Here is a 41,447-nt window from a genome sequence, read left to right on the forward strand (position 1 = left end):
GGTCTTTTTTTTGCATGTAATTTGGCGCAATTGGTGCATTTGTTGCTCTTTTTGGTAAAAATACGCCATAATTTACGCCAAGATTACGCCAAGACCTGTACGATGAAATTACCCAAAGCCAGAAAAAGAGGTGATGCCTATCGAATTGAATTAATGTTCGATGGAAAGCGTTACTCAGCAACCCGCGATACAGAAAAAGAATGTGAGCAGTGGGCAGCAATAAAAATACTTGAGTTGAAAGCAGGTGCCAAAGAAGATGCTCCAATAAATGAAAAACCTGTTTTCACCTATAAGCAGTTATTTGATGTTTATTGGGACAAAGTAGGCAAGCATACAAAGTCTAAAGATTGGATTTTGACGCAGTACAAAACCTTTGAAAAAAAGATGGGTGAGTTGGCCCATAAAAATATTCATGACATTACACCACTCGATTTAACTAATTGGCGAAATAAGCGTTGTACTGAAGTAAAAGAAAATACTGTGCTTAAAGAGATTTCACTCTATTCAGCAATGTACACATATGCTCAAAAAGAAATGTTCTTGTTGGATTCAAATGTTTGGATGCAAATATCGAAGCCAGTCAAACCTGAATCACGGTACCGTCGAATTTCTCAGACTGAAATTGATACGATGTTGAAGCTCTTGGAATATGAAATAGGGCAGGTACCGACATTGCCACAGCATTATGTTGCTTGGGGTTTTCTTTTTGCTATCGAAACAGCGATGCGCAAGGGTGAGATTCTGAACATGAAGCGTTCAGAAATTTATGACGGCTATGTACACCTTCCAAAAACTAAAAATGGCTCTAAACGTAATGTGCCATTATCTAAGTTTGCCAAAGAGCTGATTGCTCTGATTCCGCATGAGGATGAGCAAATCATTCCACAAAGCCCTGATGCATTCAGAAAGTTATGGGAGCGAAGAAAGGCAGAATCAGGAATTGAAGATTTTCATTTTCATGACACACGCCATGAAGCAATTTCCAGAATGGTTAAAATTAGAAAGTTACCAGTAGAGGTATTAGCCAAAATTACTGGCCATAAAAAAATTGAAGTTCTAGTGAATGTCTATTACAACCCAGATGCAGATGAACTGGTTGAAATGTTTAATTCATAAAAAGAAGAGAGCTAACAAGCTCTCTTTCTTCCACGTTTAGATGTGCTGTCTTTTAATAACTGGGATGCTTTAACTGGGTCATAGAGAAATTTACCCTCAGTTCCTTGGTTGATAGCACTTAGACGTCTGCGCACGGTTGCAACTGAAATGCCATGTCGCTGTGCAATATCCGCAGCGGATACCAATTCAACCTTTTCCTGTTGCATCCCGACCACCGTTGCACCACCGATATCAGATCCTAAGAAAATCTTTGGAGGTACATCAGATTCAACTGTAATTGTATATTTTAAAGCTCCCATCAAGTCACCTCCTTCAAACTTTCCACACTTTCAACAAGGGTGATGGCTTCACTTATATGCGAGCCGTTCTCATTATTTTGAATACAACTAAAGTATTCATCTTTAGCTTCTTCCAGCCCGCCAAACTTCTGCACCAACTCATAAGCATCTATATATTTTTTTAAATCGTCTCTAAACTGGGTATTTATAAATTTTTCCTCAACCTCATTAACAGCATTAAACCTACCAGTCCAGTATTGAGATGCACCCCAGCCAAACTTTTGAACAAATTCAATTGCTGTCATGACTTTGCTCCTGTGCATTTGGGATTGCTTTTAATATTCTTCTCTCAGCCTCAACATGATGATCGAACCAAGTGGAGGGTTCGCCTGTTTCATCAAAGACAGAGGATGTTGATTCATTCTCCATAGCATCAGAGCAGTTGCATAAAATTGTCATCAGATCGTCCTTCGGTACCAAAACAAACCCGTCAGGCACCGCTTGGGATTTGGCTTGCCAACCTTTTTTAAAAAGGTTGAATGCAAGGGCAGTATCGCTATTCTCATAAGGATTTTCATAGTCACCCCATTTTTGATCTAAGCAAAACCCCATTTCATCAGCTTCGACCTCAAAGGCTTCTTGAATTAAATCATTTTCTTTCTGAATACCCATCACTTCACCTATCTCTTATGAGCAAATATCTGCGCAAAACCTTTAATTTTTAAGAGAATTGCGCATAATTTTGCTCAATATCGCCATAATTCAAAATTAATAATTAGTGTTCCGTTTATTGCCAACATCACTTCAAGCCACCAGATAACCCATTCCATGTGATTCACCTTTAACAATATGCAGAATTTCTTTTTCTGCTTTCGGTGTGCAAGTTTGATCAGGTGCCGCAAGGTGTCTTTCAAACTCAGTCCCAAGCTCATGTGCTGCGGTGTTACCCGATAAGTCGGCACCTACACGCATATAATGATGTGACTTTTTATAAGCCTTTTGCGCTTCACGGCTTTTAGCTCTTGCTGCAAAACCACCGTTTAATGCATTTACGTCATAACCTAGTTTTTCTAACCAAATTTTGAATCCTAAGAGGTTCTTTGGTTTGACTACTGCGCGCATAATTCTCGTCCTTCAGGTTGAGTTTGAGTGCTGTAGCCAATCGCCTTGAACAGTGGATTTAAAGCCGAAATATCCAATTCTTTTTTGGCACGTGTAGCAGCAACATATAGAAGTCGGGCTTCATCTTCAGATAGAACTTTTTCACCAGGTGCAGCCGCTTCCTTATAAAAGAAGTCACCACCAAGTTTGACCTTGTTAAATTCCAGACCTTTCGATTTATGGGCCGTAGTCACAACACAATCAAAATCACTTGAATTGCTTTTCATCAATCCTTCAATCAAAGCAGATTCACCAACTGTATTAATTAGACTAACCAGTGGTTTTAGGTCATTTCCTGAAACTTCTTCGGTATATTCAATAACTTCTTCCCAATTGCTAAAGCCTTCAAATACGCTTCCATCGTGAACCTTGATGCCTGATTTAACCTTCTGAGCATCTTGAATGTTTTTCAACAAGGAGGCTGTATCAACCTCTAAACGTGGTTCGCGTCCAATTTTTACCAACTCAACCATGTTCGATAGGGCAGCAGCATTGGTACGGTAGATGAATGCATCTGCAATCACGTCACTGACATCACCAACACTAGAATTGATCTGTTCAAAGCCACGTAATGGAATAGTTTCATCCAAGACATTGAATAAAATCTTATTGGCAAGGTCAGCAATATTTTCACCAAAACGGAATGACTGGCTTAAACGTGTCTCGGCAATTTCTAGAGATTGCATGGCATTGACCGCGCCTCTGAAAGCATAAATTTGTTGGTGGCGATCACCCACATAAATGACTTGCGCTTGTTGCTTACTCAACACATTCAGCATGATCGGATCGGCATCTTGAGCTTCATCGAACAGGATAAAATCAGAATTAATCACTGGATTACTTAAAGCCCAATACTTCAAGTAATGATCATGCTCTAATTTGTTCACCCCTGTAGGATTGAGTACATCGCCCCAATAGTCATATGCCTTAGGTAAAAGGACATTAGCCAACTCTGCACGATAGGTGTCATCCATCCAGTCAGGTAGGGCAGCATATACATGCGCCAGTTGGATCTCGTTGTAATTTGAACGGCAGAAATATCCAACTGCATTCAACATGGCATTAGCCATATGCTTAGAATTGAATAAGCGTTTTTTATCATCTTCACCGCGTTGTTTTACCAATGCGACAGGCACATGATAATTTTCAAGGTTATGGCGGTATGCCAACTGGTTAGACATAAGGCGACGATTCTTCAATTTGTTCGTCAACCAACGTGGCACAGAGTTATATGCAAGACTGTGAAAGGTTTTGCACTTCACATTGTGATTGAATTTAGACTGTGCCTCAGTTGCAATTGCCTTGTTAAATGCTAGGTACATGCCGTGTTGGTTGTACTTTGCATTGCCAATTAATTTTAGTGTTGATGTCTTACCAGCACCTGCATAGGCAGTTACTTTGCAAGATTGTCCTTGAATCGCCATATCAATGGCATGTCGTTGTTCAATAGTTGGATTCATCTTTGATCTCACTATTGGCACCCTCATCGATGAGGGCACCACATGCCAGAGTTATGCTGTTAATTCAGCTGCTTTGCGTTCGTAAATCGAATTGATCTTGTCGATCTGTTCGTCAGTTAGATATGAAGTGTTAGGTTCAAATCGTTCACCCATAATTGAATTGATAACTTCAACATCTGCTGCATCTTCAAGATCAACAACCAACTGAAGGTAGAATTTCTTTGCAGCATAGGCATTTTTAATATCTGTTTGAGCCGGTTCACCTAAATCATCTGGCACAGTGGAACCAACTTGTTTTAATTGATCCAGTGACTCTGCTGCAGCAATTTCTGCAATTAGAGCTGCTGTGTCGAACTCAGGTGCCATATCAACAACCTTGTCCTGTTGTTCACGATGTTCTAACTGTGCTTTTAGACCAGATGCACCTTGATGCTTCTTGATATTTGATGGCTCAGGAGTCACATCAATTTCTTTATCACGCTCTTCTTCAGCAACCCCAAAACCTTTAAGAATATCCGTGAACTCATCGCGTAATGCATAGCCACGTGCACGCATTTGCATCATGCGTCGTGGATATTGAGACCAAGGACCTTGTTTAGTTAATAACCCAGCGCGTTTAGCATCTTCCTTGCTGAATGTTTTGGTAACAGCTTTATGGCCTTTACGTTTAACGATACAAGTTGCAACGTCGTCGGTTTGAGTCTCTTCAAATTGCTCAAGCAACCCTGAACTACGAACCAAGGCAAGAACAGCATCACCCCAAAGAGAAGGACGACCATTAATTACTGCAATGTTTTGCATGGCCTGAAGTGGTTGTAAGCCAATTTCAGCACCCCATTGCATAGCAACTAAAATGTTGCCAGGCTTTTTCTGATAGTCCTTTGGGACAATTTCAGAGTTCGCCAATAAATCAGCAATTTGCATCGCTTCTTGAAGGTTAGTAGGAGTTAAAAAGCCAGTGTTTTGAACTAATGCATTCATGATAAATATTCCTTAAATTGCTTCTTTAAATTTGTTTGAGGTACGGAAAACACGCGTACTGGATGTTTTGCTGTATTTCGCAAATAAATCAGGTTCTTCTTTTTTCAACAGCGTGCTGTCGATACGAGTAGAGGATTGTTCTTTGTAGGTACAGATAGTCATGCCTTGGCTAATCAGCATTTCTGCATCTTGCATGGTGGTAACGATCTGTAGCTTGATCTCATCTTCACGCGCCTTGTCAGCCTTTTGGCGATTCTGAACAGTGATGAGCTCTTCAGCTAATTTGATGTGCTTTAAGTCAGCTTCGACTTGTTTACCAACAACTTGCTTAGACCAGCGATGCAATACATCATCAAAACAAGTTGGATCGGGTGGGACATCAGCAACCACATGGTTGAACCAGAACGCTTTAACTTGACGAAAAATTGAATCAATCAAATCTTCATCACGTTCAATGCGATACATGCGGAACTTGTTGCCACCGATCAGTACTGCTAAATCAATAAATTCACAGCCTGAAAGTAGTAGGTACCAAAGGCACTGTGTTAGGTAATAGTCTGGTACTTGGTCTGAGCCTTCTTCACCAAATAACTTTGCTAGATACTCAGAAGCCGTTTTGCATTCAAGCAGTCTGTCAGTTGTGAGCTTTCCATCTTTGAATCGCACGTTGCCTGAAATTTCAGGATTGATAATTGCGCGGTCAATGTTGCCAATTGCCCAAGGATGATCAGGCAAACTTAATTGTTGTGTTACACGCTGAACCTTTACACCGGCACGACGTGAATATTCTTTTGCAACCAAATCTTCAAGAAGATGACCAAAGTGTGCTGATTCGCTTTGAGACTCAGAGCGTTCACTACGGCCAGTTTTGTCTAACCACAATTGGTATGGTGACTTGTATGGGCTGAAACCAAGGATTGCAGCAACATCTGAACCACCGATTCCTTTTTTACGACCTGCAAGAAACTGGTCGCGATTGACTTGGGTATTCATATCAAACCACCTGATTTTCAGAATATTTAGGTGCCAAAGGGCGGTAGCTTTCATCAGCAGTACGCTGGCAGTTCGCGCAAATCATTGCTGGTATTACGCAACGATGGAAAAATTCATCATCGTAACCATCACGTGTTTCAGTATTTCCGCAGTGTTCACATTCATAAATTGCTGTGAAATCTCGACGGGTTTGAGAGGTGATTTTCTTAATTTTCATAAGAAAAATCCTCCACGTTTCCCCATGATTTCCAAACTAATTGAGCCGATACCTACATCAATGATCAATTCACGAAAATCTTGATTAGAGGTAATGCCAAACTTAAATGCCCAACCACCACCGAAACGACCTGAACCCTTCACTTTGAGTGGGTTCCAACCCCATTTCTCACCATTGAGGTAACTGTTTATAGGATCGCGTGACTTGATGGTTTGCCATGGGAAGCCTTCTAACGACACGTAAATAGTCGATTTGCCAATGTTGATTTCGCTATAGTCTTTAGGAACAACATGGCATAGCATTCTATAAACTAGTGCTTGCAGCTCATTTCGCTGACCTTTAGAACCATGCTTAATCACGATAAGTTCACCCATGAGAACCTCCCAACTTTTGAAGTTTCACAGCAATAGATTCTTCAAGCGCCTCATTGATTTTGGTGAGCTCATAACGGTCAAGGTATGCATTAATTTCTTCACCTGATTCATCACCAACGAACTCAGGTTCAAGACGATCTATCTGAATACCAGTAGAGCGATTGAAGCCGTTGCCATTATCAAAACCTGAATAATCGAAGTTCACTTCAATCAAAAAACTGTCATTAGCTGCAAGGAGCGTTGCATGGCAATCACGACGGCAGTCGTTATATGGCCCAAGATCAAGTGCATCCACTGTGTAGCTGTCAGAAGAAACAGTAATTTGTTGCTGCTCTTCAATTGGTAGCTTTGCTGGTTGATACATTTGTACTGAAGCAAACACTGCTGTCATAACCACTGCACTACCTAAACCACACAAAACCGATTTGAAATTAAAAGAAACCATGTTCATAATCCCTCCTATAGCTTTCGCTATACCCCCTAAAGAAGCCCCGTCCTCGATCAAAAATTCGGGGCTTTTTTTCGTTTAAAATTTAAGTAAATTAGACAGAACCTTCCAAGATGGTTACGTATTCAGGAACACCTGGTAATACGGCCTGTTCTTCTTGATTGGTGACGATTTTCCCGCTGCGGATGTAATCAACGGTATCTTCCATTGATTTTTCGATTGCCTTTTCAAGCTGATCAAGGTCATACCAGAAGGTGATATTTCCATCTTTGATGCGGTAGCGGAAACGAGCAGGAAGGGCATAGTGCTCACCGCCACGGTGAACTTGAATACCAAATACGATTTGTTCAGGAATGGTCAAATTACCAGACACACCTGCACGCGCTTCAATCGTTTCGTTGTATTGAAGTTGAACTTGACCGTTGTCAGTGCGAATACCTGATTTGAAATCAACATTCGTTTTTGCATTCAATGTTTGAACGATTTCATATAGTTCAGCTGCTGCCGGTTGATTGATGTAAGGCATTACATCTTCAAGGAACAAAGCAAACTGAGTTTGAGTGAATTTTTCACCTGAGCTGGCTTCAATTTTTTTAAACTCAGTGGTTTTTTCAACTGTTAAATTTGCGACATGCTTGGCGTGACGTGGAGCAGCTACCACACCATCGTCCGATTTTTCTTTAACTTCGTGGTAATCAAGAACAGCTTTAAAACGACCACTAAGTACATTCACAAAGATAATTGAGTTTTGATCTGCAAAACGCTCTACATATTTAATGAAGTCTTTAGCAGTATCTAGTTTTACAGCTTGCTCAAGATGTAAAGGGCGCTCAAGTGTGTTTTCAAATGTATGAACACGGCCATTGTCTGGAATTACAACAAATGGCAATCCACGTGTTTGTTGCAGTGAAGTTTGACCAAGTGTGAAAGCATTTTGGCATTCGCTTGAATTTTTAGCTTCGCTCATTTTTTAATAAACCTATTTAAAATTGTTGATATTTAAGAAAATATTCCAAAGTTAATTAATTAACTTAATGGCTTGATTACAGGTTTTTCATTTCCAATTGGAATTTGTTTGAGCTCAACTGGCGCTGAATCGATATGCTCCAACTGCAATTTTTGTTGGCGTGGATCTTCACGAACAAGCTGTTGATCACGATCTGTAAATAGAACAGTCGGCTCTTTATCGAATTTAGGAAGCGTAGACTTCACATCATCAATGATTTTGTACACACCATTACCGTTAGGTTTAATAGTGAGTTTCACAGTGATAGTGCTTTGCTTACCTGTGTCTTGAGTTGCTTGAAGCGCTTCAGTTAAAAGCTCATCTAATTCTTCAATTGTGCTGCCACGTTGAAGGTTAGAAAGCGTTTGGCTGAATGAAGTGTTTTTAGCTGACATAGCATTCACCTAACATTTCAGATTTGTTGTTGGTGAGATAAATATAAGAAAACTTAGTTTTTCAATCAAGAGGAATTATAAGAAATCTTAGATATTTTACTTAGAAAACTTATTTCAAAAAATTTAGGCAATAAAAAAGCCCGCGTTAAAATGGGCTTTAGGTTTGATCGAGTAGGGTTTTCTGTATCTAATTAGTATGCTGAATATTCTGAGTTATTTTCAATTTCGCTGTTCAAATCTTCTAAGCTACTTTCAGCATCAGGAACAACATCACGCCAATTTTCACTTTGAAATCTTTCAAATTGAGCATTAACTTCATCAGCCTTACTTTCAAGGTTTGCAACATGTTCTTGCAAGCTCTGAACTTGACCTTCTAGTTCCTCAATTCTTGCGTCTTTTTCACTAACCATCTCATCATACTCATCTTGAGTGATCTGAGGTTCACCACATCCAACGAGAGCCAAACCTAAAACAAGAGGTGCGAACCTTATGATTTTCATTAAAAATAACTCGTATTGTTTTGTTTGTTAAATTTTAATTTTTCGCTTTGCTTTATAAATATAGCGAACAGAATCAATAACCTCACCCACAAAAACACATTCTTCATCGAGATGTATGATGTTTGGCTTAAAGTCAGGATTAAGGGCTTGTAAGTATCTTGAGCCATCAGGTTCAATCACCAGTTTTTTAAATGTCGCACCATCCAATTTGCGAACAACAATTAAATCACCAGATTGAATATCGCTGTATTGAACGTGAGGATCTACCAGGATGTAGTCACCTTCGATAAACATGGGTGCGTTACTTGAGCCTTGTACTTTCAAATAAAAGCAGTCTTCACAATCTTCTGGAAGAGGGAGCCATTCCTCAACTTGAGTCATGTCAATTGCTTCAACATTGGTGAATACACCTGCCTGAACCCATGACAGTACTGGAGCCATTTTAGGTGAGATAGGAGTCACATTAGATGAACTGCTACTACTTTCACCTTTACCAGTCAGGATATATTCAGTCGTGACTCCGAACTCATTTGCCATTGCCTCTAATGAGGCCGCTTTTGGCAAATAGCTATCCTTTTCCCATTCCGTGACAGCAGGCGAACTTACGCCTGCAATCTTAGCTAGCTGCACTTGAGTAAGTTTTTTCGAGCGTCTAAGCGCACGTATGCGCTGACCAGTAGTTTGCTTTTCCATATAAGTTATCTTACATATTGCTTTTATAAGTTTTCTTTGATTAAATAATAAGAAATCTTATTTTTTAGGATGTTGGAAATGACCAAGCAAGAAGCTTATGAGCTGCTTAAGGTAAATGGGGTTGAGTTGGCTGGACTTCTTGGAATCGAGCCGTCAGCCGTTTATCAATGGCCTGAAAATAAAATCCCATTAGCAAGGGAATACCAAATCCGTGATTTAGCGGAAGGTAAGGAACCAATTAAGCACCAACCACATATGGTGAAAGTATGAGTCTTGAAAAGAAATCTACGCATGTTCGCTTGTCTCCAGAGATCCATGAACGAGCAAAAACTCTCGCTGAAATTAAGGGTAAAGACCTTGCTCAATACCTCGCTTTCTTACTTGAAAAAGAAATCGTGGGTGAGTGGCATGTTCTTAATTTACAAGCAAAATCTTTTGAGCGCTTGGGATTAGGAGCTTTAGTGCGGGACTTGTCTACTGAGGTGAGCTTTTCAGAGGGATTGGAAGGGATTCACGGGAATTTAAGCAAAGAAAAAGCCTGATATCTGACATCAGGCTTAGTTGTTCATCAACCAGAGAGATTAAAGAACATGACTAATTTAACAGAACATAAGTGTGCTGGCAAATGTCCAGAGTTTAACGGGGAACAGTGCAATCACTGTTTGATTATTGAAGGTGAAACGGCTCCAGTGGCTTTGTTTGTTTCTGGGTTGGATGACGGGGAAGAAGCATGACGAATACAGCATTGAATCCTTCAGAACAGGACTTAGTTGTCTTGAATCGAAATGATGTAAGTGATGCGAATTACTCGATCACTGTCGCAAGTGATAGACCTGATTATCCTGTTTTTAAATCAAGTACAGGCATTTTTCACACCTATTCAGAAAACAACAGTAAATGGGTCGAATGTAAATCTATCAACGATAAAACATCAGGTTTGAAAGCTGTTGCAGTGGAAACTATCAAGGTTAAAGGATTTGAGGATCTAATTGATGGTAAGGCTGCATTAGCTGCTGCTTTGGCTGGTGAAAAGGTTCAGATTTCTTTAGAACCTTGGGATGAAATTCGTTGGACTGATTTCATTCCAGACACAGACGACACTTCTACGAAATTATTTTTCACTGGATTTTATGATGAACGGAAGGTCTTTTTCCGTATTAAGCCAAAAACTATCACTATCAACGGCATCGAAGTGCCTGCGCCTTTTTCACATCGTCCCGAAGTTGGTCAAGTAATCCTTTATTTAGATGATTCTGAGCCTCAAGGTTTCACTGGTGAAAAATACAGTGGTTTACATGATGCTGACTTTAACTATGGCTGGTGGGGTTCGGAAGAAAAAATAAAAATGGTGGTTGATGCGCTTCGTAAAGTATTCGAGGTGCAGTCATGAGAAATCGCTTTAGTGGTTATTGCTATTACTGCACGCACTTCGTTGCAAAAGGTGCAGGGCATTTTGAAAAGCGCCAAGACGCTAAAGGTTTTCGTGTCATCCATGCTGAGTGTGTGTTCAAGCAGCGCGAAGAAAAGCAAAAAGCGAATGGGGTTACAGCATGAACCTACGTCGCCCTAAAACCCGTTCTCGTTTCAAGCCTGGTCAAGTTGTTCGTTTGGATGGCTGGGCTTATCGCGTGGCTGCAACTATGCGCATTGATAACTGCGAAATTGTGCATGTCTATGCCAAGTTCCGTTGGTCATTTGGTCCTGATATTTCAGCACGTACCGTCACTGCAAAACAATTGGTTTTGATGCGAGGTGCTGCATGATCGACAACACTTCAATTCTCGCTCTAACAGACATTATCCAATTGTCTGAGGATGAACGCTTACAGGCGATTAAAAACAGCTTTGGTGATAAGTCTCATGATGAACTGTTGGGCTTGCTTGGTAATGTTCTGAATATAGCTGTGAATTACGCTCAATCATGTGATGAGACTCTTTATCTGCACATGGTAACGAATGGCGGTATGCATCCATATGCGATTGAAAAGCTAATCTCACCTAGTTTCCATGGTGCTTTGAATGGGCTGATCTTGGCTCAGAAAGCACCTAATCAAGATGTGCTATGCGAATCATGTGCATATCGCTGCGGAACTCTCGCAAATCACTGTCTTACGACTCAATCTGACTTGGCTCATGCTTTGGAATCGGATGCGGTGTTTTATTGCCATAAAGATATTGAGAATCTGGACTGCCCGACCAGTGAAGACAAGAAGCGTATGAAGCCATGCAAAGGTTGGGCACAGCATGTGAAAAACAGGTGGCAACATGAAGGACCTTAATAAAGCACTGCTGTTCATTTTTATGGTGATCGGTGCTGCCGCAATTCGATTAGGGGGTGTGGCTTGAGTGATTCAAAAATTCCACTAACACCAAAAGAGTGTGATGTATCAAATTTTCCATACATGCCGATTGAAATTGATCGTCTTTTGAATTCTGAAACATGGATTCTTGGAGATGATTCAGAAAAAGTTGCAAGTATGACGCTTTGGTTGAAATCGTGGTCGCAAATCCCTGCGGCAAGTATTCCCAACAATGACAAGATGCTTGCGCATCTATCGGGTATGGGTACCAAGTGGAAAAAAGTAAAAGAACATGTTTTACGTGGTTGGATTGATGGTGGCGATGGACGTTTATATCACCACGTTGTTGCAGAGAAAGCATTAGAGGCTTGGATTGAAAAGCTTGCCAATGCTGTATCTGGAGCACATGGCAACGCAAAACGATGGAGTATTGATATTGATACTTCTGAGTTGGAAGGTCAGCTATGCGATGCAGTTTACCGACTAAAAAGTATCGCACCGCAATCCAAAGCGTTAACTAAAAAGATTGCCAAAATGGTCGAGTCACGATCGCAACCCGTATCGGGGGGCGATACCGACCCGAATAGTCAGGGGATCGCAATAGAGAGTAAAGAGAACGTAAATAGAATAGATATTAATAAACACACACAAGACGCGAACCAAAAATCTGAACAAGACGACTCTTGGAAACCCGATTCAAATTTCTTGCTGAACGTCATTCGTGAAAGCGTAGGTGCTCAGGCTGAATCCGTTTTAAACATGCCTGATTACCAATTTCACCTTGGTAACTTCAACGCCCATTGGGAAAACAGACCAGACCTCACTGAAAACCAGCGAACCCGAAAGTTTGCTGTATGGCTCATTGATAAATTCAAGCAGCGAAAACCTGGTACTGATTCCAAAAGCAAGGCCAAGCACGACAACAAGAACGTCAACGACGATTGGGACAACCAACCCAAAAACGATCAACCGTTTCACGGCACAGTCCAACTACCTGAGGGCATGACATGAACGCACATTTTCAATTCAGTAATCATGCAGTCTCACAGGTTGTTTGTGAGCTGCACCAAGTTCAAAAACTTGTGGCAGGTGGGAATTTGATTTGCCCTATGTGTGCGAGTGAATACGTGAATGCTGATCGATCTAAACACCAATCAGAAACAAATCGAGCAGTGTTTGAAAAGCACATTGCAGGGGCAATGCTTCCAGATCGACATGCACATTCGTCATTCTCGAATTACAACACCACCACCCAAGGTCAAGCGAATGCATTGAGCCAATGTGCAAACTTTGCAAAACGGATTGCTGAAAAACAAAACTCAAATTTCATCATGGTTGGATCGACAGGGACAGGTAAAACACACCTTGCTTGTGCAACGGCTAAGAATCTTCTGAAAAGTGGGCTTAAAGCGCGTTGCATCACCAGTGAAGAAATTGCACAGCGGATCATGAACGCATGGGACAAGGACACGAAAGATCAATCCGAGGAAGCTGTGATTTATGAGTTTTCTCAATACGATTTGTTGATCGTGGATGAATACGGATTGCATGACCGTGATAAGCGCATTGAGCTTGTTCACAAAGTTTTAACCAAGCGATACGACTGCAAAAAACCGACCATGTTGATTTCAAACTTCACCTTGAAAAAATTACGTGATGACCTAGGGGACCGATTGTGGTCACGCTTCCAGCACGATGGTTTAACCGTAGTGGAGTGTAATTGGGCTGATGCACGTGTTGGGGGTGCTCATGTCTAAAATCATCATCGGTATCGATCCTGATTTAGAAAAATCGGGTGTGGCAGTTTTGGGGAAATCGCATTTTGAGCTGAAGAATCTCAAGTTTGCAGATGTGGTTGAACTCTTTCACGACCAACAAGACATGATCAAGAAAGTTGTGATTGAAGCTGGTTGGTTAAACAAGAAAGCAAATTTCAGAAGCGGTGCGAAGAAATCACTTGCGGTCAATGAGCAGATTTCAAAACGTGTTGGTGAAAACCATGCAACAGGCAAGTTACTTGTGCAGATGGCACAGCACTTAGGTTTGCCAGTTGTCGAAGTGAAGCCAACAAAATCTAAAACCAATTCAGAAGATTTTAATCGTCTCACTGGTTGGGTAGGTCGAACAAATCAGGAGCAGCGTGATGCTGGCATGTTGATTTGGGGCATGAGCGTTTAGGAGGGATTAAAAATATGCCAGTACTTGCGTTCCTGACTCAGTTCCATGTCAAAGACAAGGTGAAGCGTAGTTCAACGCCTAAGGTGTCTGAGAGCGATATTAAGAATATCCGTCAGCTTCATGCTTCAGGGCTGTCCTATCGTCAATTGGCGCACAAATACGACATATCCCATGAGATGTGCCGAAGAATCTGCAACAGGTATTGCTACAAGGAGGTGATTTGATGTCTCTACGTGGGAAACAGCAACGATTTGTTGAAGAGTATTTGAAGGATCGTAACGCCACTCAAGCGGCAATTCGTGCTGGATATTCAGCAAAGACTGCAAACGAGATTGGAGCACAGAACTTAGCAAAACTTAGTGTGAAGGAAGCGATTGCAAAGGGCGAGGCTGAACTTGCTGAACGCAACAAGATTACCCAAGACAAGGTTTTAAATCGATTGTGGGAAATGGCTACGGCTGATCCCAATGAGTTACAGCGTTTTGTACGTGTGAATTGCCGTTATTGCTGGGGTGAAGATCATTATTACCAGTGGACCAATGGCGAGTATCACAATGCAATTTATCAAGCCAAAGCACGACAACTGCCACCGCCTGATTGTGATGGTGGCTTTGGTTTTGACCGAACCAAAGAGCCAAACCCTAAATGCCCTGAATGCAGAGGGCAAGGACACGGCTTCACCTATATCGAAGATACAACTCGCGTGAGTGATCAAGCAAAGCTCTTGTATGCAGGTGTCAAAGAGACGCAGCACGGCATTGAAATTAAATTTCATGACCAAGTAGCAGCATTGATCAAAGCAGGTCAGCACATCGGAATGTTCAAGGATCAGTTGGTTCATAGCAACGATCCAGAAAATCCATTAACCGAAACCACATCCAACAGCAAAAAACTATCTGCGATTGCCAAGCTTAAAAAGGCGAAGGATAAAGCGAAATGACAAGTGAACAAGAATTTGAAGTCAACCATTTGGCAGAAGCAAACACACAGTGGAGAAAATACTCTAACCGACAAAAACAACGCATTAAATTTTTAGAGATGACTTTGAGATTTGTTAAAGATCATTTTGAAATGAATGATTTAGATAAAGTTATGCCACGTGTCTATGAAGAAATTGTTGAATGTTTAGAAGATCAACAAAGCAAAGTACACAATACTTCATGCACATACAAATTTGAGCTTGCATTTCACCACCTGCAAGACACACCTGAATTGCGCAAGTTGTACTGGTCTGCAATGGGTGTGATTCAATTTGATGACAAGGATCAGGTTGTTATTCCTGAACTAGTTGAATGCCCTGTGTGCAAAGAGGGTGAGCATGTCTAAAAACCCTGACGATGAAATCCTTTCCTTACTTGCTGATATGACAGAAAAGGAAATTGAGCAGTACTTGCTGTCACTGGATGAAGACGAGCACAGAGAAGTACTTAAGCTGCTTGCAAATGCTCCAATTTGGTTTCCGCTTGAAGGCCCTCAAATGGCTGCATATTTATCCACGGCTGATGTGATTGGCTACGGTGGCGCAGCAGGTGGTGGTAAGACGGATTTACTCGCAGGGCTTGCACTGAATATCCATAAGCGTGTGTTGATTGTACGTCGTGAGAAAGCGCAGACGGACGGTATTGTTCAGCGCATTGAAGAGATTGTTGGGCATAAGAACGGATTCAACTCTCAAAAATCTGCATGGCGTTTGGATAATGGCCGTCTTTTAGAGTTTGGTGGTCTGGATAACATCGGTGATGAAAAGCGTTGGCAAGGTCGTGCACATGATCTCAAGGCACTGGATGAGGCTACAGAGATTCGTGAATCACAAGCACGCTTCATCATGGGGTGGAATCGTACCAGTGACCCAAACATCAAGCCTAAATGCCTTCTGACCTTCAACCCACCAACAACCGCAGAGGGACGTTGGGTATTGGATTATTTCGCACCATGGTTGCAGAAGGGTTATCCAAACCCTGCACAACCTGGTGAGCTTCGTTATTTCGCAATGATCGGTGGCAAGGAACAGGAAGTTGCGCGACCTGAGCAGTTTGTTTTGGTTGATGGTGAGCCTTGCTATGAGTTCGATCCAGAGCAATTTAAGCCTGAATTTATCATCAAGCCTAAATCACGGACGTTTATCCCTGCGCGTGTCACAGACAATAAGTACTACATGGAAACAGGCTACATGAATACTTTGCAATCCCTGCCTGAACCTTTGAGGTCTCAAATGCTCTACGGTGATTTCAGTGCTGGTATTGAAGATGATCCATGGCAAATCATTCCGACTGCATGGGTAGAAGCTGCACAGGCACGTTGGAAGCCATACGAAGAAATGCGCATGTTGAATCGTGGTGTCTTTGAAATGGATTCATACGGCTTGGACGTTGCACGCGGTGGACGTGATGAAACGATTGGATATGCACGTTATCAATACTGGTATGCAGATGCAGATTTATTGGCTGGTGCAGATTCACTTGATGGCCCATGTGTAGCTTCGTTTGCCGTTGGTAATACCCGTGACCATGCGCCAATTCATATTGATGTGATTGGGGTAGGTGCCAGTCCTTATGACTTCCTTAATCAATCAGGCATGCATGTAGTACCAGTTGATGTGCGCCAAGCTGCTACATCATTCGACCGTTCAGGCCAGTTGAGTTTTTTCAATCTACGTTCACAGCTTTGGTGGCAGTTCCGCGAAGCATTAGACCCTGCATACGGCAGCATTGTTGCACTTCCTGATGATCCTAAATTACTTGCCGACCTGACTGCACCGCGTTGGTCATTACAGGGCAAGAACATCAAGGCTGAATCACGTGAGGACATTGTGAAGCGTATAGGGCGAAGTCCTGACCGTGGCTCTGCAATCATCATGGCACAGATAGATACACCTAAGCGTCACATCATGCAGATGGTTCATGGATCAAGAGCACGTCGTGAATATGATCCGTATGAGTAGTGTCAACAGCAAAGGGGGAATCTATGAAGTGCCAATGTCAGAATGTGAAAACACAAACGAGGAGATATGACCATGTGTAGCAGCAATATTGGTGATTTATTGATTGGTGGTAATAGCGTTCTTGATGGAACTGCAAAACTATTTGGTATGGAGCCCAAGAAAGCACAGGTTGTGGCTCCACCTGCACAGCCAACAAAACAGGAAAGTAAAGCAGCAGATTCTTCGGCTGTAATTGATCGAGCACAACAAGCACAAAATTCTATGTCTGGCGGCATCGCTAATACTTTGTATACCGACACAACAGGCGTAAATGATGAAGAACTACGTTTGGGCAAAAAAACTCTTTTAGGGCGCTAATATGAACGCAGATGCAATCAAGAAGCTTAAAAAGCGTTTCGATACAGTATGGCAAAACCGCGTCAATGATTATGACGATCATTGTGCTGAGATTGCATTGCATGTTTTACCTGTTGCGATTAAGTCAATCAAGAATCAGGAAAAGCATGATCGTTCAGCATGGCGCAAGATTGTAGATAACACAGGCAAGGATGCTTTGAAGGTTCTTGCAGCAGGTATGTTGTCTGGAACTATGTCACCAAGCCGACCTTGGTTTGTAATTGAAGCGTCTGATCCAATGTTGAAAAAAGACATTCAGGTCAAGCAATGGCTCAAGGACTTGCAAGACGTATGTTATGCAACATTTGCCAAAAGCAATGTTTATCGCACCATGCACAACAACTACCTGCAAGAAGGTGCTTTTGGTACATGTGCTGCCTTGGCACCACGTTCACCAGATGCTGAGCTCATGGATATGATTCCTATGTCCTTTGGTGAATTTGCTATCACCGTGGATCAGTTCAATAAACCCAATGGTGTATTCCGCAAGTTCAAACTAACCGTTGCCAACATTGTTAAACAATTGGGATAGAGAATGTTTCAGATCAAATCAAATCAGCATTTGAAAATGACAACACCGAACAGGAATACACGATTCATCATGCGATTTATCACGTGAGACGCAAAAGGCTATGGCGCTAAAATATGCCTTTGCTTCGGTTTACTTTGAGGAAAAAGAGCAAGAGAAATTATTGCGTGAAATGGTTTAGAGAGTTTTGAGGTCATTGTAGGTCGTTGGACGGTATCAAGCAGTGATGTTTATGGTGAATCACCTGCAAGCGATTGTTTAGGTGATTTACGCGCATTGCAGAAAGGACATCAACAAATTGCTAAGGGGTAGATTATCAAGTTAGCCCACCAATGTTGATCCCGTCATACCTGAAAGGCCAAGAGAAAGAAACTCTGCCAAATGGTATTGCTTACTACAATCCAACTCCGACAAGCCAAGTCGCACAAGTTCAGCCTATGTTGAACGTGCAATTTGATTTAGGTGGTGTGAATACCATTATTCTGCAAAACCAAGATCGTATTAATCGTGCAATGTACAAAGATTTTTCTTAATGCTGGATCAGTACGACAAAGGGCAGATGACAGCTACTGAGGTATATGAGCGCAAATCTGAAAAGATGCTGATGCTTGGACCAGTGGTGGAACGTCAAATTGATGAACTATTACGTCCACTGGTTGAAATTTGTGTAAGTCGTGTTTTAGAGACCACTCAGTTTTTACGTGATTCAGCACCACCACAAATCCAAGGTACGGACCTAAAAATTGATTTTGTGTCTATTTTGGCAATGGCGCAGCGTGCTACTGGTGCATCCAATCTTGAACGTATGCCTGCAAATGATTTCTACCGTTGCACAAATCAATCCAGATGTATTGGATAAGTTTGATTCGGATAAGTATATCGACGAGTACGCAGACACTATTGGTGCATCTCCTACGATTTTCCGCAACCAAAAACAAATTGACCAACGTCGCGCTCAACGTGCGCAGCAACAGCAAATTGCACAGCAACAAGCTTTGGCACAGGCACAAGCTGAAACTCAGCAACAGCAAGCCAACACAATGAAAACAGTTGGTGAAACGGATGCAGAGGCATTAGGCAATCTGCGATTGAAAGGAGGTATTGTCTAATGAATCGTGATAACGCCAAAGAAATTGAGAACGAGCGCGAGAATGAGCTTAACGATCTGCGTTCAGTGCTTAAGACTGATAGCGGAAAACGCTTCTTACAACGCTTAATTAATCGTGCAGCAATTTTTCAACCAACTTACGCCAGTGGAGCCAATCCTAGTGATTTCGCTTTTATGGAAGGCCGTCGAGAGATGGGGCTTTTCATCATTGGTGAAATCACCCAAGCAAATTCTGACGCATGGATTGCCATGCAAAGTGAACATTTCAAAAAACTTAATGCATTAAATGAGAAGGTGAGCCATGAGCGAAACAACCAACCAAACAACGACTGATACTTCGACCACAACAACAGCTTCTGCACCTGGTGAAACAACCACTCCAGCAACCACAACTGTAGAAACGCAGGCTACAACTACACCTGCTGTTGAAACTACAGCAACGACAACAACTGAGCAGCAACAGCAACAAACATTGTTAGGTCAAGATCACCAGCCGAACAGCCTATCGTTTATGCAGACTTCACTATGCCTGAAGGTTTGAGCTGAATGGTGATGATTCAAAGGTTCTTCAGGAGCTGGTCAACAGTTCAAAATGCCGCAAGAAGCTGTTCAAAAGCTTGTTGATTTAGGTGTTCAAATGCAACAGCGCCAAGTTCAAGAGCAGCAAAAAAGCAATTGCATCTTGGGTGGATGCGGCTAAAGCAGATGCTGAATACGGTGGGGATAAATTAGAGGCTAACCTGTTGACAGCGCAACGTGCCTTCAGCTTACCCCGTGGCGACAAATCTCTAAGATTCTATACATGAGTGGACTTGGTATCACCCTGATGTAATTGGCTTTATGACTGAAGTAGGCAAACTGTTGCAACCAGACAGCATAACTACAGGTCAAGGATCAAATACAACAACGCCAAGTCTTGGACAACTTTGGTATGGCGATAAATAACTAACAGAGGGCTTAATATGTCTGTAATCGCACAATTACAACCAACCTTGATGGATCTAGCTGCACGTTACGGACAAACGCCCGAAAGTGCGGTTATTGAAATCTTAAGCGCAAGCAATGAGATGCTTGACGATATGGTATGGATTGAAGCAAACGATGGCACAGGACACAAGACAACTATTCGTACAGGCTTACCTAAGGGTGCTTGGCGTTTATTGAACTACGGTGTCCCTGCTGAGAAAGCAGCAACTGCTGCAATTCGTGACACTTGTGGTCTTTTAGAAACTTACTCAGAAGTTGATAAAAGCTTTATGAAATGGAAAGCAACCCTCAAGAATGGCGTGCAAGTGAAGATGCGGCATTCGTTGAAGGTATGGGTCAAACTATGGGTGAAACATTACTCTATGGTAACTCGCGTGATACACCTGCTGCATTTACAGGTTTTTCCCCTCGTTTAATGACATTGCACAAACCAACCCTGCAAATAAGCGCAACATTTTAGATGCTGGTGGTACTGGTAATAACAACACTTCAATTTGGTTTGTGGTTTGGCACAAAGATACTGTTCACGGTATTTACCCACGTGGCACCAAAGCAGGTTTGCAAATCCGTAACTTAGGTGAAGCGACCAAAGAAGAAGCTGGTGGAATGATGCATCAGGTATTACGAACTCACTTTGAATGGAATGCTGGTGTAACTGTTCGTGACTGGCGTGCGATTGTTCGTATTGCCAACATCGATGTTACAGCACTAACCAAAGATGCAAGCGCAGGTGCTGATCTATTCGACTTGCTTGCACAAGCCGCTGAGTTATTGCACGTAAAACTTCTGGTCGTGTTGCTATTTATGCAAACCGTACAATTTCTTCATTCTTACGTCGCCAAAGCGTTAAAGGGTCGAATGTACGCATTACCACTGATGAACAAGGTGGCCGCACAGTGACTAAATTTGATGGTATTCCAATTCGTCGTGTTGATGCATTGCTAAACACTGAATCTCGTGTGGTTTAAGGAGCTGCCATGTTTATCGATAAATTATTAGTGATGTCGCTTGATCAGGCTATTACAGTCACAGCGGTATCAACAGATACGCTAGATTTGCAGAAAGCTTCAACTAGCGTGAATCGCCTTCCAGTGTTGGTGCGAGGTAAAAACCTTTCACCAACTACGGCAACCATCACTGTGCAGCTTCAACAGTCCAATGACAATAGCACTTGGGAAACAGTTGAAACTTCGCGTGCTTACACTGGTGCAGAGCTTATTGCTGGCACAGTGGCAGAAGTTATGCTTCCAGTTAAAACGAAACGCTATGTACGTTTGAACTATGTTGTGGCGAGTGGTCCATTCACAGCAGGCACCGTGTTTGCTCACATTTCTGACCATCGTGATGTGAATGCTGCTTATCCAGTTATGCAGGGGCTTAATAAATGACTCAGAAGGAAGTACGTGCGAATCAAAAGGGTTTTTATAAAGACCGCTTAATCCAAGAAAATGAAGTGTTTTTGGTACCTGAAGGTGAAACTGCGCTTTGGTTTGATGATGTGAATCCTAAGCCTGTAACTGCTTCAACCCCAACTGGTGGAACACAAGGTTCAGGTGAATCTGATTCGGAAGATAAACCACCTGCATATTCACGCATGAACAAGGCAGAACTCACTTTAGAAGCTGCAAAGGCTGGTATTGAGCTGACTGGTGAAGAAACCAATCCTCAAATCGTCGAGCTTTTGACTGCTAAAAATTCACAAAAATAAGCCAATCAAAGCCCGTATCAGTACGGGCTTTTACCTAATGAATCCATAGCGAAAGGTATTAGAAAATGAACAAGAAATTATTAGCGCATGCTTTGTGTGCATATGTTGGCACCAAATCAGTTTTAGCAACAACAATGACTCGCGGTGAATATAACGATTATCGCGGTTGGCAGATTCCTGAAAATGAAGATCCAACTGAACAAGGTTACTTAGTCGAATATGTGGATGGCGGCAAGCCAAACGACGAACGTCATGCTGGTTATATTTCATGGTCTCCTAAAGATGTGTTTGAACAATCCTATAAGTCCAGTGGCTCTTTAAGTTTGGTGATGCGCTTATTGCATTGAAACAAGGTAAAAAAGTTGCTCGTAGTGGTTGGAATGGCAAAGACCAATACGTAGTTGCCCAAGGGGAATCCAAACAAGTTGAATCCACCTATATTTGGAATCCCCATAACAAAGCCCATGCTGAGAAGATTGGTGGTTATATAGATGTTGCACCTTACTGTACGCTTAAAACAGCGCAAGACACCTTAGCTATGGGGTGGGTTCCATCAACTGGTGATCTATTTGCAGAAGATTGGGTTGTTGTTGCCTAACCAATACTATCAGGGTAAATCCTTATGAGATCAATTGTTGATCTTTGCAATCTAGCCCTGTCGCATCTTGCACAGGGCTATGTTGTTAATGATCTAAATGAAAGAACACAACATGCAAACTTGTGTAATACCTATTACCCAATTTGTAGACAAGAATTATTAGATGATCCGCACCAATGGACTTTTGCTGTTAATCGTATGGCATTGAACGTTGATGCTGGATATACCGCACAAACTGCATTTGTTTTGCCGAGCGATATGGTTCGACCATTTCAACTTGAATCAGGCTCACGCTTTTACATTGAAGGTGATCATCTATTTACTGATGATTCAGCACCAGTACTGCGTTATGTACGTGATGTGAAAGATTTAGCAGTATTACCAATGAAGTTCAAATTGGCTTTGTCTTATTTACTTGCTGCACGGATTGCAGGCCCATTGACGCAGAATGAGCAAAAGCAAATGTCGATGATGCAGTTATATCAATTAGCTCATGGTGAAGCTGTTACGAACGACCTACAACAACACCGGATTGAAAACCGTCCTGATTTTACAGGCTCAATGATTGAGGCAAGATAAATGCAATTTTCATTTAATGGCGGTATTGTTTCCCCTGAGATGTTTGGACGTTTTGATCAAGCTAAATATCAAACAGGGGTAGCCAAGTGTAAAATTTCTATGTTGAACTGTATGGTGGGCTGACTTATCGCGCAGGCTTCCGTTATGTTCATCACTATGATTATTCACTTGGTACCATGCGTTTAATCCCATTCGTATTCAGTGAAGAACAAGCTGTTGTACTGGTGATCCGCGAAGGCGTGGTGAACTTCTTTGCTGAAGGTGGAATGCTGTTAAATGATCTTGGCACGCCATTAGAAATTGTATTGCCATATGCTGCTGAACACTTAATGCAGCTTCGCTATGCGCAATCAGCAGATGTGATTACGATCACGCACCCTAATTACCCACCACGAAAATCATTCGTCGTGGAGCAACCAACTGGACAACAGAGCTTGTGACTGTCGGGTATGGGCTTGATGCACCGTTAAATGCAGCAGCTACAGCTCATATTGAAGACAAATATGCCACAGGTGGGGCACAACATGATGCATTTGTTGAGCGTGAATATATTTATCAAGTTACAGCAGTGAATGAGGAAAATGAATCTGCTGCATCTACGCGCACAGCAGTGGTGCTGAATGATTTAACTTTATCTGGAAACTACAACACAATCACATGGGATGCGGTAACTGGTGCAACGCGCTATAACGTATTTAAACTACGTTCAGGCCTTGCAAGCTATATTGGTGAAACAACAGAATTAAGTTTTACTGATGACTATATTGAAACTAATGGGGAACTCACACCACCATTAATTAGAGACCCATTCGAGTATTATCCAACAGCAGTTGCATACCATGGCCAACGCAAAGTCTATGGCGGTGGTTTTCAATCTCCACAATGGCTGCGCATGTCGCGTACTGCAACAGATGATAATTTTGGCTATCACATTCCACTACAGGATACAGATTCAATTCAAATCCGTTTTGCAGCTCGAGACGGCAATGGGGTAAAGCACCTGGTACCAATCAGCGATTTAATGATTCTTACCAGTGGTGCAGTCTGGAAGTTATCTGCTGATGGTGCTGTTACAGCATCAAGTGTTAGCGTAAACCCTCAATCTTATGTCGGTGCAAATGATGTAACGCCTGTTCAGATTGGTGGTGCTGCTGTCTTTTCATCGGATCAGACAGGCCATGTCCATGAAATCTCAATGTCACAAGGCTATAACGCAAATTATCAAGTGATGGATTTATCAATCATGTGTCCTCACTTATTTGATGGTTATAAGATTGTTGACTGTGCTTTAGTGCGCAATCCATTAAGTATGGTTTTCTTTGTTCGTGATGATGGCAAATTGCTTTCGCTTACTTATGAACCACAGCAACAAGTATGGGCTTGGGCTGAACATGAGACGCAAGGCAAGTTCTTATCGGTGGCGGCTATTCCCGAAGCTGATCAGACGGTGCTGTATGCGCTTGTTGAACGTAATGGTTTTCGTATGATTGAGCGACTTTTACTTAGACAACCATTAGAGCTTAATGATCATTGTTGCTTGATAGCTCATATCAATATACTGGTCTGGAAGTTGATACTCTAACAGGCCTTGATTGGTTGGAAGGTCAAACTGTCTCTGTATTTGCTGATGGTGGTGATAAACCTGACGTAGTTGTTACAGGTGGTGAAATCAAGCTTAGCCGTAAGTTCACAAATGTATGGATTGGTTTAAATTATGAAGGGGAAGTTGGGTCTTTACCTTTGTATGCGCAATATGCAAATCCAGTAAAACCTAAAATAGCCTCACAAGTTTATCTTCGTGTACTTGGCACACAGAATATTTCTGTAGGTGTGAATCAGGACACACCAACCCCTATGCCTATCACCGAACATAAACCACGTAGCCTTGAGCGTTATGGACAACCATTAAGTCTTATATCAGGCATTGTTCAAATCCCTGTTGCCAGTCCTTACAGTCGTGATCTACAAATTACTGTAAAACATGATAAACCTTTACCAATGAAACTTTTGGCGATGGAGGTCGAGTTCAAATGACACGCATAAATATTGAAATTCGCAAACCAACTGAACGTGATATGCGTATGCTGGTTGCAAATTTACGTCCAGCCGATCAAGAAGAGTTAAAAGCATATTTTAGTGATGACTTTGATTTTATTGTGAAAACCAGTGTGAAGTATTCGCGTGATGCTTGGTCAGTCATCGTGAATGGAAAGTTACTTTTCATCTGTGGCGTTGGCCGTACCAGCTTACTTGGAGACGTTGGCTGTCCTTGGCTTTTAGGAACTACGCATATCTCGCAATTTCCAAAAGAGTTCTATAAGCAATCTTTGCAAATCGTGAATGAAATACGTCAAAACTATAAGTTATTGATAAATCACGTTTATACTAAAAATACGGTCGCGATTCGCTATCTAAAACGAATTGGTTTTGAGCTTAAAGATCCTGTGCCGCATGGGGTAAATGGTGAATTATTTCATCCATTTGGCATGGTGACTCCATGATGGGAGGCGGTGGTGGAGGTGGTGGCATGGGTGGTGGCAACCTCTATGCTGCAATTGCTCAAGCAGCTGTTAAAGGTGCTACAACTTATTTAAAGCTTAAAGCCAAAAAACAAGCACTTGAACAGCAAGCAAAAATGGCACAAGCCAATGCGACCCTTGCTGATCAGCAAGCACGTGGTGCAATTGAATCTGGTCGGAATAATGTTGAGGATTACCAACGAAATATTGGTGCCTTTAAATCAAGCCAGATTAATGCTATGGCTGAAAATGGCTTGGATGTCACTCAAGGTTCAGCCATCGATATTTTGGCAAGCACAGACATGATGGCCCAAAGTGATCTTGAGAATATGAAATATAACGCTGCAATGAAGTCGTGGGGATTCCGTGTCGAGGAAACCAACTTCATCAACCAGCGAAATTCACTCACAGCGCAAGCCAAATCTGTTCGTCCACGTCTAAATGCAGAACTTGCAGCAATGGATCAATTCGGTTCATCTTTGATGGGTGGTGGCGGAGGCAGTCCAATGCAGGGTGGTGAATCTTTAACTGGCGGCAATGTTTCGTCTGTGGGTATGAATGATTCAAATGGCTATAAAACTTGGTCAGGTGCTGAGGGGTATCAAAGTACATCAACACCTTCATGGCAGAACTATAACTGGAACTGGATGTCGTAAATATGCGTGTACCTCAATTCAACCAACAAGTCGGACAAGATCAAGCGCCAAACGTTCGTGTGCAAGGTGGATTATCACCAGGTGAAGCTGTTGGTATGGTTGGAAGCCAAATTGACGGAATTGCTAATTTGGTGAGTACTGGTGCGAGTATTTATCAGAAACAGCAGGATGAAGCTGACCGTGTTCGTGTCATGGATGCGCAAAACCAGTTAGCAGAATTAAAGCTACGTCTGCAAAACGATGGTAATGATGGATATATCAATAAAAAGGGTGTTGATGTAGTTAGTTTTGATTCAGGTGATGGGGAAGGTTTTGTTGATTACTATCAACGTTCTTATATGGATGGTGTTGGAGAGATTTCCAGTAATTTAAGTAACAATCGCCAACGCAATATGTTTAATCAAATTGCATCAGAAGATCAGTTACGTTTTAAAGGTATGTTGCAAAGCTATTTTGTACGTGAAAACGATGTATATCAGCAAAGTGTTTACTCAGCTTCAGCTAAACGTTTTGTGATGAATATTAATGAAAACCCTGCAAATTTTGTAATCATTGATGATAATCGTGAGAATTTAAAAGTAGCTATCGCAAAGTCAGCACAGTTGCAAGGGAAGTCTGCACTTGAGGCAGAAAATTCTTATTTAGATATTATTTCTCAAACGCATGTGGCAAACATCAATGCATTTATCGAGAGCAATGATCTGCGTGGCGCTGTTCAATATCGTCAAAAATATAGTGACGAAATTTCGCTAAATGATTCATTTAAATCAAATAGGCTGATTCATCAAAAATTAGAGGATCAGCAAGTTGAAGCTCTGGTTGATAGTGCTTCAGAAGGTGTTGAATATGGTAGCAACTATGCGCTGAACATTCCGCCACAAGCCACACAGCAAGCCGTGAGTGAGTTGAAAAGCTTAACGCCTGATCAGATGAAGAACATCAAATACAATGATCAGCGTTTGGATATCTACACAATACATGCTGCCAAGGAAAAGGGCATGGAGTGGGCGGCTCCGTTGCTTCTAGGTATTCGCTTGAGTGGTGAGAAATCACACAACAACCAAGTCAGTCCTAAGGGTGCTCAATCTGTCATGCAGTTTATGCCTGCGACTTGGGGGGATTTTAATAAAGGTGGTAAGCGAGATATTAATAATCCAATGGATACGATTGATGCTTCATTGGAGTTTGTGGACTGGGTAAGTAAAAAATATAACACCAAGGATCCAATGGTGATTGCCGCATACTACAACGGTGGTGGCAAAGCCGCAGAAGCAGTTTTGAAGGGCAAGCAACCGCCTACATCTGAAACTCAGAATTACTTGCAACGGGTTGATAAGTGGCTGACTGATGATTTTGGCAAGTATGCAGATGAGCCTACCAAGTCACGTCAGCAGGCTTATGATGCTATTTGGAATAGCGATGCATCATCTGAAGTTAAAACCAAAGCGCAATCACGATTGAATCAGAAGTTTGCTGCTATGGATAAGATCAAGAGCGATCAACAGGATCAGGTCTATAACGATCTTTATAAGGGCATCAGTACTGGTGAATTTACTTATGAGCAAATTCCAGTGAATGCTTTTGATGTGTTAAAGCCAAATCAAATTGCAAGCCTGAAAGCCATGAGCAAGGCAACTTTTGAGAAGAATATAAAAACTGATCCAGTCGTATTTTCAATGATTGCACTCAACAAAGAGGAGCTTTTCAAGGGTAAGCCTCAATCAGTATTGCACCAGTATGCAGATAAGCTTTCACCTGCTGACTATAAAGAAGCAACAAAAATGTATGTGGAAGTAAACAAGCTGGATAAATCAAAGGAACCAAAAGAGAAAGTTTTCCTTGTTAATGACTCCACTGTTGCAGCTGCTATAAAACCTTATTTGAATACGATTGGAATTACTGATACCAAAAATAAAGATCAGTTGTTGCACTACAATGCTGTGAAATCAGATTTAATGCAGACAATGCGTGAAGCTGAAGCAAAGAATGGCGGTTATTTGTCATGGCCTCAGATTGATCGACTGGTTTTAAAAAATCTGAATACCAATGTGAGAATCACAACCACTGGCATATTTGGTGGAAGTGAGACTGAGCTTAATCGCATGTATTCTCAGGTTAAGAAAAAATCTGACATTACGCCTAAAATGCTGGATAAAATATCCGATACATTTAAAAAGCAGGGGCGTAACCCCGATAAAGTAACTGATTCAGAATACTTAAACGCATATTATTCAATGATGCGAAGAGGGTTCTGACCTGTCAACAGCAAATAGCTATTTACAATCTAAGAGCATTTAAGATTACAGAAGTCCGTAATTTTAAGTGCTTTTATTATGTCTGATCCAAACCAAACGAATCTTACAATTGGTCAATTATTAGAATTAAATCAAGGTAAAAATCCTACACAAATTGCGGATACAGAAGCACGTGCACGTAAAGCTGCAAAGTCTTTAGGCTTGGATTATTCCAAGATGACACAAACGCCTGAAGAGATTTCTTCTGTAGCAGATGAAGTAAATACGCAAAAGCATATCAATGACGTGGTTGCCAGTGATCCAGTGTTAGGGAAATATGCATTGGACCCAAATCAAGCTGCAATTTCACTTGATGATTTTGGTGGTCTAAAGCGTGTCAGCGATTCAGTTTTACTTTTAAAGCCATCCATCGCAGAACCACGGCAAACAGTGGACTACGCTGATATTCAGGAAATGTTTAAGAAAGGAACAACACCTGAGCAAAAGAAAACACTGCAAAAGCTTGGAGTGTTTGAAGATCCAAGAAAACAGATTCAACCCAAGGTTCCCAATCAGCACATTATTGAATTGAATAAGCCGTTATTCCCACAATCAATAGAGCAGACCATTGAACAGCAGTTCAACGAAATTAAAGGCCAGTATGGGGTTTATGCTGCAGCAAGATTCAAGCAGTACATGAGCAATCAATTGTATTGGGCGAACAATACAGCGAGTGCCGAACCAGTCAATGCTGAAGATCAAGGCAATCGTTATCTGAATGCAACTAAGCGTGGTTATGCCTCAATCTGGCAAACAATGGGTGCTGCTAAATTTGCAGTAACTGGTGATGCTTCAATGCTTGACCGCTTCACGCTGTATAAAAATAAGATTCCACAATCAAATGAAATGTCACAAGCATTATCGGATATGCAACTTGCAGCACAAACAAACGATGCAGGCGTATTGGGTGCTGCACAAGAATTTTGAAAAATGCTGATCTTGGATTATTAGCTGAATTTACCGCTGAACAATTGCCGCCAAGCATTGCGGGCTTTGCGCTTGGTGCTGGCACAGGGAATGTTTTATCTCAAACTCTTACACGTAGCACCGCAAAGTACGCACCAATTTTAGTGAACATGGAAAAGGCAGCAGCTCTTACACGTGGTGCAGCAGTGGTCGGCAGTGCTACAGAAGGCGCATTGGGTGCAGGTGCGGCTGATTATGTGGCTTCCTATGGTCAAAATATGGCAGAGGCACGTGAGAAGTTTTTAACACGTGAAGAGCAGATTGATTATGCCTCCGCAAAGACTTGGGGTTCTGCCAAGTATTCAGCCTTAGGCGGTTTATTGTTGCCTGTTGGGTTTGGTGGTCCACTACGTACGGTAGGTGGACAAGCTGTAATTCAATCAGCTGCAGGTGTGTATTCAGTTAAAGGTGCGGCTGATGCAGTGGGCGAAAAGGCTGATCCTGTAGAAATGGCACTGGAAGGTGTATTGGGCTTGGCAATGTCTGCCCCTGAAGTTGCCATTGTTTCGGCTGGCAAAGTTAAAAATCAGTACACAGCACAATTAGCAATTGATCAGATGTACCAGGAGCAGCAGTCAAATGCTGTTAAGTCCACAACCTTTGCTTCTGTGCTTTCCAACCTGATTAATCAGAACAAGGAAACCAAGACAGCACAGCGTGATGAAGAGACAAGCCAGTCCTTTATTCGACAAGCTGTAGCGGAGCATGGTGCTGTTGGTGAAGTCTATATTGATGGTCAGACTTTCAACCAGTTATTGCGAGATCGAGACCTTGATCCTGAGGATCTATTTGCGCGTGCACCTAGCCTGCAAAATCAGTTAGGTGATGCACAAGAGTTCAATAGCACAGTGAAAATTCCAATAGATGAGTTTGTGTCAGCAATGTCTTCAATAGAAGATCCGTCGGGCTTTGTTGAAAATATTCGTTCTAATCCTGATATGCCAACATACCTTGAGGCACAGGATATTTTTAATAAAACCACAGAGCAGATGCAGACCGATGCAGATGTATTCCTGAATGAGCAAGCTGCTTTTGAAGTGGCAGAAGATGCTCGAGAGCAAGTTGCAACGGAAGTGCAAAGCCAATTGGCTGACGTTGGCACATTCAATGCAAAATATAATCGTGCTGCAGGTGAGCTGACTTCAGCATTCTATTCAACCTTAGGCGATAAGCTTGGTATCACAGCGAAAGATGCTTTCGACCGTTATCCAATTCGTATTACCAATGAGATAACAAACAAATCTTCCGAACAGACTGCAACATTTAACCAGTCTGAGATGTCGCAACTGGTAGTTTCTTTAGATGACTTTGCAACTGGATTGAAAGAAAAATACGGTATTGATCTTGGCTTAAAAGGTAACCCGAAAAGAAATTTTATTACTTTACATAAAATCATTGTTCCAGAAACTGCACGTAGCCAAGGTGTTGGCTCTAAAGCCATGAAGGAAATCATTGATTATGCTGATTCAACAAATAAGACTTTAGCTTTGACACCAAGTTCAGATTTTGGGGGAAACAAAAAGCGCTTAGTTGAATTTTATAAAAGACACGGCTTTGTTGAGAACAAGGGTAGAAATAAAGATTATGAGATCAGCGAGGCAATGTACCGTTCCCCATTTGGGAAAAAATACAATCAAGCCAATGGCGGTACACGCGGCTCAATCACATTCAATATCGGGCAAGATGGATCAACAATTGTTTTAAGCAAAAATGCCGACTTCTCAACATTCGTGCATGAGTTGGGGCACCATTTCCTTGAAATGAATATGCAGTTGGCTTTAAGTCCTGATGCACCAGTGCAAATCCGTGAAGATATGGAGACAGTTCTTAAGTGGGCTAAGGCTGATTTTGAAAGCTTGAATGAATGGGATTTCTTCACAGACGCGGAAAAGACAGAAGTGCATGAAAAGTTTGCAGAGACATTTGAGCAGTATGTGTATACAGGCAAAGCACCAAGTGCAGACCTTAAGCAAGTATTTAACCGGTTCCGTCAATTCATGATTGCGGTATATCGCAACATTGAGAAATTCTTAGGCATCAATGACCGTGCTGAATTAAGCAGTGATATCACTGGCGTTATGGATCGTATGCTTGCTTCAGAGAGTTCAATCAAAGAAGCCGAAGCTGCTTATAACCTTGAGATGCTGATTAAACAAGATGATTCAATGCGCTTGGGTATTTCACCAAAAGATTATGATGAAATGCGTCAGGATCATGAAGCTGCAACTGAACTGGCTATTAATACCTTAGAACAGAAATCTATCCAAAATTTATCCTGGTATCAGAAGCAAAAAACCAAGTACATGCGCACACTGCAACGTGAAGCTAATAAGAAGCGCGAAGCGGTACGAGAGGAAATTGCAAAGGATGTTGCGCAAGAGCCTGTTTATCAAGCCATGACTTTTCTACGTCAACCATCTGATCCAAAGCCTAAGACCAACCTGAAAAAAGTTGAGCCTGAGCGTGATAATCTTTTTGAAGCTATTGCCAAAATTGGTGGTTTGGATGCCAACGAAGTTGAAAGTACTTGGGGGATTGATCAACCAGCCACAATTAAATCAGGTGTTGCAAATCAGCCAGTGGTACGTTCAAGCAAGTCTAAAGTTAAAGGCTTATCGATTGAGGCAATGTCTGAACGTCTTGTTGAAGAAGGCTATTTAACGAAAGATGCTAACGGCAAATTTGATACACGTGAGCTTGAGGACAAGTTTTCTGAGCAGCTTATTGGTAACAAGCAATATTCAAATCAAGTTGAGCCTGATCTGTTAGATTATTCACAAGACATGGATATCTTGCAGCGTTATTCAGAAGGCTTGGTGACCAAGGCAAAATTATCTTTGGATTGGATTGAAGCCAAGTATGGTCCAGATAGTGAAATTTTCAATCGTATCTCTAAAGGTGCTTATGGTTTTGCACAGCGCGGTGGTGAGAATCCTGATTTAGTCGCTGAGATGTTTGGCTATGAAAGTGGTGACGCATTAGTGCGAGACTTAATCAGTGCACCAACACCTAAGCAGCGTATTGAGCAATTAACCGATGAACGCATGGCCGTGCAATATTCAGAGTTCTACGATCAGCAAAGTATCGTTGAAGCGGTTGAGTCTGCCTTACATAATGAAATCCGTGCACGTGTTTTATCGGCTGAAATGGCGGCTTTGAATGGTCTGTTAGGCAGAAAATCAGCTTTAAATGAAGCCGCAAAATCTGTGGCACGTGACATGATTCAGCGCCAAAAATTAAAAGATATTCGACCACATCTACGTGCTCAGGATGATGCACGTTTAGGAAAGATGGCAAGTGATGCATTCCGCAAAGGTCAATCTGTGGAAGCGGCAAGACATAAGCGAAATCAGTTGGTTCAGTTCTTTGCAACCAAATACAGCTACGATGCAAAGGACCAAGTGCAAAGCCACTTAAGCCTAGTAAAAAAGATCTTTGGCAATAATGAAAAATTAGCCAAAAACCGTGACTTTGATATGGTCACAGCGGCACGCGCAATTTTAGGTAAATATGATTTAGGGAGAGAATCTACCAACTATGAACATCAATTGGATCTGATCCGTAAATATGATCCGACCACCTATGCAGAGATTCAGAATATTGGTGCTTTGCCTGAAAACCAAAGTTATAAAGAACTCACATTAGAGCAGTTCAGTGCTGTTATGGCGGCAGTCGAAACGCTTTGGCACCGTTCACGTGAAAACAAGGTCTGGCACACCACCAATGAAGCGATTGAGCGCGAACAGGTGCGTGATGAGTTGATTCAACAGTCTAGCGGTAAAAAGAGCGTTGAGAAGATTCAGCAAGACATGCTCGGCAAAGACAAGACAGCAGAACTTAAAGTTAAGTTTATGGAGCTTGGTGCTTCAGCTAAACGTGTGGATCAGGTGGTAACGTGGCTAGATGGCGGTGTCACTGGTAAGTACCGCGAGTATTTAATCAATCCGATGCAAGATGCCTTGAGCAAGTACCGCATTGAAAAAACTAAGATGCTGGATGATGTGGTTAAGATTTTTGAGGGTTTTGGAAAGCTAGACAATTCCAAGATTGCTGCCCCTGAGTTGAACAACTATACCTTTGTAGGCAAGCAAGCCTTAATTCATGCCATTTTGCACACTGGTAATATGAGCAACAAAGAGCGTTTAGTGATTGGGTATGGCTGGGGTAGTCGCCTTGAAGATGGCTCTGTGGATTTTAGTCAATGGGATCAGTTCTTCAATCGTATGATTGCTGAAGGCACGATCACCAAAAATGATATGGACACAGCTCAAAAGCTTTGGGACCTATTTGATCGATACAAAGGACAAGCTCAATTAACCCATAAAAAAATCAATGGTCGTTATTTTGATGAGTTACCGACCTCACCAATCAGTACGCCTTTTGGTGAATACAAAGGTGGTTATGTACCTGCATCTTATGACCGCATTCGCTCTAATGAGCAAGACCGTATCCAGGATAAAAACCTTGCTGAAAATAACTTGCAGGCGTTGGATATTGCGACCACTGGTGCCAACTTCACCAAGTCACGTGCGGACAGATACAGCGATATGCTTGAGTTGGATTTATCGCGCCTACCTAGTCACTTAGATAAAGAGCTACGCTATATCCACCTTGAACTACAGATTCGTCAAATTGGACGCTTATTATTAAACAAGGACTTCCGTAATGAGCTTGAGCGAGTATTGCCGTTTGCTACAAAGCAAATCTTTAATCCTTGGCTAAAAGCGATTGCAGACCAGTCAGTTGATCAAAGCACTGATTCACATCTACTGGATAATGTCTTTAAAGCTTTGCGTCGAAATACAGGCATTGCAATCATGGCTGGTAACCTGAAAAACGCCATTGAGCAGTTCACAGGTTTTGCACAAGTTGCCGTTGCGGTACCGCCAAAACTTTTGATTAAAGCTCAAGGCGAGTACTTCAAGTCTGTGGTGACTCGTCAGCACATGGCAGAGCAAATCATGGAAATGTCGGATTTCATGAAAACCCGATGGGATCAGGCGGCAGATGAATATCGCTATGCAGTGGATGACATGGTTTTTCAGAAGAATGCGATTCAATCCGTTAAAGATTTTACGATGAAGCATGCGTATGTATTGCAGACCACCATTCAGCGACCAATGGAGGTTGTGTCATGGCAAGCTGCTTTCAATCACTATACTGAGATAGGTTTAAATCAATATGATGCTGTACACGCAGCAGATGCAGTTATTCGCCAATACATGACAGATATGTCACCAGAAGGGGTTTCAAACCTTGAGCGCGGCTCACCAGCCAAGCGCATGTTCCTCATGTTCTATAACTGGTTCAATATGGTTTGGAATACATCGAATACTGAAGTAAAGCTTGCGCTGGAAGCTACAAATGGTAGTTGGGTGAAGGCTTCACCACGATTGGCTTATGTTGCACTGATGATGATTTCAATTCCTTCTATGTTATCTGAGTTGCTTGGGATTATCTTTGCAGGCGGCTTAGAAGATAGTGATGATGATGGGGAAAAATGGGATGACTTGTCTGCCAAGTTAGCAATGTCGCAATTCAAGATGTTATCAGCTTTTGTGCCGTACGCAGGTAATGTGGTGAATGCTGCAATCAGTAACACAGATGATAATGTCATGAATGACCGTTATACCGCATCACCAGTGTTTAGCATGGGTGAGAGTGGCTTAGGCCTAATCAAACATGCAAAGACTGCTTTAGATGAAGAAAAGGAAGTCAATCAAGGTAAAGCAGCAAAAGATTTTCTTAATACCGCAACACTGACCACTGGTATTCCATTTGCGGTGCTTGGCAAACCTTCGGGTTACTGGCTTTCTATCTCGCAAGGTAAGAAAGAAGCGCCTGAAAGTATTTATGATGCTACTCGCGGAACCATTACTGGTAAGCATGCACCAGAGGAATAGGGCTGTTGACAGTCCATTGCTTTGAGCAGTCCTATTATTTATGAGCTTACATAGAATTGGTTGTAGAAATTACAACCTTTTTTATTGGTGAGCACATGACAGTTCAAGTTACCGATCGACTTAGCCCGCTCTATGTCGGTAATGGGGTAAATACCCGATTCGATTTTACATTTCGAGTCTTCAATCAGGAGGATGAGACAGGTGTAGCTGTACGTATAAAAGTTGGTGATGATTTTGAGTTTATGGACGAGGCTTTATATGCTGTCACTGTGAATGAAGGAAATCTGGGTGGATATATTACATTTGTTGAAGCACCAGATTCTTCAACATTTTTCTATGTGGGTGGTAAAACTCCTGTAGACCAACTGTTAGATATAACAAACTACGATAACTTCTACCCAGATGCACTAGAGCGTGCCTTAGATAAACTCACAGCAATTTTACAAGAATGGAAGCACCTTGTTGATTTCGAGACACAGGCACGTATTTTGGCTGATATTTCTTATGATGAATTAGCTCAAACAAGAGAAGCGGATTTAAAGGCGTACATTGATGGTATTGCAAGTGCGATTACTGGACAGCCTGTTTTAGGTTTGCCATCTGAATATGTTCAAGACGGCACTCAAACCCAAAAACAGATTAATGATTTGACTATTCAAAAAATAGAATCATTGAGCCTTTTAAGAACGTTAGTTCCACGTATAGAAGGGCAATTGGTGCAAGTTCTTCAGCATACAAGTGATTCTGTAGGTGGTGGATTATTTAAATATAACTCTGTACGTGCACTTGAAGATGATAATGCAACAGTTGTCATGGGGTGGGAGCGTGTAGATACTAAAAATCTGAGTGTATTTGATTTTGGTGCGTTGACAGGTATTAATGCCACAGTAGCGATAACAGCCGCAGATACATACGCAAAAGCCAAAAGTTTTAAAATTTTAATTCCCGATAGCCAGACATTTTCTTTAGACAATTCGAATGTTAATACTGCAAATTTTAATGGCAATGGGGATTTAAGATTTATTAACCATGATCGGGTGATGAAATCTGAATATCGCAAGGGATCCAATAGAAATGGAATTATTACATTAGAAGATGAGTTCGGTCAGCACGTCGATTCAAGTAACCGTTACAGTGGATTTGGCTGTTCTGCATTAGCAAATGGTAAAGAATATGTAGCTGTTCGATGCGGTCAAAACCACTATTACAATGCTTCTGTACCTTCTCATCTTGTTATGTATATCATTGATCGAAACAAGAATAACGCGATAACCAAGCAAGTTCTTCTTACAAGTGTAGTTGGTCAAGATATTCGAGATATTAATATCTCAATCATGCCTCAGTATGCTAATCGCTTACTGGTAAAATTTGCCATGCAGACTGGTGCAAGCACATACGATACCTATTTACTGGTATATAACTGCACAAACAACACAGTGGAAAACACTCGCAAGATTTCATTACCAACCAACCATTTTACATGGGGTAATACGCTAATTACTCCATCTGGTTATCTACTTGTTCCTAGTTACGGTTTAGACGGCTCATGCCGTATTTATCGTTCAACCGCAGTTTATGACTACACTTTGACAACTGATATTGCTGTGTCTCAAGCAGCTCAGTTTGAATCAGCTGGCTCGGCAGAGCCGACTATCTGTTATTACGACGATCAACTAATTTGCTTTTGGCGAATGGGTACTGGTGTAAATGGGAAATACAATAAGACTTTCAATCTGGAGGGTAATTCTGGCTGGGGTTCAAACATAAGTATGGCACGCGAAGTTCACGCTCCATATGTCGATCCATATAATTTTGGAAAAAATGAGTTATTGATGATGTGTTCTCTAGGGAATGCACGTTCATTACTAGCCACATTTGCTACACAGAATCTTGAAAATTGGTACACAACTGCCCAGTTATACATTGCTGGCGATACCACACTTGCAAGCGGACAAAGTGGCGGTTATCCATCTTTTGTCGATTATGGTGAGAACTTAAGCGTTCAAAGCTACGCTGATTTCCGAAGTTCAGACATGACATTAATGTCTCGTTTAGATGTCCGATTGACTAAAAAGAATATGTATTCAGCTTTGAATAGCTATGAAGCGCAAAGAGTTACATATGAGAATTCTAGTTTATCTTGGGGAGAATACTCACTAGGAACAAGTGCAGCTACAATTGATATAGCAATTGGTTTAAAACGAAGTCTAAGTGTGACGAAAGCTCGTATTCGAATGACAGGCGTAAGTGCGAATACTTTTGCAGAGATTCTTAATAGCTCTGGGGCTGTTGTAGCAACAAGTGCTGTTGCAAGCATTAACACAACGACTTATCAGGATGTCGAGTTTACTTTCACATCAACCGCATTAACTGCGGGCAACTATACTCTTCGCATTCAGCGCCGAGATACTGCAAACCCGTTAGTGTTCAACTGGAATACTAGCTCCATAGTTAAAAAGCGTGTTATTAAAAATCGTGTTTTAGATATTCTTGGACTAGTGAGTGCTAGCAGCGCTACGCTGTGGAACAATGCAGGAATTCATGTTGATTTGAGTTAGTGACTAAGAAACAACTGCTTATCGCAGTTGTTTCTTTTTTGAACCATGAATGATGAATAATAGTAAAAACAGCACAGTATCGAACGGAGTGAATAAACCTAGCTGATCTACAAAGAAACGGCTCAAAATTACTAAACCAAATAAAATTAATGTAATGTTTTTAGATAGTAAAATGTATAAAACAATACCTATGGAAAGTAATGTATGAGCTACACCATAGCGCATATGTCCCATAATAAATGAGTTATGTGGATTCCCTTGGAAAGTTTGAATCCAGCTACAGCATTCTGCGATTCTTCTGCCAAAGAAGAAATCGGAATTGCTATTTGTAATACCTGTTAAGTATTCATTAATAAAGATGGATCTCTCAGAACTTAAGCCATTCGTAAAGTTTGTACTGTTTTCAGCGAACAAAATAATAGACTGCAAATTGACTAAAATGAAAGCTATAGTGCCTACTGCGAATACGCCAATTAACCTGTAGTTTTTCTGTTTTGCCATTAGAAAAATGAGCATTGCTAATGAAAATACAATACCACTTCGCCCAAACAATCCTACACAGCTAACAAAAGTGATGAGTGGGTAAATTAATGGTGTTGGTTTTTTTATTTTCTCATAGGTTAGTGCTAGCAAAATTAGTAATAGAACAAAGATTCCGCTGAGATAATTTCGACTAGAGCCTTTTAAAATATCATTGTAGAGCTCAGGACTTTTAAATCCAAGTGTATAAAAATGGTAGAAGATGAAGGCTGTATAGGACCAAAATAAAACTTTAACAAATACTTCACTTTTGTCTGTTTTATACAATGCATAGGATGCTATCAGTGCCGAAAAACCATAAAGCATGTTGTAGTAAGTTACTACCACTGGAAACTCTTTAGAATAAATCCCAAAAAACCCAAATATTAATGTTATAACACCAAGTAAAATAAGCATTTTTTGATTGAGTTTTTGATGGATAATTACAGTTGCAATAGGTATTGAAAGTAGAAAATACGAAGCTAAAAATGTATAACTTTCTGTTTTTAGATAGAAAAAATACAGATAAAACTGTATGACAATAAGAGCACCAAATAAATAACTTCTCTTAAGTGTAAAATTTTGGTTTTGATTCATGAAATGAGTTTTAATAGCATGCAAACTGCAAAAGAGTTTAGCTCTTAAGTTGTAAATATCAATCTAATTTAATAAATTAAAGCAATTTTACTGCTATTGAAAATGATAAGGTTAAAGGTTTGATTAAATTACATACAATTCTGAAACTTTCAGCCCTGATTTTTTTACTTTCAGCTTGCTCTAAAGCTGATCACATTATGAAATCATCACAAGCTATATGTGACACGAAACAATGCCCGACAATTGCATTCAAAATCAATGAAAAAACTAAAGCTTTATCTTTGTTCATTGATGTCGAAAACGATGACTCTGAAATAGAACAGGTGGATCTAGTTCTTAATGGTCAGCAAAATGTCTTTAAATTGTCTGATGAGAATGTTGAAAACTCAAATACAGGTAAGAGCACTTATCTGGTACTGAATGTGAAAAAAGACCTTGTTGATAGTCTTGTTTCTGCAGATAACTCTTCCATAAGCATCAAAACCAAGAATGGCACATTTACTGGAGTTATTCGTAATGGTCAGCAAGATAGTGAGTTATATAAGGCTGCTAAGGAATTCAAAAGCAACCTAAATTAATCACCCAACAAACCCCTATAAACCCTGATCTTTAACTAGATCAGGGTTTTTACTGTCAACAGAAATCGATACTTAGAAAGCCCTAACCAATAAAATTTGGTAGGGCTTTTTTATTACCAAAAATAAGGGGGATGTATGGCAGAACCAGTGAGCACAACGGGTGCAACGGTTTTTTTCAAGGTTTATGGGGTGTGGATTGCAGCTGTGTTATGTGCGGCATTAATCGCATTGGTAGTCATGTTGATACGCATGCCGAAAAGTCCACATGAATGGGCGGTCGGTCTGATCTGCACAGTCGTATCAAGTTTTACAGGTGGTTCATTTCTAATTGTCTATTTCGGTTTGCATGCATGGGCTGCCGACATATTTGGAGTTGTTGCACTTGGTGGATTGTTCTTTGCTTGCGGCCTGCCGGGCTGGGCGATTGTTCGATGGACCACAACATTCATTGCACAGCGTGACGGAAAAACAATTATCGAAGTGGTACGTGAACTAAAAGAGGAGTGGAAGAAGTGAGTAAAAAACTAACTACTGAACAAATCAAACAGCAGGCAGCATCTCTAGGAATTGAAGTCGCAGCATTGCGTGCCGTAATTGAAATTGAATGCAAGGGATCTGGTTTTAATGATGATGGCACACCAGTAATTTTGTTTGAACGTCATGTCATGCGACAACGCTTATTGCTTCACAAGAAGAAAGCGATTGCCGATGTAATGGAAGTAAAGCGACCAGACTTATGCAGTAAAACATCAGGTGGCTATGGCTTATATTCTGTGCAACATCAAAAATTAGCTGATGCTGCAAAATTTGATCGCTTCTCTGCACTTGAATCCTGTTCATGGGGTATTGGTCAGGTGATGGGGTATCACTGGTTCAATCTCGAATATCCATCCTTACAGGCATTTATTAATGCCATGTATAAGGACGAAGCCTCACAGCTTGAAGCTATGTGCCGATATATCAAAGTGAACAACTTGATTAGTGCCTTAAAGAACAAGGATTGGAAGGCTTTTGCATCGGGCTATAACGGCAAAAATTATTCTAAAAATAGCTATGACACTAAGCTAGCCAATGCTTACAAGAAGTGGAGTGCATAGATGCCGATTCTCTATCTAATTTTGAATAACAAACGCTGGACCTTGATTGTCATCCTTTTGCTGTTCTCGCTCTGGAAAACTTGGCAGACCAATGACTATGCAGGGGAGATTATGAAAGCCGACCTTGCATGCAAAGCCAAAGTTGAGCAGGAAGTAGCGAAAGCAGTCAAACCATACAAAGAAGCAGAAGAAGCCGCTAAAGATAAAGCACAGAAGGCAAGTGAAGATTATGAACAAACCAAAGAAGCTGAGCGCGTCAAAACAGAAACGATTACACGTACAGTGCAAAAGATCGTGGATCGTCCTATTTATATCAACACTAATTGTTTTGATGACGACGGGGTGTCAGCAGTCAACGCCGCTGGTAATACCAGCAAACCTGAAAACTCCATGCCCTGATCTTTTGACACTGGAATCAGGGCAGGCAAAAGAAGTGCTTCAGGTGATGATTGATGATCGTCGCAAATACATTGATTGTCAGCAACGACATGCAGCAGTGATTTCGATTGTAGAAAAACCATTAAAGTGAGAGCGTGTTTGCAATAACGTAGCGCTCTCAAATCTTCATTGTTACGATTATCAAAATCAGCTATATTGAGATCAGTTATAACCGATTTAGCACCTAAAACTAAGTCGGTTTTTTCATTAAAAACCTGTGGATAACTCGGTGTTTACGCCATTCTTACGCCAAATTAAATTAAGTAATTGTTTTAGTTTGTTTTTCCGCACCTTGACATCGTAGAGGTCTCCAGTTCGAGTCTGGATATGCCTACCAAATAAAATCAAAGACTTACAGTTAAAATCAATAACTTGTA

General features: G+C 41.3%; 47 protein-coding genes and 4 pseudogenes. 36 read left to right on the forward strand and 15 right to left on the reverse strand.

What is annotated here, in order from left to right:
• Positions 1 to 102: 102 nt before the first annotated feature.
• Positions 103 to 1,116 (forward strand): tyrosine-type recombinase/integrase, encoded by a 1,014-nt coding sequence (locus C3F34_RS19980; RefSeq protein WP_104442353.1) that lies wholly within the window; start codon positions 103 to 105, stop codon positions 1,114 to 1,116.
• 11 nt (positions 1,117 to 1,127) lie between these two features.
• On the opposite strand, the gene C3F34_RS19985 is transcribed toward C3F34_RS19980, so the two are convergent.
• The 14 genes from C3F34_RS19985 to C3F34_RS20050 form a co-directional block, all read right to left on the reverse strand.
• On the reverse strand, positions 1,128 to 1,415 hold the full coding sequence (locus C3F34_RS19985; RefSeq protein WP_104441775.1) for a DNA-binding protein: 288 nt from the start codon (positions 1,413 to 1,415) through the stop codon (positions 1,128 to 1,130).
• Positions 1,415 to 1,699, reverse strand: a complete 285-nt coding sequence (locus C3F34_RS19990) for a hypothetical protein (protein WP_104441776.1) — start codon at positions 1,697 to 1,699, stop codon at positions 1,415 to 1,417. Before C3F34_RS19990 ends, C3F34_RS19985 begins: the two co-directional genes overlap by 1 nt.
• Positions 1,686 to 2,066: a hypothetical protein gene (locus tag C3F34_RS19995; protein WP_104441777.1), complete on the reverse strand. Its 381-nt coding sequence runs from the start codon at positions 2,064 to 2,066 to the stop codon at positions 1,686 to 1,688. The genes C3F34_RS19990 and C3F34_RS19995 overlap by 14 nt, the downstream gene beginning before the upstream one ends.
• A 132-nt stretch (positions 2,067 to 2,198) precedes the next feature.
• On the reverse strand, positions 2,199 to 2,516 hold the full coding sequence (locus tag C3F34_RS20000; RefSeq protein ID WP_104441778.1) for a hypothetical protein: 318 nt from the start codon (positions 2,514 to 2,516) through the stop codon (positions 2,199 to 2,201).
• Positions 2,504 to 4,015: a 3'-5' exonuclease gene (locus C3F34_RS20005; protein ID WP_104441779.1), complete on the reverse strand. Its 1,512-nt coding sequence runs from the start codon at positions 4,013 to 4,015 to the stop codon at positions 2,504 to 2,506. The genes C3F34_RS20000 and C3F34_RS20005 overlap by 13 nt, the downstream gene beginning before the upstream one ends.
• Positions 4,016 to 4,066: 51 nt before the next feature.
• The gene (locus tag C3F34_RS20010) at positions 4,067 to 4,996 is read right to left on the reverse strand and encodes a transcriptional regulator (protein ID WP_104441780.1); all 930 of its coding nucleotides are present in this window, start codon (positions 4,994 to 4,996) and stop codon (positions 4,067 to 4,069) included.
• 12 nt (positions 4,997 to 5,008) lie between these two features.
• On the reverse strand, positions 5,009 to 5,989 hold the full coding sequence (locus tag C3F34_RS20015; RefSeq protein ID WP_104441781.1) for a YqaJ viral recombinase family protein: 981 nt from the start codon (positions 5,987 to 5,989) through the stop codon (positions 5,009 to 5,011).
• Between the two features lies 1 nt (position 5,990).
• Entirely contained in the window at positions 5,991 to 6,206 is a 216-nt protein-coding gene (locus tag C3F34_RS20020) for a hypothetical protein (protein ID WP_104441782.1), read from the reverse strand.
• Complete coding sequence (locus C3F34_RS20025; RefSeq protein ID WP_104441783.1) at positions 6,203 to 6,580, reverse strand: hypothetical protein; 378 nt, start codon at positions 6,578 to 6,580, stop codon at positions 6,203 to 6,205. Before C3F34_RS20025 ends, C3F34_RS20020 begins: the two co-directional genes overlap by 4 nt.
• Positions 6,573 to 7,031 carry a hypothetical protein gene (locus C3F34_RS20030; protein ID WP_228155296.1) on the reverse strand — a complete coding sequence of 153 codons (459 nt, stop codon included), beginning with the start codon at positions 7,029 to 7,031 and terminating at the stop codon, positions 6,573 to 6,575. Before C3F34_RS20030 ends, C3F34_RS20025 begins: the two co-directional genes overlap by 8 nt.
• Before the next feature lie 91 nt (positions 7,032 to 7,122).
• The gene (locus tag C3F34_RS20035; protein ID WP_104441784.1) at positions 7,123 to 7,995 is read right to left on the reverse strand and encodes a DUF2303 family protein; all 873 of its coding nucleotides are present in this window, start codon (positions 7,993 to 7,995) and stop codon (positions 7,123 to 7,125) included.
• Positions 7,996 to 8,054: 59 nt separating this feature from the next.
• On the reverse strand, positions 8,055 to 8,429 hold the full coding sequence (locus C3F34_RS20040; RefSeq protein WP_104441785.1) for a hypothetical protein: 375 nt from the start codon (positions 8,427 to 8,429) through the stop codon (positions 8,055 to 8,057).
• Positions 8,430 to 8,620: 191 nt separating this feature from the next.
• Entirely contained in the window at positions 8,621 to 8,929 is a 309-nt protein-coding gene (locus C3F34_RS20045; protein WP_104441786.1) for a hypothetical protein, read from the reverse strand.
• A 27-nt stretch (positions 8,930 to 8,956) separates the two neighbouring features.
• Positions 8,957 to 9,622, reverse strand: a complete 666-nt coding sequence (locus tag C3F34_RS20050; RefSeq protein WP_104441787.1) for a LexA family protein — start codon at positions 9,620 to 9,622, stop codon at positions 8,957 to 8,959.
• A 78-nt stretch (positions 9,623 to 9,700) separates the two neighbouring features.
• On the opposite strand from C3F34_RS20050, the gene C3F34_RS20055 reads away from it, so the two are divergent.
• The 30 genes and pseudogenes from C3F34_RS20055 (at position 9,701) to C3F34_RS20675 (ending at position 37,841) form a co-directional block, all read left to right on the forward strand.
• Positions 9,701 to 9,892, forward strand: a complete 192-nt coding sequence (locus C3F34_RS20055; RefSeq protein WP_104441788.1) for a Cro/CI family transcriptional regulator — start codon at positions 9,701 to 9,703, stop codon at positions 9,890 to 9,892.
• Entirely contained in the window at positions 9,889 to 10,164 is a 276-nt protein-coding gene (locus tag C3F34_RS20060; RefSeq protein WP_104441789.1) for a hypothetical protein, read from the forward strand. The genes C3F34_RS20055 and C3F34_RS20060 overlap by 4 nt, the downstream gene beginning before the upstream one ends.
• 188 nt (positions 10,165 to 10,352) lie before the next feature.
• Positions 10,353 to 11,012: a hypothetical protein gene (locus C3F34_RS20065; RefSeq protein WP_104441790.1), complete on the forward strand. Its 660-nt coding sequence runs from the start codon at positions 10,353 to 10,355 to the stop codon at positions 11,010 to 11,012.
• Positions 11,009 to 11,176, forward strand: coding sequence for a hypothetical protein (locus tag C3F34_RS20370; protein WP_158654358.1), 168 nt, complete (start codon positions 11,009 to 11,011; stop codon positions 11,174 to 11,176). The genes C3F34_RS20065 and C3F34_RS20370 overlap by 4 nt, the downstream gene beginning before the upstream one ends.
• Positions 11,173 to 11,385 (forward strand): hypothetical protein, encoded by a 213-nt coding sequence (locus C3F34_RS20070; protein ID WP_016166618.1) that lies wholly within the window; start codon positions 11,173 to 11,175, stop codon positions 11,383 to 11,385. Before C3F34_RS20370 ends, C3F34_RS20070 begins: the two co-directional genes overlap by 4 nt.
• On the forward strand, positions 11,382 to 11,900 hold the full coding sequence (locus tag C3F34_RS20075; RefSeq protein WP_104441791.1) for a hypothetical protein: 519 nt from the start codon (positions 11,382 to 11,384) through the stop codon (positions 11,898 to 11,900). The genes C3F34_RS20070 and C3F34_RS20075 overlap by 4 nt, the downstream gene beginning before the upstream one ends.
• Positions 11,901 to 11,963: 63 nt before the next feature.
• Positions 11,964 to 12,932 (forward strand): DUF1376 domain-containing protein, encoded by a 969-nt coding sequence (locus C3F34_RS20080; RefSeq protein ID WP_104441792.1) that lies wholly within the window; start codon positions 11,964 to 11,966, stop codon positions 12,930 to 12,932.
• Positions 12,929 to 13,678 carry an ATP-binding protein gene (locus C3F34_RS20085; protein WP_104441793.1) on the forward strand — a complete coding sequence of 250 codons (750 nt, stop codon included), beginning with the start codon at positions 12,929 to 12,931 and terminating at the stop codon, positions 13,676 to 13,678. The genes C3F34_RS20080 and C3F34_RS20085 overlap by 4 nt, the downstream gene beginning before the upstream one ends.
• Entirely contained in the window at positions 13,671 to 14,099 is a 429-nt protein-coding gene (locus tag C3F34_RS20090) for a hypothetical protein (protein WP_104441794.1), read from the forward strand. The genes C3F34_RS20085 and C3F34_RS20090 overlap by 8 nt, the downstream gene beginning before the upstream one ends.
• A 14-nt stretch (positions 14,100 to 14,113) precedes the next feature.
• Positions 14,114 to 14,323 carry a hypothetical protein gene (locus tag C3F34_RS20790; protein WP_104441795.1) on the forward strand — a complete coding sequence of 70 codons (210 nt, stop codon included), beginning with the start codon at positions 14,114 to 14,116 and terminating at the stop codon, positions 14,321 to 14,323.
• Positions 14,323 to 15,039, forward strand: coding sequence for a terminase small subunit (locus C3F34_RS20100; protein ID WP_104441796.1), 717 nt, complete (start codon positions 14,323 to 14,325; stop codon positions 15,037 to 15,039). The genes C3F34_RS20790 and C3F34_RS20100 overlap by 1 nt, the downstream gene beginning before the upstream one ends.
• On the forward strand, positions 15,036 to 15,425 hold the full coding sequence (locus C3F34_RS20105) for a hypothetical protein (protein WP_228155297.1): 390 nt from the start codon (positions 15,036 to 15,038) through the stop codon (positions 15,423 to 15,425). The genes C3F34_RS20100 and C3F34_RS20105 overlap by 4 nt, the downstream gene beginning before the upstream one ends.
• Positions 15,418 to 17,040: a terminase gene (locus tag C3F34_RS20110; protein WP_104442472.1), complete on the forward strand. Its 1,623-nt coding sequence runs from the start codon at positions 15,418 to 15,420 to the stop codon at positions 17,038 to 17,040. The genes C3F34_RS20105 and C3F34_RS20110 overlap by 8 nt, the downstream gene beginning before the upstream one ends.
• A 72-nt stretch (positions 17,041 to 17,112) precedes the next feature.
• A complete protein-coding gene (locus C3F34_RS20115) occupies positions 17,113 to 17,397 on the forward strand; it encodes a hypothetical protein (protein WP_016166609.1) in 285 nt (94 codons plus the stop codon).
• Position 17,398: 1 nt separating this feature from the next.
• Positions 17,399 to 19,074 (forward strand): annotated as a pseudogene (locus C3F34_RS20860) (portal protein).
• Complete coding sequence (locus tag C3F34_RS20125) at positions 19,074 to 19,406, forward strand: hypothetical protein (RefSeq protein WP_104441797.1); 333 nt, start codon at positions 19,074 to 19,076, stop codon at positions 19,404 to 19,406. The pseudogene C3F34_RS20860 and the gene C3F34_RS20125 overlap by 1 nt, the downstream one beginning before the upstream one ends.
• Positions 19,375 to 20,018: pseudogene (locus tag C3F34_RS20130) on the forward strand (hypothetical protein). Before C3F34_RS20125 ends, C3F34_RS20130 begins: the two are co-directional and overlap by 32 nt.
• Positions 20,019 to 20,035: 17 nt before the next feature.
• Positions 20,036 to 21,028, forward strand: a pseudogene (locus tag C3F34_RS20135) (major capsid protein).
• Positions 21,029 to 21,037: 9 nt separating this feature from the next.
• Positions 21,038 to 21,448 carry a Bbp16 family capsid cement protein gene (locus C3F34_RS20140; RefSeq protein WP_104442473.1) on the forward strand — a complete coding sequence of 137 codons (411 nt, stop codon included), beginning with the start codon at positions 21,038 to 21,040 and terminating at the stop codon, positions 21,446 to 21,448.
• Positions 21,445 to 21,768 (forward strand): hypothetical protein, encoded by a 324-nt coding sequence (locus tag C3F34_RS20145; RefSeq protein WP_104441800.1) that lies wholly within the window; start codon positions 21,445 to 21,447, stop codon positions 21,766 to 21,768. The genes C3F34_RS20140 and C3F34_RS20145 overlap by 4 nt, the downstream gene beginning before the upstream one ends.
• 65 nt (positions 21,769 to 21,833) lie before the next feature.
• The gene (locus C3F34_RS20865; RefSeq protein WP_416333203.1) at positions 21,834 to 22,115 is read left to right on the forward strand and encodes a hypothetical protein; all 282 of its coding nucleotides are present in this window, start codon (positions 21,834 to 21,836) and stop codon (positions 22,113 to 22,115) included.
• Positions 22,112 to 22,366 (forward strand): DUF2829 domain-containing protein, encoded by a 255-nt coding sequence (locus tag C3F34_RS20870; RefSeq protein ID WP_416333204.1) that lies wholly within the window; start codon positions 22,112 to 22,114, stop codon positions 22,364 to 22,366. The genes C3F34_RS20865 and C3F34_RS20870 overlap by 4 nt, the downstream gene beginning before the upstream one ends.
• 24 nt (positions 22,367 to 22,390) lie before the next feature.
• Positions 22,391 to 22,945: a hypothetical protein gene (locus C3F34_RS20160; RefSeq protein WP_104442475.1), complete on the forward strand. Its 555-nt coding sequence runs from the start codon at positions 22,391 to 22,393 to the stop codon at positions 22,943 to 22,945.
• A pseudogene (locus C3F34_RS20165) lies at positions 22,946 to 24,979 on the forward strand (hypothetical protein).
• On the forward strand, positions 24,976 to 25,446 hold the full coding sequence (locus C3F34_RS20170; protein ID WP_104441802.1) for a DUF2833 domain-containing protein: 471 nt from the start codon (positions 24,976 to 24,978) through the stop codon (positions 25,444 to 25,446). The pseudogene C3F34_RS20165 and the gene C3F34_RS20170 overlap by 4 nt, the downstream one beginning before the upstream one ends.
• On the forward strand, positions 25,443 to 26,120 hold the full coding sequence (locus C3F34_RS20175; protein ID WP_228155299.1) for a hypothetical protein: 678 nt from the start codon (positions 25,443 to 25,445) through the stop codon (positions 26,118 to 26,120). The genes C3F34_RS20170 and C3F34_RS20175 overlap by 4 nt, the downstream gene beginning before the upstream one ends.
• A 2-nt stretch (positions 26,121 to 26,122) precedes the next feature.
• A complete protein-coding gene (locus tag C3F34_RS20180; protein WP_104442476.1) occupies positions 26,123 to 28,375 on the forward strand; it encodes a transglycosylase SLT domain-containing protein in 2,253 nt (750 codons plus the stop codon).
• A 78-nt stretch (positions 28,376 to 28,453) separates the two neighbouring features.
• Positions 28,454 to 29,341: a hypothetical protein gene (locus C3F34_RS20670; protein WP_228155382.1), complete on the forward strand. Its 888-nt coding sequence runs from the start codon at positions 28,454 to 28,456 to the stop codon at positions 29,339 to 29,341.
• On the forward strand, positions 29,338 to 35,283 hold the full coding sequence (locus tag C3F34_RS20185) for a GNAT family N-acetyltransferase (protein WP_228155383.1): 5,946 nt from the start codon (positions 29,338 to 29,340) through the stop codon (positions 35,281 to 35,283). Before C3F34_RS20670 ends, C3F34_RS20185 begins: the two co-directional genes overlap by 4 nt.
• Positions 35,284 to 35,378: 95 nt before the next feature.
• The gene (locus tag C3F34_RS20675) at positions 35,379 to 37,841 is read left to right on the forward strand and encodes a hypothetical protein (RefSeq protein WP_228155300.1); all 2,463 of its coding nucleotides are present in this window, start codon (positions 35,379 to 35,381) and stop codon (positions 37,839 to 37,841) included.
• Between the two features lie 18 nt (positions 37,842 to 37,859).
• Here the strand turns inward: C3F34_RS20675 and C3F34_RS20195 are convergent, their stop codons facing one another.
• The gene (locus C3F34_RS20195; RefSeq protein WP_104441804.1) at positions 37,860 to 38,957 is read right to left on the reverse strand and encodes a hypothetical protein; all 1,098 of its coding nucleotides are present in this window, start codon (positions 38,955 to 38,957) and stop codon (positions 37,860 to 37,862) included.
• Positions 38,958 to 39,076: 119 nt separating this feature from the next.
• Between C3F34_RS20195 and C3F34_RS20200 the strand changes: the two genes are divergently transcribed.
• From C3F34_RS20200 to C3F34_RS20750, 5 genes are all read left to right on the forward strand, one after another.
• Positions 39,077 to 39,535 (forward strand): hypothetical protein, encoded by a 459-nt coding sequence (locus C3F34_RS20200; RefSeq protein WP_158654359.1) that lies wholly within the window; start codon positions 39,077 to 39,079, stop codon positions 39,533 to 39,535.
• 135 nt (positions 39,536 to 39,670) lie between these two features.
• Positions 39,671 to 40,051, forward strand: a complete 381-nt coding sequence (locus tag C3F34_RS20205; RefSeq protein WP_104441806.1) for a hypothetical protein — start codon at positions 39,671 to 39,673, stop codon at positions 40,049 to 40,051.
• Positions 40,048 to 40,632, forward strand: coding sequence for an N-acetylmuramidase family protein (locus C3F34_RS20210; RefSeq protein WP_104441807.1), 585 nt, complete (start codon positions 40,048 to 40,050; stop codon positions 40,630 to 40,632). Before C3F34_RS20205 ends, C3F34_RS20210 begins: the two co-directional genes overlap by 4 nt.
• Positions 40,633 to 41,031: a cell envelope integrity protein TolA gene (locus C3F34_RS20215; RefSeq protein WP_104441808.1), complete on the forward strand. Its 399-nt coding sequence runs from the start codon at positions 40,633 to 40,635 to the stop codon at positions 41,029 to 41,031.
• A gap of 4 nt (positions 41,032 to 41,035) precedes the next feature.
• A complete protein-coding gene (locus C3F34_RS20750; RefSeq protein ID WP_265735178.1) occupies positions 41,036 to 41,161 on the forward strand; it encodes a hypothetical protein in 126 nt (41 codons plus the stop codon).
• The last annotated feature ends 286 nt before the right edge of the window (positions 41,162 to 41,447 follow it).

It is taken from the genome of Acinetobacter sp. ACNIH2 (genome assembly GCF_002934965.1).
In the GTDB taxonomy this organism is placed as follows: domain Bacteria; phylum Pseudomonadota; class Gammaproteobacteria; order Pseudomonadales; family Moraxellaceae; genus Acinetobacter; species Acinetobacter tandoii.

Coding starts and splice junctions, on each gene's coding strand:
- C3F34_RS20035 (WP_104441784.1), bottom strand. CDS start 7,995: ATGAGCGAAGCTAAAAATTCAAGCGAATGCCAAAATGCTTTCACACTT.
- C3F34_RS20100 (WP_104441796.1), top strand. CDS start 14,323: ATGTCTCTACGTGGGAAACAGCAACGATTTGTTGAAGAGTATTTGAAG.
- C3F34_RS20160 (WP_104442475.1), top strand. CDS start 22,391: ATGAGATCAATTGTTGATCTTTGCAATCTAGCCCTGTCGCATCTTGCA.
- C3F34_RS20215 (WP_104441808.1), top strand. CDS start 40,633: ATGCCGATTCTCTATCTAATTTTGAATAACAAACGCTGGACCTTGATT.
- C3F34_RS20060 (WP_104441789.1), top strand. CDS start 9,889: ATGAGTCTTGAAAAGAAATCTACGCATGTTCGCTTGTCTCCAGAGATC.
- C3F34_RS20000 (WP_104441778.1), bottom strand. CDS start 2,516: ATGCGCGCAGTAGTCAAACCAAAGAACCTCTTAGGATTCAAAATTTGG.
- C3F34_RS20675 (WP_228155300.1), top strand. CDS start 35,379: ATGACAGTTCAAGTTACCGATCGACTTAGCCCGCTCTATGTCGGTAAT.
- C3F34_RS20055 (WP_104441788.1), top strand. CDS start 9,701: ATGACCAAGCAAGAAGCTTATGAGCTGCTTAAGGTAAATGGGGTTGAG.
- C3F34_RS20075 (WP_104441791.1), top strand. CDS start 11,382: ATGATCGACAACACTTCAATTCTCGCTCTAACAGACATTATCCAATTG.
- C3F34_RS20085 (WP_104441793.1), top strand. CDS start 12,929: ATGAACGCACATTTTCAATTCAGTAATCATGCAGTCTCACAGGTTGTT.
- C3F34_RS20110 (WP_104442472.1), top strand. CDS start 15,418: ATGTCTAAAAACCCTGACGATGAAATCCTTTCCTTACTTGCTGATATG.
- C3F34_RS20140 (WP_104442473.1), top strand. CDS start 21,038: ATGTTTATCGATAAATTATTAGTGATGTCGCTTGATCAGGCTATTACA.
- C3F34_RS19995 (WP_104441777.1), bottom strand. CDS start 2,066: ATGGGTATTCAGAAAGAAAATGATTTAATTCAAGAAGCCTTTGAGGTC.
- C3F34_RS20370 (WP_158654358.1), top strand. CDS start 11,009: ATGAGAAATCGCTTTAGTGGTTATTGCTATTACTGCACGCACTTCGTT.
- C3F34_RS20090 (WP_104441794.1), top strand. CDS start 13,671: ATGTCTAAAATCATCATCGGTATCGATCCTGATTTAGAAAAATCGGGT.
- C3F34_RS19980 (WP_104442353.1), top strand. CDS start 103: ATGAAATTACCCAAAGCCAGAAAAAGAGGTGATGCCTATCGAATTGAA.
- C3F34_RS20670 (WP_228155382.1), top strand. CDS start 28,454: ATGTCTGATCCAAACCAAACGAATCTTACAATTGGTCAATTATTAGAA.
- C3F34_RS20195 (WP_104441804.1), bottom strand. CDS start 38,957: ATGAATCAAAACCAAAATTTTACACTTAAGAGAAGTTATTTATTTGGT.
- C3F34_RS20025 (WP_104441783.1), bottom strand. CDS start 6,580: ATGGGTGAACTTATCGTGATTAAGCATGGTTCTAAAGGTCAGCGAAAT.
- C3F34_RS20170 (WP_104441802.1), top strand. CDS start 24,976: ATGACACGCATAAATATTGAAATTCGCAAACCAACTGAACGTGATATG.
- C3F34_RS19990 (WP_104441776.1), bottom strand. CDS start 1,699: ATGACAGCAATTGAATTTGTTCAAAAGTTTGGCTGGGGTGCATCTCAA.
- C3F34_RS20010 (WP_104441780.1), bottom strand. CDS start 4,996: ATGAATGCATTAGTTCAAAACACTGGCTTTTTAACTCCTACTAACCTT.
- C3F34_RS20125 (WP_104441797.1), top strand. CDS start 19,074: ATGAATCGTGATAACGCCAAAGAAATTGAGAACGAGCGCGAGAATGAG.
- C3F34_RS20145 (WP_104441800.1), top strand. CDS start 21,445: ATGACTCAGAAGGAAGTACGTGCGAATCAAAAGGGTTTTTATAAAGAC.
- C3F34_RS20050 (WP_104441787.1), bottom strand. CDS start 9,622: ATGGAAAAGCAAACTACTGGTCAGCGCATACGTGCGCTTAGACGCTCG.
- C3F34_RS20015 (WP_104441781.1), bottom strand. CDS start 5,989: ATGAATACCCAAGTCAATCGCGACCAGTTTCTTGCAGGTCGTAAAAAA.
- C3F34_RS20105 (WP_228155297.1), top strand. CDS start 15,036: ATGACAAGTGAACAAGAATTTGAAGTCAACCATTTGGCAGAAGCAAAC.
- C3F34_RS20115 (WP_016166609.1), top strand. CDS start 17,113: ATGTGTAGCAGCAATATTGGTGATTTATTGATTGGTGGTAATAGCGTT.
- C3F34_RS20175 (WP_228155299.1), top strand. CDS start 25,443: ATGATGGGAGGCGGTGGTGGAGGTGGTGGCATGGGTGGTGGCAACCTC.
- C3F34_RS20020 (WP_104441782.1), bottom strand. CDS start 6,206: ATGAAAATTAAGAAAATCACCTCTCAAACCCGTCGAGATTTCACAGCA.
- C3F34_RS20180 (WP_104442476.1), top strand. CDS start 26,123: ATGCGTGTACCTCAATTCAACCAACAAGTCGGACAAGATCAAGCGCCA.
- C3F34_RS20070 (WP_016166618.1), top strand. CDS start 11,173: ATGAACCTACGTCGCCCTAAAACCCGTTCTCGTTTCAAGCCTGGTCAA.
- C3F34_RS20005 (WP_104441779.1), bottom strand. CDS start 4,015: ATGAATCCAACTATTGAACAACGACATGCCATTGATATGGCGATTCAA.
- C3F34_RS20040 (WP_104441785.1), bottom strand. CDS start 8,429: ATGTCAGCTAAAAACACTTCATTCAGCCAAACGCTTTCTAACCTTCAA.
- C3F34_RS20865 (WP_416333203.1), top strand. CDS start 21,834: ATGAACAAGAAATTATTAGCGCATGCTTTGTGTGCATATGTTGGCACC.
- C3F34_RS20790 (WP_104441795.1), top strand. CDS start 14,114: ATGCCAGTACTTGCGTTCCTGACTCAGTTCCATGTCAAAGACAAGGTG.
- C3F34_RS20205 (WP_104441806.1), top strand. CDS start 39,671: ATGGCAGAACCAGTGAGCACAACGGGTGCAACGGTTTTTTTCAAGGTT.
- C3F34_RS19985 (WP_104441775.1), bottom strand. CDS start 1,415: ATGGGAGCTTTAAAATATACAATTACAGTTGAATCTGATGTACCTCCA.
- C3F34_RS20030 (WP_228155296.1), bottom strand. CDS start 7,031: ATGAACATGGTTTCTTTTAATTTCAAATCGGTTTTGTGTGGTTTAGGT.
- C3F34_RS20065 (WP_104441790.1), top strand. CDS start 10,353: ATGACGAATACAGCATTGAATCCTTCAGAACAGGACTTAGTTGTCTTG.
- C3F34_RS20045 (WP_104441786.1), bottom strand. CDS start 8,929: ATGAAAATCATAAGGTTCGCACCTCTTGTTTTAGGTTTGGCTCTCGTT.